This is a genomic window from Candidatus Accumulibacter aalborgensis (assembly GCF_900089955.1).
GTDB classification, from domain to species: domain Bacteria; phylum Pseudomonadota; class Gammaproteobacteria; order Burkholderiales; family Rhodocyclaceae; genus Accumulibacter; species Accumulibacter aalborgensis.
On the sequence record NZ_FLQX01000145.1, the window covers coordinates 57,672 to 99,377 of the forward strand.

A 41,706-nucleotide genomic window follows, 5' to 3' on the forward strand; every position below is an offset into this window, starting at 1 on the left:
TGTTGTTTTGGTGTAAGGAGAACATGGAGGTAATCAAGAGACGAGCCAATGGCTCGACGTTCATGGAAATCAGCAAGAAATCATTCCGCCCAATTCCTGCACTCGTGCCCTCGACGCCAGTGATAGCTGCGTTTATTGGTATAGCGGGCGCCCTGTTTGAGCGCTTGGTCGAAAATGAGAAACAGGCCCAAACCCTTTCCACCCTCCGCGACACCCTGCTCCCCCGCCTGATCTCCGGCCAACTGCGCCTACCGGAAGCGGCGGCGATACTTGAGGAGGCGACCGCATGACACCGACCCCGCCCGCCCTGCCCGAGGGCTACGCCGACTGGCTAAAGCAACTCAAGAGCGACATCGCCCGCGCCCAGCAGCGCGCTGCGCTGGCGGTCAATGGCGAACTGGTACAACTCTACGGCCGCATCGGCCGCGACATTCTGCTGCGGCAGGAGGCGCAGGGCTGGGGGGCGAAAGTGATCGACCGGCTGGCCAATGACCTGAAAGATGCTTTCCCGGACATGCGTGGCTGGTCGTCCAGCAACCTCAAGTACATGCGGTTTTTCGCCCAGCATTGCCCGGAGGGCCGATTTGGTCAGCAGCCTGCTGACCAATTGCCGTGGTTCCACATTGTGACCCTGCTGACCAAACTGGAGACTGCTGCCGACCGTGAATGGTACGCCGGACAGGCGGTGCAGCAGGGCTGGTCGCGCACGACGCTGGAACTGAGCATCAGGAACCGCCTGCGTCAACGCCAGGGGGCTGCGGTGAGCAATTTCATCGCGCGTTTGCCGTCGCCGGATTCGGCGCTGGCGCATGACACCCTGAAAGACCCGTATCTGTTCGATTTTCTCGGCCTGGGTGACGACGCGCAGGAGCGCGAGATCGAGTCCGGGCTGATTCGCCACATCACCCGCTTCCTGCTAGAACTGGGCGCCGGCTTCGCCTTCGTCGGCCGGCAATTCCGGCTCGAAGTAGCTGGTGACGAGTTCTTCATCGACCTGCTCTTCTACCACACTCGCCTGAAACGCTACGTGGTGGTCGAACTGAAGGCCACCGCTTTCAAGCCGGAACACGCAGGCCAACTCAATTTTTACCTTTCCGCCGTCGATGCACAGATCAAGGCGGAGGACGACAAACCGACCATCGGCCTGTTGCTGTGCAAGCAGCAGAACCGACTGGTCGCGGAATACGCGCTGTCCGGCATTGAAAAACCCATCGGCGTGGCCGAATACCAGTTGCTGCGCGACCTGCCGGAGACTCTGGGGCGCAATCTGCCGAGCATTGCCGAGATTGAAGCGGAATTGGCTGGCGAACTGGGTGAGAGCGGTGAGGTGAACGAACCGACATGAGCGAAGACCAGCTCGAACGGGAAGCCCTTGGCTGGCTGGCCGAGGTCGGTTACACGCCGCTGCGCGGCCTGGACATTGCCCCCGATGGCGTCCGCCCGGAGCGCAGCGACTACCGGCAGGTGCTGTTGCGGCAACGCCTGCGGGCGGCGATCGGTCGGCTGAATCCGGGCATTCCTGCAGCGGCGCGTGAGGAGGCCCTGAAACAGCTGGTCGATCTCGGCATTCCTTCCCAACTCGCCGCCAACCGGCGTTTCCACCAACTGCTGGTGGCGGGGGTTCCCGTGCAGTATCAGAAAGACGGGGAAACACGGGGTGACTTCGTGCGGCTGATCGACTGGGCCGAAGCGAAGAAAAACGAGTGGCTGGCAATCAACCAGTTCTCGATCAAAGGCCCGCAGCACACCCGCCGGCCGGACATCATCCTGTTCGTCAATGGCCTGCCACTGGTCCTTCTGGAGCTGAAGAACCCGGCCGACCAGAACGCCGACATCTGGAAAGCCTACAACCAGATTCAGACCTACAAGGAACAGATCCCCGACGTTTTCCAGTACAACGAGCTGCTGGTCATAGCCGATGGCAGCGAAGCACGGGCAGGTTCGCTATCCGGTAATGCCGAGCGTTTCATGCAGTGGCGCACCATCGACGGCGTCATGCTCGACCCGCTGGGGCCGTTCAACGAGCTGGAAACCCTGGTCCGCGGCCTGCTCGCCCCGGCCATTCTGCTCGACTATCTGCGTTTCTTCGTGCTCTTCGAGGACGATGGCACAACGCTGATCAAGAAGATCGCCGGCTATCATCAGTTCCACGCCGTGCTGGCCGCCATCGTTCAGGTGGTGACGGCGTCGCGTCCCGGCGGCAGCCAGAAAGGGGGCGTCGTGTGGCATACCCAGGGCAGCGGCAAGAGCATCACCATGATCTGCTTTGCTGCCCGAGTCATGCGTGAAGCGGCGATGGAGAACCCGACAATCGTCGTCATCACCGATCGCAATGATCTCGACGGGCAGTTGTATGGCGTCTTTTCGCTGGCCCATGACCTCCTGCGTGAGCAGGCGGTACAGGCTGAAACGCGGCATGATTTGCGTGCCAGACTGAGTAATCGGCCTTCGGGCGGTATCGTCTTCGCCACCATCCAGAAGTTCATGCCCGGTGAGGATGAAGACACTTATCCGCTGCTCTCCGATCGCCACAACATTGTCGTGATTGCCGACGAGGCGCACCGCACGCATTACGGTTTCTCGGCGGAGATGAAGCTGGTCAAGGCACCACAGGGTGTTCAGGAAGCCCCGATCAGTGCTCTGACACGCTATCAGGTCGGCTACGCCCAGCACCTGCGCGATGCGCTGCCCAACGCCACCTTCGTGGCCTTCACCGGCACGCCGGTATCCCTGGAAGACCGAGACACGCGTGCCATTTTTGGCGACTACATCCACGTCTACGACATGCAGCAGGCCAGGGAGGATGGCGCTACGGTTCCCATCTACTTTGAATCGCGTCTGGCCAAACTGGCATTGAAGGCAGAAGACTTTCCGCAGATCGACGCCGATGTCGATGAACTCGCCGAGGACGAAGAAGACAGCCAGAAAGCCAGGCTGAAGAGTCGCTGGGCCGCACTGGAGAAAGTGGTCGGTACAGAACCGCGTATCGCCAGCGTCGCTGCCGACCTGGTGGCGCACTTCGAGGAGCGCAACAAGGCACAGACCGGCAAGGCGATCATCGTCGCCATGAGTCGTGAGATTTGCGTCCATCTCTACGACGAAATCATCAAGCTGCGCCCGGATTGGCACGATGCCGACCCGGAGAAAGGCGCCATCAAGATCGTCATGACTGGATCGCCCAGCGACAAAGCGATGCTGCAACCCCATCTCTACAGCGCTCAGATCAAAAAACGACTGGAGAAACGCTTCAAGGACCCCATGGACCCCCTGCGGCTAGTCATCGTGCGTGACATGTGGCTGACCGGATTCGACGTTCCGTGTGCGCATACGCTCTACGTCGACAAGCCGATGAGGGGCCACAACCTGATGCAGGCGATTGCCCGCATCAACAGGGTGTTCAAGGACAAGCAGGGCGGACTGGTGGTGGACTACATCGGCATCGCCAACGAGCTGAAGAGTGCCCTGAAGGAATACACCACCAGCAAAGGTCGAGGCCGACCAACAGTCGATGTTCATGAAGCCTATGCCGTTCTCGAAGAAAAGCTCGACGTGCTGCGGGCACTGTTGCACGGCTTCGACTACAGCGATTTTCTGACGGCAGGCCATAAGCGGCTGGCTGGCGCCGCCAACCATGTGCTGGGACAGAAGGATGGGAAGAGACGTTTTGCCGATACGGCTCTGGCCATGAGCAAGGCATTCTCCCTTTGTTGCACACTGGATGAGGCCAAGGCCGTTCGCGAAGAAGTCGCCTTCTTCCAGGGCGTCAAGGTGTATCTGACCAAGCCTGATATCAGCCAGAAGAAAAAGACTGATGTAGAGCGTGAACTGGCTATCCGCCAGATCATCGGCTCGGCGGTGGTGTCGGAAGAAGTCGTCGACATCTTCAATGCTGTCGGGCTCGACAAGCCGAACATCGGCATCCTTGATGAAGCCTTCCTTGCCGAAGTGCAGAACCTGCCGGAGCGCAATCTGGCGATTGAACTTCTGGAGCGGCTGCTGGAAGGCGAAATCAGGTCCCGCTTTGCCGGCAACATCGTGCAGGAGAAGAAATTTTCCGAACTTCTGGCCAACGTCATCACGCGCTACCAGAACCGGGCCATCGAGACGGCACAGATCATCGAAGAACTGATCGAGATGGCGAGGAAGTTCAAGGCAGTCGCCGAGCGGGGGGACGAACTGGGTCTCACGGAAGACGAAATCCGCTTCTACGACGCACTGGCCAACAACGAATCAGCCGTGCGCGAACTCGGCGACGAGACGCTCAAGAAAATCGCCCATGAACTGACCGCGAACCTGCGCCGGAACCTGAGCGTCGACTGGTCGCAGCGAGAAAGCGTGCGCGCCAGGCTACGCCTGATGGTCAAGCGCATCCTGCGCAAGTACAAATACCCGCCGGACCAACAGGAGTCGGCGGTGGAACTCGTCCTGCAACAGGCGCAAGCCTTGGGCGAAGCATGGCTGTGAGGGCTGCAGTGGCCGCCGAAAGTCGGCACGACCTCACGTGGCGTCCATTGATTCTCGATAATCAATGAGAAACGCCACCATCCGGCAACTGCAGATTTTCTCGGTGGCCGCCACCCATCTCTCGTTTGCCCGGGCGGCGGAGAAACTACATCTGACGCACGCTGCCATCTCGTTGCAGATCAAGCAACTGGAGGAAGTCTCCGGGGCACTGTTGTTCGAGCGGATCGGCAGACGCGTCTTTCTGACCGAGGCGGGGGAAATCCTCCTTGACCATACGCGCCAGATCCTGCAGTCACTGAAGGAAGCAAACGAGGCGCTGCTGGCGCTGAAGGGGCTGCGCGGCGGACGCATCGCCGTTGCGGTCGCCAGCACTGCCGAGTACTTCGCGCCGGGACTGCTCGCCGAGTTTCGCAAGGTGCAGGCCGACGTGCGTATCCGCCTGGTGATCGACAACCGCGACACGGTGAGCCGCCTGCTCGCCGGCAACGAGGTGGATCTCGCGATCATGGGTCGACCGCCCGCCGGACTCGACGCCACGGCCGTCGCCTTTGCCCCGCACCCGCTGGTGATCGTGGCCAGTGCGGACCATCCCTTGAGCAAACTACCCAATGTCGCCGTCGAAGACCTCGAAAGCGAAACGCTGATCGTTCGCGAAACCGGGTCGGGGACGCGCTCGGCAATGGAAGAGTTCTTTCACGAGCGTTCGATCAAACCGCGCATCGGAATGGAGATGGCCAGCAACGAGGCCATCAAGCAGGCGGTTATCGCCGGGCTGGGCATCAGCTTCATATCCCAGCACACGCTGGGACTCGAACTGAGCGCCGAGCGTCTGACCATCCTCAAGGTCGAGGGAACGCCGGTGATCCGCCGCTGGCACATCGTCCGCCACAAGAGCAAGCACCTGACCCCCGCCCTGGCCGCGTTCTGGGACTTCGTCCTCGAGTTCGCTCCGGGTTATCTGAGAAAGCTGGTCTGCTGACAGCGCTGCAATCAGGCAAAACCGGTTTGTACTGCCTCGGGTATCGACACTCGGGGAGGCTGCGGGCGATCAACCGTAAAAACGATCCGGGCAATACATCCGGGTGGCTGGTCACCCTTCGCGTCTCTGCTATTCGGGCGCAGACTGGCTGCTGCCTCGTGCAGTTCGGCGATCTCGCGAACGATCGCCAGGCCCAGGCCACTTCCCTCACCATCCGTTCCCTCACCCCGGTAGAACCGGTCGAAGACCTTGTGGGATTCCTCGTCGGAAATCCCCGGTCCGCTGTCTTCAATCTCGAGCAGAGCGAAGTCGCCCTGCGCCACCACGCGCGCGGTCACCCGTCCGCCGGCCGGGGTATACCGCAGGGCATTGTCGAGCAGATTGTTGATCATCTCGCGCAACAAGAAGGCACTGCCCCGAATCAGCACCGCGCCAGCCGGCTCGTAGCCGAGATCGATTTGCTTGTCAAGCGCCTGGACCACCCAGGTCTCGACGATTTCCCGCAGCAGTTGATCGAGATCGAGCGGCACCAGCGACTGCTGCGCGAGCCCGCTCGCTTCGGCGCGTGCCAGCACCAGCAACTGATCAACGAGGTGCGAAGCCCGATCGACGCCGATCAGGATCTGTCTTAGCGCGTGCCGCAATTCTGCCGGGTCGCTCTCGCGCATCGCCCACTGCGCCTGCGTCTTCAGGCCGGTCAGCGGAGTCCGCATCTGATGGGCGGCATCAGCGATGAAACGCCGCTGAGCATCCACATTGAGCTGCATTCTTCCCAGCATGGAGTTGAACGCTTCGGTCAGCGGTCGCAATTCTTCAGGGACGCGACGCAGCGCGATCGGCGAGAGATCAGCTTCGCGACGCGCCTGAATGCGGTCGCGCAGACGGGTCAGCGGACGCAATCCCTGGGTCAGACCGAACCAGACCAGCACGACGGCGAGTGGAATGATCACGAACTGCGGCAGGATCACGCTGGCAATGATCTTGTTCGCCAGTTGTGAGCGCTTTTCCGTCGTTTCACCCACTTCAATCAGCACCCAGCGATCGGCTGGCGCATCGACATCGAACAGGTAGAGGTAGGCAACGCGCAGCGCCTGGCCGCGGTACTCGTCATCGCGAAAGCGGATGTCGCCGTGATCGTTCTTCAGGAACTCGTCAGGGCGCTTCGGCGCCGGCAGTTCGCGGTCACCGGCGATCAGCGTGCCGTCACGGTCGATCAGATGAAAATAGACGTTATCGATCTCGTCCGAGCGCAGGAATACCTGCGCCATTCCGGGCAGCGCGAGCTGCGGGTGCCCATTCGCGAAACTGACCTGGCGCGAAATGGTGGCCACATGTTCGCGCAACGACTGATCGTAGGGAAAGCCGACCACGCTGTTGGCAAAATAATGCGTGAAGGCTATGCTGATCGGCCACAAGAAAAGCAGCGGCGCCAGCATCCAGTCCAGAATCTCGCCAAACAGCGAGCGCTGGTCGTCAGGACTTTCTCTCTTCGGCCGGTTTCTCAAGATAGTAGCCGAGCCCACGCACGGTAATGATGTTCGCTCCGGTTGATTCGAGCTTCTTGCGCAGGCGGTGGACATACACCTCGATGGCGTTGTGGCTGACCTCCTCGCCCCACCCGCAAAGGTGATCAACCAACTGGTCCTTGCTGACCAGTCTCTTTGCCCGCAACAGAAGAATCTCGAGCAGGCCCAGTTCACGCGCGGAGAGTTCGAGCATTTCGCCATTCACCAACGCGCAGCGGTCCGACTGATCGAAAGTCAGTGAGCCGCACTGGATCATCCGCGAGGTCCCTGATGATCGACGGCACAGCGCCCGCACACGGGCTTCGAGTTCGGCCAGTTCGAAGGGCTTGGCCATGTAGTCGTCAGCGCCGAGATCGAGTCCCTTGACCCGATCGTCGATACCATCGAGCGCCGTCAGGATCAATATCGGCGTGCTGGAATTGCGCGCCCGCAAACGACGCAGCACGTCCAGCCCGGGAAGCCTGGGCAGGCCCAGATCGAGGATCAGCAGGTCGTAGGCGTTGGTCATCAGCGCCGTATCCGCGTCGACGCCATTGTCGGCGCAATCGATCGCATAGCCCGCGTGCCGCAGTGAGCGGCAAAGGCCATCAGCAATGATTCTGTCATCCTCAGCGAGAAGAATACGCATGATTTTCGGTTCTTCGCCCGGCGTACGTAAGCTCGTTGTAAGCCCCCGCTTTTATGCTACGCACGCTGTTCTCCTTTTATGGTCCTGGAGTTCTGGTTGCAGCCCGAACTCGGGGAGTGCCCAACGACTGCACCGGGTGCTCCCCGCCACTTTTTGCCGAACCGCAGCACGCGGACCACGACGACGCCATTCTGGCCCTGCCGCATCTGGCCACGTTTTCGCGCCGCTTCTCTCGGGGCAGCAGAGCGCTCGTCCGCACTCTGCGAGTGTAACAAAACTCAGAGCACCGTCTGCGCCAGTTTCACCCAATAGCTCACGCCAAAGGGCAAGATCTCGTCGTTGAAGTCGTAATGCGGATTATGCAGGGTGCAGCCGCCCGTGCCGGGGCCATTGCCCAGCCAGACGTAGCAACCCGGTCGCTCGCGCAGCATATAGGCAAAGTCCTCGGCTCCCATCGAGGGGAGTTCGTTGTCGCGAACCTTGCCGGGACCCAGCAATTCGCTCGCGACGCGCCGGCAGACCTCGGTTTCGGCCACACTGTTGACCGTGGGTGGATAGCAATGGTCAAAGCGCACCGAGATCTGCGCCCCGAAAGCGCTGGCGATTCCACTGCAAAGCCGTTCAACCGCGTGCTCGACCAGATCCTGGGTTGCGGCATTGAAACTGCGGATGGTGCCGCGCAGAACGGCGTCGTCGGGGATGATATTCCATGCTTCACCGGCGTGGATCTGCGTCACGCTGACCACCGCCGACTCGCAGGGATGCACGTTTCTGGCGACGACGGTCTGCAGCGCCAATACCAGTTGGCTGCTGACGACCAGCGTATCGACACCCTCGTGCGGCATGGCCGCATGACAACCGTGCCCGCGCACGATGATTTCGAAAGCACAGGTGCCGGCCATCACCGAACCCGGCATCACCGCCATTTCACCGACCGGGATACCCGGCCAGTTGTGCAGACCAAAAACCGCATCCATCGGAAATTCAGCGAACAGTCCATCGGCGATCATTACCGCGGCGCCTCCCTCGGACTCTTCGGCGGGCTGAAAGATGAAATAGACGGTACCGTTGAAATCCAGATCTTCCCTGTGTTCGGCCATGTAGCGTGCGGCGCCGAGCAGCATCGCGGTGTGGCCGTCGTGTCCGCAGGCATGCATGTGCCCCTCGTGTCTCGAACGGTGTGGGCAGTCATTCTTCTCCAGCAAGGGCAGCGCGTCCATATCGGCACGCAGACCGATCGCACGCGGACTGTTCCCCCGGCGCAAAATGCCGACGACGCCGGTTCTGGCCAGTCCTCGGTGCACCTGCAATCCATAGCTGGTCAACTCGCGAGCGACCAGCTCGGCGGTCCGCGTCTCGTGGAAAGCGAGTTCAGGGTAAGCGTGGATGTCACGCCGAATCGTCGCGAGTTCGGCGAGAAAAGGGATGTTCAGCGTTGTCATGGGCCCTGACCTGAGAAATTGGCGTACTCAGTGTATCAGTGTATGCGAGAGTGACTTGTTGTGGAGCAAGGCATCCGTTATGCTTCGTAACATGCATCTCGTTCTCATCAGCGGCCTGTCCGGCTCAGGCAAATCGATCGCGCTCAGAGTGCTTGAGGACGCCAATTACTATTGCGTGGACAACCTGCCTTCGCGCTTGTTGCAGCCGCTTGTCGAGCAACTCGACCAGCAGGGCTACGACAATGTCGGCGTGGTGATCGATATCCGCGGCGGCGATAGTGTGGCGATGCTGCCCCTGCAGCTTGACGCCCTGCGCGCCGACGACCTCGAACTGCAGTTCCTGTTCCTCGACGCGCAGGACGGAACGCTGATCAAGCGCTATTCCGAAACACGCCGTCGACATCCGCTGGCCAGCGACCTGCTGACGCTCACCGAAGCGATCGTCGAGGAACGCCTCCGCCTTGCTGGCCTGGCAGCGCTCGGACACCATATCGATACCAGCGGCGTCAAGGCCAGCGTACTGCGCGAGTGGGTCCGCCAGTTCGTGAACATGGAGGCTTCCGCAGACCCCTGTCAGGGTCTGACGCTGTTGTTTGAATCGTTCGGCTTCAAACACGGCATTCCGCTCGACGCCGATCTGGTGTTCGACGTGCGTTGCCTGCCCAATCCGCACTATGACCCCAACCTGCGCCCGCTGACCGGCCTCGACGCGCCGGTCATCGACTTCCTTGAGGCTGAATCCGACGTGCTGCGCATGCGCGGCGACATTACCGCTTTCGTGCGTGCGTGGCTGCCCTCGTACGTGCAGGACAGCCGCAATTACCTGACCGTAGGCATTGGCTGCACGGGCGGTCAACATCGCTCGGTTTACCTGGCCGAGTGGCTGGGGCGTGAGTTTCGCAACTGCGCGCGCGTACTCGTCCGGCACCGCGAGATGCGCTCGCTGACGACGCCTTCTCGTGCCGCGCCATGATGCTCTGGGTCGGGCTGCTCAGGCCTGGCGACTGGCTGGTCATGGTGTTTGGCCTGGTGGTCTGTGGGGCAGCGTTTCCGTTGGCCTGGCAGGCCGGCAGCGCTGAAAAAGCGATCGTCCGGCAGGGCGGCGAGGTCTTCTCGGAACTCGACCTGTCGCGCAATCGCCGAATCGACGTGCCGGGTCCATTGGGTATCACGACCGTCGTCATCGACCAGCGTCGAGTACGCGTTGCCTCGGACCCCGGCCCCCGCCAATACTGCGTGCGTCAGGGCTGGCTGGCGCGCGCCGGCGAGATCGCCATTTGCGCTCCAAATCAGGTGAGCGTTGAGGTTCAGGGGAGCAAACGGCCTTACGATTCGCTGTCCTACTGAAGCCGAGCCGCCGAGCTACCAGACCGGCCGCGAAGGTGCCTCGCCGCAGTAATTGCCGAAGCCGGTTATGGGTTATAATCCGCCGCTCAATCCGAGGAGCGCTGCAGGGCCGTCGATCGATGGTTTCAGGCTCGGATTCCTTGAACGGCGCTCATCCAACCAACCCGTGCCGGGTATGGGAAGATGGGTGAACGCCCGCTGAAATTCTCCAGCAGGGCACATGCCACGACTTCTCTGCCCCGGTCACAGTCATGATGGAGCCCTACTGTGATGGATGCTTTTGCCCAGACTCAAGACTACGTGATTGCCGACCTCGGCCTGGCCGAGTGGGGCCGCAAGGAAATCCGTATCGCGGAAACCGAAATGCCGGGCCTGATGGCGATTCGCGAAGAGTTTGCCGCGGCCAGGCCGCTTCAGGGAGCCAGAATCACCGGCTCGCTGCACATGACCATCCAGACGGCGGTGCTGATCGAGACGCTGACCGCTCTCGGCGCCGACGTGCGCTGGGCGTCGTGCAACATCTTCTCGACGCAGGACCACGCCGCCGCAGCCATCGCCGCATCCGGCGTTCCGGTCTTCGCCGTCAAGGGTGAGTCGCTGCAGGACTACTGGGATTACACGCACCGCATCTTCGAATGGTCCGGCGGGGGCTACAGCAACATGATCCTCGACGATGGCGGTGACGCGACCCTCCTCCTGCACCTCGGCGCCAGGGCCGAAGGCGATCCTGCAGTTCTCGCCAATCCAACGTCCGAGGAGGAAACCATCCTCTTCGCGGCGATCAAGGCCAGGGTGAACAGCGATCCGACCTGGTACTCGACGCGCCTGGAGGCGGTCAAGGGAGTGACCGAGGAAACCACCACGGGCGTCCATCGCCTCTATCAGATGCACGCCCGCGGCGAACTGAAGTTCCCGGCGATCAACGTGAACGACTCGGTCACCAAGTCCAAGTTCGACAACCTGTACGGTTGTCGCGAGTCGCTGGTCGACGGTATCAAGCGCGCCACCGACGTCATGATCGCCGGCAAGGTCGCCCTGATCGCCGGTTACGGCGACGTCGGCAAAGGCTCGGCGCAGGCCATGCGCGCCCTTTCCGCGCAAGTATGGGTCACCGAAATCGACCCGATCTGCGCCCTGCAGGCGGCGATGGAAGGCTACCGCGTAGTGACCATGGACTACGCTGCCGACAAGGCCGATATCTTCGTCACCTGTACCGGCAACTACCATGTGATCAACCATGAACACATGCGCAAGATGAAGGATCAGGCGATTGTCTGCAATATCGGGCACTTCGACAACGAAATCGATGTCGCATCGGTCGAAGGCTACGCCTGGGAAGAGATCAAGCCGCAGGTGGACCATGTGATTTTCCCCGACGGCAAGCGAATCATCCTGCTCGCCAAGGGTCGCCTGGTCAACCTCGGCTGCGGCACCGGGCACCCGTCGTACGTGATGAGTTCCTCGTTCGCGAACCAGACGATCGCCCAGATCGAACTATTCTCGCGCACCGCCGACTACCCGGTGGGAGTCTACACGCTGCCGAAGCATCTCGACGAAAAGGTCGCTCGCCTGCAACTCAAGAAGCTGAACGCGCAGCTCAGCGAACTGACCGACCAGCAGGCGGCCTACATTGGCGTGCCCAGGGAAGGTCCGTACAAATCCGACGCCTACCGCTACTGATGCCGGACTCCGACAAGGGCTTGCCATGCGCCTGATCGTGGTCTGGTTGATCAACGCCTGCGCGCTGCTGGCCGTCGCCTACCTGATGCCATCGATCCACGTGGCGTCGTTCGCTTCGGCGCTGATCGCGGCGCTGGTGCTCGGGTTGGTGAACACCGTCCTGCGCCCCTTGTTGATCCTGCTGACGCTGCCGGTGACGGTGCTGACGCTAGGTCTTTTCCTTGTCGTGCTGAACGGCCTGATGTTCTGGCTGGCCGGTTCGCTGCTGGCGGGCTTCGTCGTCGGCGGCTTCTGGTCAGCGGTGTTCGGCGCCATTCTCTACAGCATCTTCTCGTCGATCCTTTCCTCGCTTCTGCCAACGCAGAAAAGCTCAAGATAGTCTTGTGATGACCAAAAACCTTCGCCATTTCAGCCTTGAGCTTTTCCCACCGCAGACGCCCGAGGGGGCGGCGAGGCTGCGCGTAGCGCGCGACCAGATGGCGCTGCTGAAGCCCAGATTCTTCTCGGTCACCTTTGGTGCCGGCGGGTCGACGCGTGACCGCACACTGGCGACGGTACTCGAAATCCAGCGCGAAGGACATCAGGCGGCACCGCACCTGTCGTGCATTGGGTCGACGCGCGAGAGCATTCGCGGCATCGTCCAGGAGTATCGTGCGCAGGGTATCCGGCACCTCGTCGCGCTACGCGGCGACCTGCCGTCTGGAATGGCGCAACCGGGCGCGTTTCGCTACGCCAACGAACTGGTCGAGTTCATTCGCGCCGAAACGGGTGACTGGTTCCATATCGAGGTCGCTGCTTACCCTGAATACCACCCGCAAGCGAGAAGTCCGATGAGCGATCTCGAGGCCTTCAAGCGCAAGCTGGAAGCTGGCGCCAATTCGGCAATCACGCAGTATTTCTACAATTTCGACGCCTACGCGCACTTCATCGACGCCTGCCAAGGCGTCGGTATCGACGTTCCGATCGTTCCGGGCGTCATGCCGATTTCAAGCTATAGCAGTCTGGCACGCTTCTCGGACAACTGCGGCGCCGAGATCCCACGGTGGATCAGGAAAACGCTCGAAAGCTACGGCGACGATTCGGCGTCAATCCGTGCCTTTGGACTTGATGTCGTGAGTCAGCTTTGCGAAAAACTGCTGGCCAGCGGCGCACCCGGCCTACACTTCTACACGCTCAACCAGGCATCGCTGACCACTACCCTCTGGCAGCGCCTCGGGCTTTCCCCGGCTGCGGAGGCATGAAGGATTACTACGCCGTGCTGGGCGTCGCCAGCGATGCATCAAGCGAAGAAGTCCGCCAGGCTTACCGCAAGAAGGCCTTGCAGTTTCACCCTGACCGCAACCTGGATTCTGACGCGACGGACAAGTTCCGTGACGTTCAGGAAGCCTGGGATGCTCTTTCCGACGCCAGTCGCAGAAACGCCTACGACGAAAATAGACGCCGCAACCTGCTCGACAAGCCACTGGAAACCGCTCGGGAAATCTGGAAGAACTATCTTGAAGGAGTACTGCATTGAGGCTGTCGACATTCTTTGAAGATCTGAAGTCCGCCTATGAGGCCGAACTGGACGACTTGATGACCGACTCGGCGGGGCACGACGTGCTCGCCAAGCGACTGCAAGCCAAGCGAGGCCAGCTTCCCCAACTGCTACCGATGATCGAGTGCAATCCCGAAATGGTGGCTGTCGCCTTCCACGGCGGAATGCGCTTCCTCAGTTCCGCGGTGATGCGCGACGTGGTCGCACAGGAGCCGGAGGACCTTCCTTCCTGGTCGACGCTGCTCGACTCCGTCGAACTGGCCCCGTGGGCCGAAACGCTGGCCGGGATCGCCCTTGATGACCCGAACGGCGAGCGGTTCATGGTCGTGACCGCCTGCCTGGAATATCTCCAGGGCACAGCCGACCGTTCCTCGGAGTCAGGCGATCGGCAGGACGATGGCGAGGACGATGCGGAAGGGTCAGACGACCAACTCGATCGCGATCTCGACGAGGCAGGCGCCGACTGGCTTTCGGAACAGGGCTTTGATCGGAAAGATCGCTTTGCCGGGGATTGAGCCAATGAACCATCCTGCAGTCGTGAAAGCTGAAAAACTGATCCGTGCCGGCGATATCGTCGGTGCCGAAACAGCGCTCGCTTCGCTGGTCGAGAGCGAGGGAGACGATGCCCTGGTCGTCATTCTCGACGATTTTCCGGCCAAGGACTTGCTGGCCGTTCTTCGCGACTTCGATTCTTCTCGCGAATCAGTCGTCAGTCTGCTGGTTTCCCCCGAACAGTTTGCCCGCGCGGTAGTCCTCGAACGGCGCTATGGCGATCCCAGTCACGAGCGTCTGCGTGGCATGATCAACGCAGTCGTCTTTCGGGCAGGCGGTGAGCCTGGCGAGTTCCTGGAAGCGATCGCCAACCTGGACGGCGGCTGCGATGCGCTGGCCGATTATCTGTGCGACCGCGCCGAAAACGTCGAATACTTCTTCAGCAACGGCAGTTTTGATTTTTTTGGCGATGGCGACGACTCGGCCGCCGAGTTGAGCGACGATGAACGCCTGGACGCGCTGTCCGAACCCGACGCCAGCCCGCCCTTTGTTACCCACAGTGAAGTCAACGATCATGACTGGATGGAACTGAGCTGGACACTCCGTTATCAGCACCCGGAAGTCTTCCGCGACGTGCTGCTGATTCTGCGCGCCCGAGCACGCGCTGAGGAAGGTCAGCAGGCACAGGACGAGAACCCTGGCCTTGTCGGCGAACCGCCAGGAAGCTCCCGCGGACCAGAGGAAGAATCGGCGCTGTAGAGCCGCGTCAGCGATGGCATCAGACCGCTTGCAGCCCATGTCCGACAGGCCCCAACAGATTGTCGTTTTCGATCAGCGGCCGTTTTTCGAACAGGTGCTGGTGCACGGCTTGCAGAACCGGATCATCGCTCAGGAGCGGGTCACCGACATTTTGAACGACGCGCCGAAGGGGATGGTGCAGATCGCCGAGTACTTTGGTAGCCAGTACCTGCGCCCGAATATCGAGGCGGCGCGGGAGCGAATCGTCAATCTCGTCAGCCTCTTTCTCGAGGAAAACAGCGCCGGCGATCTGGACAAAGCGGCGCGATCGCTGCGCGACCACACTTTTCTGTCGCTCTCGCGCGGCGGGTCGGAAATGCTCAAGAGTCTGTGGGCAATGCCCGAGGATGAATCGTTCGGAATGCTCGTCAGGCAGTCGCAGAAGGAGTTTCTCGCCGAGTGGTCGCTGCGCAATCTGGCCGACTATCGACAAGCGCTCGAACAGCGGCGAGCGTATCAACTGACGATTTCGGCCGCACTCTGGTTTGCCGAAAGGCTAGGCGTTCCCGAGTCCTCGATTTCCACCGTGGCAGTCGAATCGATCATCCGTACGGCGATGCTTCTTTATCTCAGTGGAAGCATGGCCGCGTCGATCCCGAATGCAGCCGAATTCGCCGACATCCTGGCTGCAATCAGGAAAAAGGGCCTGCCCGCCAAGGGCAGGAAGCTCGTCAAGGAGATTTTCAAGGAACTGCCGGAGGCTTATCAGGCGCTTGCCAGTCGGCAACTGAACAGGCTGGAAACAGAGGACCTGCCGAGGATTGTCGACGCTTCCCGACCGCTGAGCCAACTGCTTCGCGAGCTTGAACCCCTGTACTTTCTGCGCGACTTCGGGCCCGAGGATGCGAGTCAGTTCGACGCCATGGTTTCGCACGAGTGGCAGAAGATGACCGGCGGCAAAACGGATGACGATACGCTGCTGACCCTTTTTGTCTGTCTCGCGACTGACACTCCGCCCAAGCGCGCACTGACCCGGACCGCCGCGCGCGCCCTGATCCGAAAAGCCCGTACTGACGGCTTCAAGCGGCCGCCCGTACTGGCTTTCGTCCGCAGCTTCGCGCCTTACGAAATGCAGGACGACCTCGAAGCGCTGTGGAAGGACTTCTTCCTCGCGGCGGAGAGCGAACTGCTCGACGCCTCCGACACTACACTGGTCAAGGCGCTGACTTTCCTGAAGGAAAACTGCGTCGTCTTGTAGAGTAGAAAGACGACCCTGCGCCCACGAAAAGCGTTATATTCGCCCCCCCCCATGAACATGCAAACTTCATCCCCTGGCCAAGCTGCCGTTGTTCTCCTGTCCGGCGGACTGGATTCGGCGACCACGCTGGCCATCGCTCGGGCAAGCGGTTTCGCTTGCTACTGCCTGTCGCTCGACTATGGCCAGCGCCATCGCGCCGAGCTGCAGGCGGCCGCGGCCGTTGCCGAGGCCATCGGCGCCAGCGAGCATCGGGTGCTGCGCCTGAGCCTGGACGACTTCGGCGGTTCGGCGCTGACCGACGACGCCATCGCCATTCCCGTTGACGGTGTACAGCCTGGCATCCCGGTGACTTACGTACCCGCACGTAATACCGTCATGCTCTCGCTGGCGCTGGCCTGGGCCGAAGTGCTGGGTAGCCGTGACATCTTCATCGGCGTCAATGCCGTCGACTACTCCGGCTATCCCGATTGCCGGCCGGAATACATCGACGCCTTCGAAGGGATGGCCAACCTGGCCACCAGGGCCGCTGTCGAAGGTTCCACGCTGCGCATTCACGCGCCGCTGATCGATCTTGGCAAAGCCGAGATCATCGAGCGCGGCGTCACTCTCGGCGTCGACTACGGCCTGACGGTTTCCTGTTACCAGGCCGACGAGACTGGCCGCGCCTGCGGGGTCTGCGATTCGTGCCGCCTGCGACGCGCCGGATTCACCGCCGCCGGCCTCGCCGATCCAACGCGCTACACCGCTTGAGCGATCTTGGTCGGTCCGCTTCGAAGGCCACGCGCGCTGCTTCTGCCGCAGCCGGTCCGGCCGGTGCCGCCAGATCGCGAGCGCTCATCCCGCTGACCGACGATTCGAGCGCCCGCCGCATCCGCTCGATAATCTCGTCAACCGGCGGCGGCGCCGGCAAGCGATCGGGCGAAAGGAAACGCTCTTCGCCGGCGAAACGCACGGTATCGAGCACCTGCATCACCGAGATCAGCGAAGGGTCGCGCGCCAGCAGGTAGAGCGGCGGATCGTCGGTGCTCTGCACGAGTAGCTGCCGACGTTCCAGCGCCTCGAGCACGGTCTGCAGGACATGCGTCGGCATGCCCAGCAGGCGGGTGAGCTCGACAAGCGACGGCATCCGCTCGCCGGCCATGAATCTGCCGACAACCAGGCTCATCATCGACAGCGCAAGGCGCTCGCGCATTCGGTTGCTCAACCGCGGTTCGCCGCCGCTGACGTACAGATACTCCGGATGCTGGACGTAGAAGGCGACACTCGCGCCGAACAGCAGAATCAGCCAGCTCAGGTAGAGCCAGATCATGAACAGGATCAGAATCGCCAGGCTCGAGTAGATCGCCGCGTACTGGTTTGACGACGCGACGAAAACCGCAAACCCCCAGCCGGCGGTCTGCCAGGCAACGCCGCCGGCGATACCGCCGACCAGCGCAGGGATGAAGCGTACCCGCGCGTTGGGAATGAACACGTAAACGAAGGTGAAAGCGGCGATAATCAGCAAGTAAGGGGTCAGGCTGCTGATCGTCGTCATTGCCTGGCCCAGGACGTCGATCTCCAGCAGCCCACGTACCGTCTCGATGCTCATCACCGTCGCGGTGATGCCCAGCGCCGCGAAGACCAGGATCGGCCCGACCAGTAGCACGCTCAGATAGCGGCTGAAGCGATCGGCGAGACGCCGCGGACGCTGAATGTGCCAGATGAAGTTCAGCGACTCCTCGATCTTCTGCATCAGCGAGATCGCGGTATACAGCAGCAGCGCCAGGCCGACTGCGCCGAGCACGCCGACGTTCATCCGCTGGATGAATTCCGTTATGTTCTGGGCGACTTCCACACCCTTTTCGCCCAGCGGTTCGAGAAACCTCAGCAGCATCGGCTGAATCTGGTTGTGCACACCGAAGGCCTTCAGCACCGAGAAGCTCAAGGCCAACAGCGGCACGATCGACAGCAAGGTGGTATACACCAGGCTCATCGCGCGCAGGGTCAACTGGCCGTCGACCAGGTCGCGTACCAGAATCAGCACGGTCTGCACGACCCGCACGCCGCGCATTCGCCATGACGGTAAAGACGCCGCCGGCGAACCCCAGACGACGCTCTCGATACGACTCAGCAGGCCCGGCGCGCGGGGCTTCACTTGGCCACCTCGAGTTGCAACAACAGGGTCACCGACTGGTCGTTGGCAGCGCTCGCCTGGCGAGTCTCGCCGAGCACCACCCGCGCAGCGGCTAGCCCGCCGACGGTCGTCAGTTCGCCGACGATCGCTTCGCCGCGTCGGGACGCGAGTTGCGCCAGGGTCTTGTCCGAAATCGTCTGCTCGCCGATCAGCCGATCGAGGAGCTGCTGGTAGAACGCCGGTGGCGGACTCGGCTGCTGCGCAGCGGCTGGCGATCCCGCCGCAGACTGCACGGCTGCAGCGAGCGCGCGGCGCTTCAGCGCCGCGAGTACTTCGGGCGCGTAACGGTCGCTGAACGCCGCTTCGATCGCGCGCTGAGCGCGTGGGTTGGCCGGGTCGATAGGACCCGGATCCTCGCCCGCCGAAAGTTCGATTCCCATCCTCGCGACGAGGTCGCTGCGCACCGCCCGCGACTTCAGCGCAGCCGCGTCTTCCACGGCAGCGTAGGTCGGCGGCACGACCAGCGTCAGCATTTTCCGCTCGTTCATCGCGCGCGCGACCGCCGCCAGTTTCTGGCGCTCGGGTGGACCGAGCAGGTCGCTGCCCGGCTCGAAGTCGATGCTGTCGAGTTGCTTGTCACCACCACCGAACAGTGCGCCCAGAGCCCTGAACGGTGCCGTAACGATGCTACCGAGGAGTTTGCCAAGCGCCTTGCCGATCACCGCCCCGTAATCGAATTGCGGGTTGTTCAAATCACCGCTGACCGGCAGTCCGATGTCGATCACCCCCTCGGAGTCGGTCAGGATGGCGATTGCCAGTTCGAGTGGCAGATCGGTGGCATCAGGACCAGCTACCTTTTCGCCGAGTTCGACGTGTTTCAGGACGATCTTGTTCTGGCCACGCAACTTGCCGTCCTTGACCTTGTACTGCAAATCCAGCGACAGGCGTCCGCCGGTGATCCGGTAGCCGGCGAACTTGATCGAGTACGGCGACAGCGAGCTCATCGCGACGTTGCGGAAGGTCATCTCGATGTCGGTCAGCTTCTCAGGGCGAAAAACGCTGAGCTGGCCGCGAATTTTCGCCGATCCGTACTTGTCGACGCGCGCGTCGAGCTGCACTTTCGCGCTCCGCTCGGGGTCCGTTCCCAGACCGGTGATCACGCCTTTCAAGTCGTGCATCCGGGCTGCGAACTGCGGTCGCAGGCTCAGGTCGGCAAACTCGACCTCGCCGCCGGAAATCCCCAGGCGCGCGACGGTTACCGGGAACGGATCGGGCGCGCTCACCGGCGGCTGCGCGGACTGGCCATCGGCCGCTGCCGCAGCGCCGTTCTGCGCGGCCTGCTGCTCGCCGGCAGCCGCTCGATCGTCGCCCTTCGGCCGCTTCTTGAGCACATCGGTCAGATTCACCGAACGATCCTCGGCAATGATCAAACGCCCCGACGGCCGTATGGCCCGGAGTTCGCCGATGTCCAGTCTATTTGGCTCGACGGTCAGCAACACGTCGCCGGCTGCCAGCGACTCCCAGCCCAGGAAGGGTCGCTTCGCGTCAACCTCGTCGAGCTGCAGGTGGTCGACCGCGAAACTGCCCTGGTAGGCGAGATTGGCGCCGGCACCGGCCCGGTCGCCGTAGCGCAGACGCCCGGCGCTGGACACCGTTCCAGAGGTCAGCGTCAACTCGGCGAATTCCGCGAGGTAGGGCTGTAGCGGCGCCAGCGCAATGCCGGTCAGTTTGAGCTTGAGGTCCGCCATGCCGTTGTCGGTGCGCACGCTGCCACTGGCCTCGATGCCGCCGCCGCTGGCAACTTTCGCCTTCAAGTCGACCTGCATCGGAGAGCTGACGCCGGTCTCGAAGCCGGCGACGCGGGCGTGGATTTGCTCGAACCCGACCACCAACTGCGGCGACGCGCGTCTATCGTCGAAGCCGAGTGCAAAGCTGTCGACTTCGACCGACTTCACGGCAAGCTGCCACGCCGCGCCCGCCGGCGCCGGCGTCTCCGACAGCGTCGGCAAAGCGTCCGGGGTAGCGTCAGGCGCTGCGGCAACCGCTGCCGCCGCAGCGCCGCGCGTCAGCACCAGGCCGTTGAACCGTCCCTCGGTATCGAGCCAGGTCTGCGCCCTACCGTCGGCGAACGCGAGCTTGTCGGCGGTGGCCACTCGATCGTGCAGACTGAACGTACCGCCGCTCAGCGTTCCGCTGCCCAGATGCAGCATTTCGGTGGCGTCGGCGGGACTGCGCAAGACCGCGTCCGAAAGTGACGCGCTCAGGCCGTCGCCGCGCAGATCGAGCGGACCGTCGGGAACAGCGAGCAGCACCGAGCTAGCGCCAAAACTTGCCGCCGCGAACTGCGCGATCTCCGATGAGGCGCCCTGAGCGACGACGCCGACTGCCTTCATCTGTAACGCGGCATGATCGAAGCGCGCGTCGAACGATGGCGAAGCGGCGCCGACAAACCTGGCGGAGGAAGCAGACAGCGCGCCGGCTTCGAAGGAGACATCCTGCGCTGCCAGGCGATCCGTTCCCCGGGCAACGGCCAACTTCGCGAGCGATAGCCGCAGAGCGCTGCCCGCGACGCTGAGTCGCCGATCGGCCTGCGTCAAGGTGAACTTCTCGCTGCGGATCGCTGCGCTGTGCAGATCCAGCGCGTCCGCCGCTCGCTTCATCTGCAGTCCGCCAAGCCTGCTGCTCGGCTGGTCGACGAGCAGCTCGACGCCGGCCGCTCCCGACTGCAGCAACAGGCGCTGGCCTGCCAGCGACAGGTCGCGAAGTTGCGCGCTTTGTCCGGAGCCGGCCAGCAAGACACCGGTGGCCGAAATCGTCGGCTCGTCGATCGTCCCGGCGAACGACTCGTTGGCGACGATCAGCACGCGGCCGGCCTCGAGCGCAGCGCCGGCCAGGCCGAGCGAATCGGTTCCCTGGCGCAGCCGCCCAGTGGTGATTGAAAGCTTCGGCTGCGCGAACTCCAAACGCGTTCCAGCGGCGCCGAACTCGCCGGTCAACGATAGGTGCAGCCCAATCGCGTCGACCGACGCCGCCAGCCCCCGCGCCGGGCCGGTCAGAGCGAAGGCGATCGCCGAGATTTCGGCACTGGCCAGCGAGAATCGCCACGGGGCCGTCGCGCCGATCGCCGGCGACTTGTCCACCGGCGCTACCGGTGCGACGGTGGCCACCGCGTCCGTGGTCGTTGCGCTAGCCGTAGCCGCCGATTTGTCCGGCGGTGCTGCCGATGTGCGCGCCAGCGTCGCCCAGTCGATTCTGCCCTGCTCGTCCACCGCCACGCCAATGCTTCCCTTCGCCAGGCGAAGGGTGGCGAAACTGCTTTCCCGGCTCCCCAGGTCGACACGTCCCTGCTGCAGCGACAGCGTCTCGACCGCGAGCAGCGGCGAGCTGGCGCCGGCCGCGCTGAGCGAGAGCGATGAGACGTCGAGGCCCAGGTCGTCCACGCTTCCCGTGAGGACACCGCGGCGGTCGACGGCGATGTCGAAGTTGCCAGCCAAAGTGACTTTCCCGGCAGGCGCATCGAGCGACAGGAGGCGCGCCAGGCTCCTGGCCAGCGTCTTCACCTCGAGGCCGAGCAGCGTCAACCGCCCCTTGAAGGCCAGCGGATTCAGCGCCAGTTGGCCGCTCGTTTCGAGCGCCTCGCCGGCCCCCGTGCGTGCCGATAGCTGGTAGCTTGCCGCGTCTTCGGGCAAACTGGAAAGGTTGTCGATGACCATCCGCAGTGGCTCGACATGAGTCACCAGCGGCTCGTCTAGCAGTTCGTCCACGTACTCGATGCGGCCGTCGGTCAAGGTAACGCGCTGCACAATAAAGGGCGGCAAGGCCTCATCGTCCGCCGCTGGCTGGCTGGCGAGCAGACGTTCGAGCAGCGCGGCGAAGTTGTGCCGGCCTTCCGGGTCGAGGGTGACGCGCAGCAGCGGCGCCTCAATGCTTATATCGGCGAAGGTCCACGCTCGGTCGATGATGCTGCGTAGCTCGAAGTCGACCAGCAGCCGCTTGAAACCCAGCATCGGAGCGCCTTGGCGATCGGTCAACGCCAAATCGTCGACCTCGAACCTGAAGGTCAATGGGTTGAAGCGGACTTCGCCGACGCTGATCGGATAACCAAGTTGTGCGGGGACCTTTTTCTCGACCTGCCACTTGACGATTGCCGGTAGCGCGACGAAACCCCCGACCAGATAGAGCGCGAACAGCACCACCGCACTTATCACCGGCACACTGGACAGAATCATTAGCAAGCGTTTGGGCATCATCGGGGCTTTCACGGCACGGGCAACGGCTCGGCCTTGTCGAAGGACAGATGCAGAGCATTGGTGCCTGGCGAAGGATCGGAAACCCAGCGCTGTCAACGAGAGTATATGAGGCCCTATCAGAGGCCGTCAATCTGGAATCTGGTTCCTGGGCCCACTAAAGAAAGTCATCCGAATCCTGCTCCGCTCAGTGCCTGTAGATTCGTGCCGGCTGCGCCGCTCCGCCTTTACCGCCGCCGGCCTCGCCGACCCGACGAGCTACACCGCCTGAACAATCTCGGTCGAAGTTCCCAGCACAGCAACTCGCTGAAGGCCCTTCTCAAGCGTGAACCCGGTTCGCGATGAGAACCTTGTCCACGCGATTCCCGTCCATGTCGACTACTTCGAAGCGCAGATCGGCCAGCTCGAAGTAATCGGCCGGTACGGGAATGCGACCAAGCACGTACATGATGAACCCCCCGAGGGTATTGAAGGCGTTCTCGTCTTCGCCGGGTAACTCGGCATTGATCTTGAGAACGGTCTTCAGATGTTCCATGGCGACGCTTCCGTCCACCAGCCACGAGCCATCTTCGCGAACCACGACATCCTGTTGCTCGGGAGCACCCCAGCTCGGCAGATCGCCGACGATCGACGTCAGCACATCGGAGAGAGTGACCAGACCGTGCAGCTCGCCATATTCGTCGACCATCAGCGCGCATTGCTGGCGGGCCCGCCGGAAGGTCTCGAGCAATTGCGTCGTCGTGACGCTGGCCGGCACATAGAGTGGCGGCCTGACATGGGGCTCGATCGACAGTGGCTCGCCGGCCAGCGCGCCCTTGAGCAAGTCGCTGGTACGCAGGACGCCAACGATCTGCTCAAGACCGCCGCGGCAGACGACGATGCGCTTGTATGGACTGTCGGCAAGGCAACTCCGAATCGCTTCGTCGGTCTCGTTCAGATCGAGCAGGTAGATGTCCTTGCGATGGGTCATGATCGCGCCGATGCGCTGCTCGTCCAGCCGCAGAACGTTGGCAACGATGGCCTGCTCGCTGGCGTGGAATACGCCGGCGTCGGCGCCCTCGCCCATCAGGACCTTGATCTCGTCGTCGGTCACCGAGGACTCCTGCGCGCGTCCAGCGCCCAGCAGATGCACGAGCAGGTTTGACGACGACGCGAGCAGCCACACCAGCGGGCGCATCAGTCGCGCGAGGAGGTTCATCGGCGGCGCGATCAGCGAGGCAACGCGCTCCGGTGCCAGCAGCCCAAGACGCTTGGGCACCAGTTCGCCGACGACCACCGAGAAGTAGGTCAACACGGCGACGACCAGCGCCAGTGCGATGCCGCTCGCGTGCGGCGCGAGCGGCGGAAAAGCGGCCAGCCATTCGGCCAACGGAATGGCCAGTGCGGCCTCGCCGATGGCACCGCTGAGGATGCCCACCGTGGTGATGCCGACCTGGACGGTAGCCAGGAGGACCGAAGGCTGGTGGCTGAGGGCGAGCGCCGAACGTGCGCCGGGATGGCCGTCGTCAGCCAGAGTCCGCAGGCGCGACTGCCGCGAGGAAACGACGGCGATTTCCGCCATGGCGAGAACGCCGTTGAGGAGGACCAGAAGAAGGAGTAAAGCGATATCCATTGTTCCTCTTGCCAAGGCCGAATCATCTAGGCGCCAGCGCCCGCTGCAGGATTTCGAGCACGGCGCGCAGATCTTCGATGGGCACCTGACCGGGGGCCGACGCCTGTTCGCCGACCGCGAAAGTCACCGACGAGCCAAACGCCCAGCCGAACAGGCGGCTCAGCGATCCATAGGGGCCCATCGACATGCTGATGATCGGCAGTCTGATCTGGCGGTTTCCTTCCAGCGTGGCCGCGAGCAGGGTCAGTACATCGTCAATGGCCCGTGGCATGGCGGCCACTTTGGCAATGTCGGCGCCGGCCCGCTCCATCGCCACAAACCTGGCGACGATGTCCGCGGCTGACGGCGTCTGCTGGAAATCGTGGAATGAGGCAATCAACTGGATGCCAGCGCGCTGCGCGGCCTGCCGCACAGCCTGAAAATGCAAGGCATCGCTGCTCATTTCGCAGTCCACAAAATCGACACAAGAGGTCTCGCAGACGGCTTCGTAAAGCGCCAGAACCTGTTCTTCCGAAATGCCGGTTGGCTCGCCGCCCTCGCGCGTCGAGCGGCGCGTGAAAATGATCGGTACGCCGCCGGCGTTTTCCCGGAGCGCTCGCGCCAGCGCAACGACGCGCACGGTGTCGGCAATCCCGCTGAAGAAATCGACCCGCCATTCGATCAGGTCGGGCTGCTTCGCGCAGACGGCAGCCAGCTCGCGCAGGAGCGAGCGCTCATCGATGGCCACCAGCGGGGTACAGATCAGCGGCTCCTTGCCGCCGGCAACGTTCCCGCCACCCACTTCGATCGTCTTTGTCATACGCATGCCCGGCATGTCTAGGCGCTCCAGAATTTCAGTCCTACCTCAGCCACCCGCCGTCTATCCAACCCGGTATAGAGCTGGCGTGGACGAGCGATCTTCGCGGGCCATCTTCTCGAGTGCCATCGCCAGTCTGAACAGACGGCCATTTTCGAGATCCAGTTCCCCGAGCACATCCTTGCACACCTCGCGCATCAGGTCCACCCGAGGATCGACGCTGCCGAGCGAATTACAGCAGATCCTCGCCGCCATCGTCGAGGCCATCCGCAAGGAGTGAACGGAGGACGACAAGCACGAGGACAGGCTCTCGCCTGCCCTCGCAGATCAAGACGGAGCTGCGGTTTTTCCGCACGCGACGTGCTCGATCACGGCATCTGCGATAAAGGTTCCCCGATCGGACAGTTAATGTGAAAGTCGCGTCCGCGACTCATCAACCTCCCCTCGCCCGCTCGCGGGAGAGGGGTCGGGGGTGAGGGGACGGTCATGGCTTTCATCATCTGGGGTGTCTGCAATTGCCATGACCGTTAGCCAGGCCAAAGCTTATTGCAACTCTCATGCAACTGCGAGTTGCCGGGCAGTTTTTCCGGTTGCCAGATGCCGCGGATCACCCTTGCGTTTCTGTCGCCTGGCGCCATCGGTTTGATGTCATAGATGGTTTCAAATGTATTCAGAAGGTCGTAGTGGGTGTACAAGGCGGGCTCTTCATAGCCGGCTTTCACGTCGTCTCCGAAGAATACCGCGAAGACCTTGTTATCTTCGTCCCAACCGTAGCGCCACCACGGCGTGTCGTTCTCGTCAAACGTGACGACAAGAAGTACATCGCGCCTGAAGTCGGGATCCCTGATCAGCTCACTGAAATTCCTGCGCAACCATTCATCCGCTTCGCTGAGCAGTTCGGCATGCGGCCTGAAGAGCACGTCCATTGCGTCGCCATGGGCATCATTCTTCAGATTGGGAATCACCAGCGAGAAACTGGGCAGCGTCCGCGTCTTCGCTGCACGGAAGAATTCAACCGTGTCGGCGACGTGAGCGCGGCAAAAAGAGTTGTTTTCCTGCATGTACTGGAAGCTGAGTTGGGGCACATGCTTGCGGACATACTCCGTATTCTCGATCTTCGGGCTCAGGTTGCACTCGCCGATTCGCTCTTCCTTGTATTGTTCCGCGAAGACCTTCCAGTCGAGCCGGTGTTCTTCGTCTCCCAGAAAAGGACGATCGAGGGTCGCTGCAGAATCTCCATCGACGCCTTGCGTACTGCCGGAGACCAGAGCGATATAGTTGGGCTGGGAAGGATGCGCGACTGCGTAGTAGTTGCCAAGATATGCGCCAGACCCGACCAGGCAGTTCAGAAAGGGTTCAGCTCGCGCGTGATCCGGATTCGTGTTCTCAAGAATTACCAGAACCACTTTTTTGGCGTTTGGCTTCTTGAATGCAGGATACGCAGCATACCCGTCCGCCGCTGAGGGCGAGGGCGTACTGGTAAGGATGGTGGTTCCACAAGCAACCAGAATGAATGGCAGGCACGCAATCACGAGAAGCTTCCGTAACATGGCTGTTTGCCCCCTTATGGTGAATCCGTCCGAACGAATGGCCAGGCCGGCTGCCTGTTGGCGACAAGCCGGAAACTGCCGAGACGGGCGCAGAAGGCGAAGTGAAACTCCTGCTGGACGGCGCAGGAAAAGCCTCTTGATCCCGACTGCTGGCCGCTTTGCGCGACGATTCTGGAGAGCAATAGTCGGCAAGGAAAATCAAACCTTTTTATTCCAGACCTGGTCTTGCGGTTTTCCCAAGGACCGCGAGTCACTGATGCCATGCTCGTCTGCCGGCGGCACGCTCAGCTCGCCCGGCGAGGTGCAAAGTTACGATCTCGCCCGGGGGGGGGCTGGCTGCAATAATGCGGCTCACCGTGAGATCTGTTTGATTGCATTGATGGCATTGATGGCATCGATTACAATGAGATCAGACCCCGCTGTGTGGAGACTCAAATGGCCAGCATTACCATCCGCAACCTCGAAGACTCGATCAAGACCAAGCTGCGCATGCGCGCGGCCAGCCAGGGGCGGTCAATGGAAGATGAGGCGCGCTGCATTCTGCGCGCCGTACTCGGCAAGGAGGATGCAGTCGGCGAGAGCCTGGTGGAGCGCATACGCAGGCGGTTTGGGCCACTCGGGGATGTCCGGTTGCCGCGAGCCGAGCGCGAAGACATTCGCGAGCCACCGCGGCTGGGCGAGTGATAGTGCCATGATCGTTCTCGACACCAACGTGCTCTCCGAACTGCTGCGCGCGATTCCTGAGCCTGCGGTAGTGCGCTGGACTGCCAGCCAGCCCCTGAACACGCTTTTCACGACCACGGTGACGCAGGCGGAAATGCTCTATGGTGCCAGACTGCTTTCCGCAGGGCAGCGTCGCCGGCAGTTGGAACAAGCGCTGGCAGCCCTTTTCGAAGAAGACTTTGCCGGACGCGTGCTGCCCTTCGACGGCGACGCAGCGTTTGCCTATGCAGGGATAGCGGCCGAGCGAAAAAGGAGCGGTCGGCCGATCTCGCAGTTCGATGCGCAGATCGCCGCCATTGCACGATCCCGGGGAAGCTATCTTGCCACTCGCAATGTCGGCGATTTCGCGGCTTGCGAACTGCAGATCATCAATCCGTGGCAGCCGGAGTGATTGGCATTGGGAGCACGGGAGAAGCCGTACAGATCAGCAGCTCCTTGCCCGCGGCAACCGTCCGGCCACCCACTTAGATCGGCTTCGTCATCCGCATGCTCGGCATGCCTGCGTGCTCCAGAATTTCAGTCCTACCGCAAAGTAGCCACCTGCCGTCTATCCATCCCGGTATAGAGCTGGCGTGGACGAGCGATCTTGTATTCGGGATCGACCAGCATCTCCTCCCACTGCGCCATCCAGCCCACCGTGCGCGCCAGCGCGTAGACGCAGGCGAACATCGACGCCGGGATGCCGAGCGCCTTCAGCGTGAGAGCCGAGTAGAAGTCCATGTTCGGATAGAGTTTCTTATCCACGAAGTAGCGATCTTCGAGGGCCATCTTCTCAAGTGCCATTGCCAGTCTGAACAGACGGTCATTTTCGAGATCCAGTTCCCTGAGCACATCCTTGCACACCTCGCGCATCAGGTCCACCCGAGGATCGAAGTTCCTGTAGACGCGGTGACCAAATCCAGCCAGCCTGAACGTGCCGGCATCGGCCTCGGTTCTCGCCCGCGCGCGCGCCCTGGAGACGAATTCGGCGACCCGCGAGACATCGCCGATCTCGGTCAACATGGCCAGACAAGCCTCGCTGGCACTCCCATGCGCGGGGCCCGACAAACAGGCAATGGCTGCGGAAACGCAGGCAAACGGGTTGGCGCCGGAAGAACCCGCCATGCGGACGGTCGCCGTCGAAGCATCCTGACCGTTGTCGGCATTCAACAGGAACATCCTGTCGAGCGCGCGCACCAGCACCGGATTCGGCCGGTACTCCTCACACGGGGTGGCGAACATCATGTGCAGAAAGTTGGCCGTGTAACCGAGATCGCGCCGCGGGTTCATGAACGGATCACCGATGGTGTACTTGTAGGCCATCGCGACGATCGCCGGCATCTTGGCCACGATTCGGTGGAAGCTGAGGCTACGCTGTTCGGCATCGGAAAAATCCGCTGCTTCATGGTGAAATGCCGACAGGGCGCCGACCACGCCGACCATCACGGCCATCGGATGAGCGTCACGGCGGAAACCCTGGTAGAGCTTGACCATCTGCTCATGGACCGGCATGTGCCTTCTGATGGTAAACTCGAAACGCTCTTTCTGTCCGACGTTCGGCAGTTCGCCGTTTTTCAGCAGATGGGCCACCTCGAGAAAGTCGCACTGTTCGGCGAGTTGCTCGATCGGGTAACCGCGATAGAGGAGTTGGCCCTGGTCACCGTCGAGGAAGGTGATCTTCGACTTGCAACTCGCGGTCGACTCGAAGCCCGAATCGTAGGCAAAGCAACCCGTTCTGGCGCCAAGGGTACGAATATCGAGACAGTCGCGGCCCTGCGTCGGTGTCAGGACGGAAAAGTGCACCGGGGCTTCTCCGGTAACGGTCAAGGTGGCCTTACGTTCGGTGGTCATTGGCTTTCCCTTATGTTGAGTCTTCAACATCACGCCCTGTTGTGGGGCTTTGTGCCTCTCCGCCGCACCCGCTTTGTGCCATCGGAGTGACGCAGTTCGCTCTTGCTGCCTGGCGAAGGTAGCCCGCGGTAAGCTCCTGCGCCCGTTCCGGCGGACAGGAACTCTTGGCAGGGCGGTCACCCCGATCAGAAACGCCAGCGCCCCCAGCACAGAGCAAGACCTGTATCAGGCACAGGATAGACCGCGCACAGATTTTGCTTGACAGATCACCATGCCCACCAGCCTTGCGCGAACGCGCCCCACTGGTCACCCGCAGCCTGCGCTGCAGGGGCTTTTCAGCCCGCAGTTGCGGGCATGCTTGATCGAAGGAGTACAAGATGAAGGCACCGAAAATTCTTCCCTGGCTTGCCAGCCGGGCCGGAGTAAGCGAGAGCCGCGGCGAAGTGCTGTGGGCGGAGGCGTGCCAACGCGCGGCGTCGATCACCGGCGAGCGCGATACGTCGTTCTATTGGGGATCGACACAACGGATACTCGTCAATCTGCTGGCGGATGAGCGCTGGCGCACCTGCCACCCGCTGGCCTGGCCCTGGCTGCTGATGCAGCGGGGCCTCGAAGCTTTCTCCCGGGGGGCCAGGCGTTGGCCTTCCCCAACGCACACTGCCCATGCAGGCCTGGCCCCGCTGGCGCTACCCTGGTTGCCGGCAGGCACCTACCGCTCAGCAGAGACCGGAAAACAGTGATGAAAATTGAGGCCGTGGCGCGCAATGCTCTGATTGCACGCCTGAAAGGCCGCCTGCATGAGGGACAGCGGACGATCTGCGAAGAGTTCGTCGCCGAGGGTGACGCTATCCACCTGTTGCAACAGCGCTGCCGACTGATCGACGAAGTCCTCGGCCAACTGTGGAGCGAGCTGGGCTTGCCGGCGTCGCTTGCCCTGGTCGCGGTCGGCGGCTATGGCCGAGGTGAGTTGTACCCGGCATCCGATGTCGATCTGCTGATCCTGCTGCCCGAGCCACCCGACAGCGTGCTGGCAGCGCAACTGGAGCAACTGGTCTGCCTGCTTTGGGACATCGGCCTGGAAACCGGCCACAGCGTGCGAACCCTCGAACAGTGCCTGGAGGAGGCCGCCGGCGACACCACGGTACAGACCGCGATGATCGAAGCCCGCCTGCTGGCCGGCAGTGCCAGCCTGTTCCACGGATTTTGCTCGCTACTCAAGGGCAGTCTCGATGGACAGACCTTCTTTCAGACCAAGCGGATGGAACAGGAAGACCGCCATCAGCGTTTCAGCGACTCGCCTTGCAGCCTGGAGGCGAACTGCAAGGACGGCCCGGGTGGGCTGCGCGATCTGCAGATCATCCTCTGGATTGCACAGGCGGCGGGCTACGGCAAGTGCTGGCGCGATCTCGAACAACGAGGTTTCATCACCGGCGAGGAGGAGAAGCTTCTCGAGGAGTGCGAGGCCTTCCTGCGACGCCTGCGCATACACCTGCACCTGCACGTCGGGCGCCGTGAAGATCGCCTGCTCTTCGAGTACCAGACCGCCCTTGCCGAGCAACTCGGCTTCACCGCCACCGATGCACGCCGCTCCAGCGAACAGTTGATGCAGGAGTACTACCGGACAGCGAAGACGATCACCCAGATCAACAGCATCCTGCTGCAAAACCTCGGTGCAGCGCTCTTCCCCCTTCCGGATGAGCCTCCCCAAGCGATCAACGAACGTTTCCAGAAGACGCACGAGTTTCTCGACGTGGTGCACGAAAATGTTTTCGTCAATACACCGGAAGCGATCCTTGAGGCCTTCCTGCTACGCCAGCAACAGCTCGACCTGAATGAAATGAGCGCGCGCACCCAGCGCGCGTTGTGGCGCGCACGCGACCTGATCGACGACGACTTCCGCCGCGACCCAGCCAACCGCGCCCGCTTTCTGGCCATTTTCAAGCAAGGACGTGGGCTGGTGCAGGAGTTCCGCCGCCTGAACCAGTTCGGCATCCTGGGGCGTTATCTGCCGGCTTTCGGACGGATCGTCGGCCAGATGCAGCACGACCTGTTCCACGTCTATACCGTCGATCAGCACATCCTGCAGGTGCTGCGCAACCTGCGCCGGTTCGCGATGGAAGAGTTTGCGCACGAGTACCCGTTCTGCACTCGCTTGCTCAGCGACCTCGGCGACCCATGGATCCTCTATATTGCGGCGCTGTTTCACGATATTGCCAAGGGGCGCGGCGGCGATCACTCCGAACTCGGCGCGGTCGATGCGCGACAATTCTGTGCGGACCACGAGCTGGCCGCGGAAGATACCGACTTGGTGGTCTGGCTCGTTCGCCAGCACCTCGTGATGTCCAGCGTCGCGCAGAAGCAAGACATTTCCGACCCTGGCGTGGTGGCCCGCTTCGCTGGAATCGTCGGCGACGAACGTCATCTGATCGCCCTCTACCTGCTCACCGTGGCCGACATTCGCGGCACCAGTCCGAAGGTCTGGAATGCCTGGAAGGGCCAGTTGCTCGAGCAACTGTTCACCGCCACCCGGCGCTTCCTGCTGTCGCGAGAAGCCCTGCCCATGCCCGACGGCACCATCGCCCAAAGGCAGCATGAAGCACTGCGCCTGATGCGCTATTTCGCGCTTCCTCAGAACGCCCATGAACGCCTGTGGCAGCAGGTTGACACGGTGTACTTCCTGCGTCAATCGGCCGATGAAATCGCCTGGCACGCGCGCACGCTGCACGAGCACGAGCACGATGCTATCGACCAGCCGGTCGTCAAGGCGCGCCTCAATCCGTTCGGCGAGGGGCTCGAGGTGATGGTCTATACGCAGGACCAGACGGACCTCTTCCTGCGCATCGTCGGCTTCTTCAGCCGCGCCGGTTACAGCATCGTCGACGCCAAGATCCACACCACCCGTGACGGATACGCGCTCGACACCTTCATCCTGCTCGATATCAGCGACCGCGACAGTGACCGCGCGATGATCGCCTATGTCGAGCACGAACTCGGCGATCGACTGTCCCACCAGGCACCCGTGGACATTCCCGCCGGTGGACGCGTTTCGCGGCAGGTGAGACACTTCCCGCTGCAACCGCAGGTCAGCATTCAGCCGCTGGTCAGCATCGAACCCGACGAAACGGGAAAGCTGTTCGTCCTCACCGTCGTCGCTGCCGATCGCCCCGGATTGTTGTTCATCATCGCCAAGAAGCTTGCTGAGCATGGAGCCAATCTGCACACGGCCAAGATTGCGACGCTCGGCGAGCGGGTCGAAGACACCTTCCTGATCAGCGGCGCCGAACTCGAAGAAAGCACCGGCCGAGTCAGGCTGGAGACCGATTTGTTGAAGCACCTGCAGGTCTGAGCACGCCGCCAGCCGGGGCAGCACGCACCACCGTAGTGCATGAATCGCCGCCCAGCCGCTTTCAGGACGGCTGTGGCATGGTACGTGTCTTGCTTTCAATATTCTGATTACTTGCCCTGGAGCCGACCGTGTCGATTCATGTTGCCCTCAATCACCGTACTCACTATCGCTACGACCGCCTGATCAGCCTCTCGCCGCAGGTCGTCCGCCTGCGGCCGGCGCCGCATTCGCGCACGCCTATCCTCAGCTACTCGCTGAAGGTCACTCCGAGCCAGCATTTCATCAACTGGCAGCAGGACCCGCAGGCGAATTACCTGGCGCGCCTGGTCTTCCCGGAGAAGACGCGCGAGTTCTGTGTTGAAGTCGATCTGGTCGCCGAAATGTCGGTGATCAATCCCTTCGACTTCTTCCCCGAACCCTATGCGAGCACTTTTCCCTTCAAGTACGAGGACTGGCAGCAGGAGGAGCTCGAACCCTATCTGCACCGCCTGCCGCTGACGCCGCTGCTCACCGGCTTCCTGAAGACGGTCCCGCGCGAACCAAAAACCAGCGTGGACTTTCTCGTTGACCTCAACCAGCAAGTGCAGCGCGCGGTAGGCTACGTGATTCGCCTTGAGCCCGGCGTGCAGACCCCCGAGGAGACGCTCACCCTGGCGCGCGGCTCTTGCCGCGATTCGGCCTGGCTATTGGTGCAGGTTCTGCGTCATCTCGGGCTCGCGGCACGCTTCGTTTCGGGCTATCTGATCCAGCTCGTTCCCGATGTGAAGTCACTCGACGGCCCCTCGGGGACCGACCATGACTTCACCGATCTGCACGCCTGGTGCGAGGTGTACCTGCCGGGTGCTGGCTGGGTTGGCCTCGACCCAACGTCGGGCCTGTTTGCCGGTGAAGGCCACATCCCGCTCGCCTGCTCGCCGCAACCGTCTTCGGCTTCGCCAATCACCGGCTTCACCGAGGAGTGCGAGTGCACCTTCGAGCATCACATGAAGATCGAGCGCGTCTGGGAAGCACCCAGGGTGACCAAGCCGTACAGCGACGACCAGTGGCTGGCGATCGAAACGCTTGGCCATCAGATCGACGCCGATCTGATCAGTGGTGACGTACGCCTGACCATGGGCGGCGAGCCGACCTTTGTCTCGATCGATGACCATGACGGCGCCGAATGGAACACCGAAGCACTCGGGCCGACCAAACGCATTCGCGCCGCAGAAGTGTTTCACCGCCTGCGCGAGGAGTACGCACCAAACGGCCTGCAGCACTTCGGCCAGGGCAAGTGGTATCCCGGCGAGCAACTCCCGCGCTGGTCGCTCAACTGCCTCTGGCGGCGCGACGGGCAGCCGGTGTGGAACAATCCGGCGCTGTATGCCGACGAAAGCCACGATTACGGCGCCGACGAGGTTCTCGCCGGGCACTTCCTGAGCCATCTCGCCGAGCGCTTGGCGATCGACCCGAAGTATGTCTTCCCCGCCTACGAGGACGTCTACTATTACCTGTGGCGCGAGCACCGCCTGCCGGCCAACGTCGATCCCTTCGATTCCCGCCTCGACGACGCGATGGAACGAGCGCGCCTGGCGCAGGTCTTTCGCCAGGGACTCGACCAGACGATCGGACACGTCCTGCCGCTGGTGCGCCGTGCGCAAGGCGGCTGGCAAAGCGGCCCCTGGTTCCTGCGCGATGGCCGCTGCTACCTGGTGCCCGGCGATTCACCGATCGGTTATCGCCTGCCGCTCGACTCGCAGCCCTGGGTGGCCAGGGACGACTATCCATACATCCATTCCCCCGATCCGACGCAGACCTTCGCCGCGCTGCGCCCGCATGCCGAGATCCGCGCCCAGCATGCCGTCAGCCACAGCGAGGGCCTGGCTGCCGAGGAAGCTGCGGTCAGCGGTGAGCACTTTGCGCAGAAAGCACTGGAACGTGAGGCCGACGCGCTCGCCCACGCCGCCGGCGACGGTGCCGATCGTCCGCCGCTGCCCCATGAGTCGGCGGCCCTGGTCACCCGCACGTCGATCTCGGCGCAGGCCAGGAACGGCGTGCTGTACATCTTCATGCCGCCGACCGAGACGCTCGACGACTACCTCGAACTGGTCAGCGCCGTCGAGGCCACCGCCGAGTCGCTCGCCTCCCCTATCATTCTCGAAGGTTACGAGCCGCCGCGCGACCCGCGACTGACGAACTTCCGCGTCACTCCCGACCCCGGGGTGATCGAAGTCAACATCCAGCCATCGGCCACCTGGGATGAACTCGTCGCGCGCACGACGCATCTCTATGAAATTGCCCATCTGTCGCGCCTGACCAGCGAAAAGTTCATGCTCGACGGTCGCCACACCGGCACCGGCGGTGGCAACCACTTCGTCTTCGGCGGCCTGACGACGCTCGACTCGCCCTTCCTGCGCCGACCCGATCTCCTGCGCAGCCTGATCAGCTACTGGCACAACCACCCGTCGCTTTCCTACCTCTTTTCCGGCCTGTTCATCGGCCCGACGAGTCAGTCGCCGCGCGTCGACGAAGCGCGCAACGACTCGGTTTACGAGCTGGAGATCGCCTTCAGCCAGTTTCCGCCGCCGGTTGGCAAGGACGCCGAGTGTGTCGCGCCGTGGATCATCGACCGTGCGCTGCGCAATCTATTGATCGACTCGACCGGCAATACGCACCGTGCCGAGTTCTGCATCGACAAACTGTACTCGCCCGACGGTCCGACCGGCCGCCTCGGCCTGCTCGAGATGCGCGCCTTTGAAATGCCGCCGCACGCCCGCATGTCGCTGGCCCAGCAGCTCCTCCTGCGAGCGCTGATCGCCCGCTTCTGGCAAACACCTTACGCTCCCGAGCGCCTGATGCGCTGGGGGACCGAGTTGCACGATCGCTTCATGCTGCCGCACTTCGTGCAGCAGGATTTCGACGACGTCATCGGCGAATTGCGCGCCGCCGGCTACCCGCTCGAAAGCGACTGGTTCGCGCCGCACTTCGAGTTCCGTTTCCCGGTGCACGGCAGCATTTCGGCGCAGGGAATCACCCTCGAACTGCGCCATGCGCTCGAACCGTGGCACGTGATGGGCGAAGAGGGAGCCGTCGGTGGAATGGCGCGCTACGTCGACTCATCGCTCGAACGCCTGCAGCTCAAGGCAACGGGAATGGCCGGCGACCGCTATGTCGTCACCTGCAACGGCCGCGCCTTGCCACTGCGTCCGACCGGCAAGGTCGGCGAGTTCGTCGCCGGCGTCCGCTACCGGGCGTGGAACCCACCATCAGCGCTGCATCCGACGATCGGCGTGCACGCGCCGCTCGTTTTCGACCTGGTCGACACGTGGATGAAACGCTCGCTCGGCGGCTGCCAATATCACGTCGAGCACCCCGGAGGGCGCAACCCTGACCGCTACCCGGTCAATGCCAACGAAGCCGAAGGCCGCCGTCTGGCGCGCTTCACACCGTTCGGCCATACGCCCGGCGAGATAGACGTGCAGCCGGCGCCAGCCAATGCCGGTTTCCCGTTTACGCTCGACTTGCGGCGCTCGTAAACGCGGCTGAGCGAGTCAGGCCGGGAAAGGCCCCGCCTGACCCGCTCGCACTCCCACAGGCGTGCCGGCTCCGGATTCAGGACGGGAGCCAGGGTTCAATCCGTCCAATCCTCGACCAGCAGGCCGGCAACCTGGCCAAACGCCTGATCATTGGTCACCAGCACAGCGCCGAGGCTAAGCGCATGCGCAGCAATCAGCAGATCATGTAGCGCCTCATTCACCCCACCCACGGAAAGGGTCACGATCTTGTTCCGGCTGGCTGCGCTCGTTCTGGTCGAGAAAATCCACCGGCACATCGGTACCTTTGAGCGCGGCAAAAAAGTCATCCCAATCTGCCGGTTTACGTGACAGGATCACGTCACCGGTTTCCGGGTCCTGGCGGATGAAGACTTCCTTGGTATCGAAGCGATAAGCAGCGGGCAGGCGTACCGCCTGGCTGCGACCGTTGCTGAACAGTTTCGCGACTTGACTCATGGCTGCCTCCGGCTGCCTGGGTAGATACCAAAGTCTATGCCTGGTAACGGGATGAATCAAGGGCTGTGTCAAGCGCTGCGAGCGCTGTGAGCGGGCGAAGGAACGGCATCGAACGGCCCGAACGCCGGTCTGAGACGCTCCCCGGACGCAGTGACCACCGCCATGGTGGCCAGCGCGCCCAGCCGCTCAACCCTCGCCGTCCCAGTAACCGACGGCGTCGGCCATGCGGCCGATGTGGCTGAAGCTGCGCTTGTCCTTGTCGCCACCGGGAGGCGAACCGGCGAGGACGAAGAACTTGCCGGAATCCGGGTAGATGCCGATGTCCGGCTGCTCCATCGTCGACACGCACAGGTAGCGCAGCGGCCCGGTCGAACAATTGACGATCTGGTGCGCCGATTCGACCCCGCCCGGCAGCAGCGCCACGACATCGCCAGCACGCAGTGGCCGTTCGCGGTCGCCGAGGCGCAGCGTGCCCTTGCCTGCGAGGACGACGATCATCTCCTCGTTCACCACGTGCGCGTGGTACGGCCACGCCGCCTTGCCCGGCGGCACGACGCACAGACGCGCACCCAGCTTGCGCGCGCCGGTACGCGGACCGATCTGCGCCATCGCCGCCTCGAAACGTTCACCGTTTTCCTGCGTCACCAGATCGAGCGCATCGAGATTGACGACAGGGTTTCGTTCTTCGCTCATGACATTTCTCCCCTTGAAGGTCGGTAAAAAAGGCGCGCCCGGCGCACGCGCATATCGGAAGGCTCTGGAAGAATCGCCGATGCTCAAGTAGCCGTTGATCGCTTCCATGCGCAAGGCATCGTCGAGCCGGCCGTCGATCAGGTCGAGGGCCGTTGCCATGATCTCATTCCTGCGCGCGTGCGACAGCCGTGATCCGGTATTATCGTCGCTGCCACAGTGAACGCCACAGGAGACGCGCAGATGAACATCACCGAACTCTTCGCCATCGAACTCCCGATCAACGTGTTCACCGGCCGCCCGGCGCGCGGCATCGTCAATCGCATCATGCGCGAACTGGGACCGATCAACGCGCTGGCACCTGAGTTTCCACTGGCGACGCCGGCTGTTGCAGCGCTGCGGGCGAAAACTGAAAGTCTGGGCAGTGGCGATTTTTCGCCCTTGTGGGCGGGACAGAATGCAATGGGGTGTCGGGAGGTTTCGGCGTCGGTGTTGACGCGGGAGTTCTGGGATGCGCGGTAGTCCGGCGCGTTAGCTTCCACTTATCGGCTAGAACAGTCAGCAACGGGTAGTCTTTGCAGTTCACCCAGGTCCGCTTTGCGAAGACCGGTCTGACCGGCTGCTATCGGCCATCAGCAGACATCCGCTCCTCGCTGAATTTGGCAGAACGAACGTCAGCAATGCCTCTGGCAGCGGACGTTCACAAAGATGTGTCGAACTTCCGCTCTTCGGCCAATCCGGCCGTACGAGTCTCCGTGCTTGGAGGTCCGCAATGCGCCGATTACCAGCCATCGAGTCGGGAATCGCCTTCAACGGCAGCTTATCGATCTGACGAATTCACACTCCCGACCCAAACCGGCCTGATGACGACAGCAAGCTGTCTGGCTGCTTTCTGATCGCTTTGCTGCCACTCAAACTATCAGGCTCACCGTCTCTAGCTCGGCCAAAGCCGCCAATTCGGTAAAGAGATGCTTGTGTCGGCTTACAGGCGCCAAGCAACCTCTTGCCCCTACATATAGAACCAGGGTCGGCAGTCCGCTGTATCAGCCTACTGAATTCGTGCACAATGCGAAGTATGGCCAGCGCAGAACAACTCAGAGCTCTCATCAAGTCGCACATTGCTCGTGACGATGGATATTTCTATTCCGTCGCCATGCAGGTCGCTGCGCACGAGGCGAAGCTAGGCCATGGCAAGTTGGCGGAAGATTTGCGCGACCTGATCGATGCGGCCAAGACCCGGCTGGGCCAAGACCCTTCTGGCAAGATTGTGCCCATTGCCGGCGCCCTGAGTAACTCGACCAAACACCGGGGCGAACTAGCAGGTCTCCTGACCGTGATTCACCCAGCGAGCCGCCTGGGCGACATGGTTCTGGATGAAGTTGCGGCGATGCAACTCGCTCGTATCATCAAAGAGCAGCGCCAGCTTGCCCGGATCAAAGAGCATGGTTTGTCCCCCCGCCGAAAGCTATTGCTTGTGGGTCCCCCAGGGACCGGCAAGACGATGACAGCATCCGCTTTGGCGGGTGAATTAGGTATTCCGTTATTTCTCGTGCGCCTAGATTCGCTGATCACGAAGTTCATGGGCGAGACGGCCGCCAAACTGCGGCAGGTTTTTGATGCCATTGCTGACATTCGAGGCGTTTACTTCTTCGATGAGTTTGACGCGATCGGGTCGCAGCGCGGAAACGCCAACGATGTGGGCGAGATTCGGCGGGTTTTGAACAGCTTCCTGCAGATGATCGAGCATGACCAGTCGAATAGCCTCATTATTGCGGCGACGAACCATCCGGAGGCCCTGGACAGCGCCTTGTTCCGGCGCTTCGATGATGTTGTCGAATACCACTTGCCGACTTCGGCGCAGGCGCTTGACCTTATCCGGACGCGGTTGGGCGCGTTTGCGCCCAAGCCATTCAGGAAAGACGGCTTGGTGGAACGGGCTGAAGGATTGAGTTACGCCGAAATTTGCCGTGCGGTGGATGAATCCATCAAAGACGCGATCATGCATGACCAGACCAATGTGCAACGCGCTGCGCTGGAGGGGGCGCTAGATGAACGCCGCCTTATCAGCGCCAAACTGACCCGGAACAAGACGCGAACAATAAGCGATGCCGGAACAGGCCCAAGATAAGCGCCCACACCTTGTACTGACCAACACATCACAGGCCCAAGGGTTCAAGGCGCCGTCAATTGGTGGCGGCGGTCCAGCGGTGGTTCCCACGCCTGACCGTGTCCAACATGGGACCGCGCTGAAGGGGCAGCTGCAAGCGTTAAAGCCCATTGCGCAGCAGGTGGCCGATGCCCAGCGCGAGCAGGGCCTTGAAAGCGGCTTGGGCCTCCAGATTCAGTTCGTAGGTGTGCATGATGTTGCCATGGCCTTTGAGAGTCTTGGCAGCGAGCGCGGGCGGGACCCGTCAAAACAGATCGAAGTTCTGAGCGTCACGTCCGAAGGCGGGATAACGCACGCCAACGTTTTCGTCCCCGACGGGAAGCTCGCGCATTTCGAAAAGTACATCGAGGACTATTTGGCGGAGCGGAAGAAGGCCAACGGTGACTCGAACGATCACCATGCCCTTCTGAACACCATTTCCTCCATCCGCAGCGCGGAACTCCGCGCCCTTTGGACGGACGAGCCCAAGCTATTTCCGCAGGAAGCCGACGAGCCATTTTGGTGGGAGGTCTGGCTGCCCGTTCGCGGTAATCGCGATGCAGTCGTTGCCTACTTCCGAAAACTGGCAGGACTAGCAGAGTGCGAAGTCAGCGAGCATCAGATCAATTTTCCGGAACGCACCGTCGTCTTGATGTTCAGTTCTCGGAGGCAGTTATCCACCTCGGTCATGATGCTCAATTGCGTGGCCGAACTCCGCCGCGCCAAGGAGACCGCCGAATTCTTTGGCAGCATGACGCCGCTTGAGCAGCAGCAATGGGTTGTCGAAACTTTGGCGCGGCTGACGGTGCCGCCGGATGACGACTCCGTGCCGCGCGTCTGCTTGCTGGATTCGGGCGTGAATCGCGGGCATCCCCTGCTGTCGCCTTTTCTAAACCCCGCCGACCTGCACACGGTAAATCCCGTTTGGGGTGTGGACGATACGGCCAATCACGGTTCCGGCCTTGCAGGGCTCGTTGCGTTTGGAGACTTGTCGAATGCCTTGGCGACCGACGAACCGATCATCGCGTCGCATCGGTTGGAGTCGGTAAAGCTCACGCCCGAGCAGGGCGCTAATGCAGGCGATTCGAAGCTACACGGGCACCTTTTTTCCGAAGCAGTTGCTCGCCCCGAAATTGTAGCGCCGCTGCGCCCACGCGTATTTACGTCGGCGGTTACATCCGACGATGACCGTGACCGGGGGAAACCCTCGGCGTGGTCGTCCGCCATTGATCGGCTCGCCTCTGACTACGATGGCAATGGTGAGTTTCCCCGCCTGTTCGTGTTGTGCACCGGCAATACTGAAGACGCGCAGAGCTGGAACACCTACCCCGCCAGCTTGAGTAGCCAAGGAATTCGCGATCCCGGCCAAGCGTGGAATGCGCTTACGGTCGGTGCTTTCACCGAAAAAGTGGTGATCACCGAAGCTGATGCCCAAGGCTATACCCCGGTTGCGCCATCCGGAGGTCTCAGCCCATACACCCGCACATCGGCTGACTGGAGTACTGCCTGGCCGTTAAAGCCGGAAGTGGTCTTCGAAGGTGGCAATGCTGGAAAGAACGCGTTGGGGCCGATCGGGATTTCCAGCCTACACTTGCTGACGACCAATAATCTGCCGCTTCAGCGCCTTCTTACAACAACCAATGCCACCAGCGCCGCGTCGGCTTTGTGCGCGCGGATGGCGGGGCAGTTGATGGCCGCGTATCCAAATCTCCGCCCGGAAACTGTTCGTGCCTTGATCGTGCATTCTGCAGAGTGGACCGAGGCGATGCGTTCGGCTTACTTGCCGGCTAACCGGCCTGCTACGAAAGCGGATCATGTGACCCTGATCCGTCACTGCGGCTGGGGTGCGCCGAACTTGGATCGGGCGTTGTGGAGCGCCGGGAACTCGCTCACCTTGGTGGTAGAGGATGTTGTACATCCGTACCAGAAGGTGAAGGGTAAAGGTGTGGTCAGCCGGGACATGAATCTCCATTCTCTGCCTTGGCCGAAAGCGGAATTGATGGCGCTGCCGCCTGATACCGCCGTCGAGTTACGCATCACCTTGTCTTATTTCGTCGAGCCGAACCCATCGGCGCGTGGTATCGCTTCCAAGTTTCATTATCCGTCCCATCGCTTGCGGTTTGACGTTCAACGCCCCTTGGACGCGACAACGGCAGACTTCGTGGCGCGCATCAACGCGGCGACCGAGCGCGAGGACGATGGCGATCCGATTGACCCCAAAGATCCGAACTGGGTTTTGGGTGACCGGCAGCGCCACCGCGGTTCTCTGCATCAGGATATCTGGCATGGAACGGCCGCTGAGCTGGCCAGCAGAGGCTTTGTGGCGGTGTATCCAGCGAAAGGTTGGTGGCGTACTCGACAGACTCAGGAGCGGTACGACTTGCCCGCTCGCTACAGCCTCATTGTCTCGATCCTTACGCCTGCGATGGACGTTGATCTCTATACGCCAATTGCGCAACAGGTGGCGGCACTAATCACTGTACCAGTCGAGGCTACGAACTGACATCAGGGTTGTTACGTCCTCCCCTGGCCAAGGTCTAAGGGCTCCAAATATCCCGCGTACGGTCGGGAAG

The 41,706-nt window shown here is 62.1% G+C and carries 34 protein-coding genes, 1 pseudogene and 1 riboswitch (1 of these 36 cut by a window edge); of the genes and pseudogenes, 22 read left to right on the top strand and 13 right to left on the bottom strand.

Features of this window, described 5'->3' with window-relative positions; genetic code table 11:
• The 4 genes from ACCAA_RS17675 to ACCAA_RS17690 form a co-directional block, all read left to right on the top strand.
• A protein-coding gene (locus tag ACCAA_RS17675) for a restriction endonuclease subunit S (protein WP_186408570.1) crosses the window boundary here: on the top strand, nt 1-290 show its 3' end. 1,033 nt of this gene lie to the left of the window's left edge; only the last 290 of its 1,323 coding nucleotides appear in the window; its start codon lies beyond the left edge, outside the window; it ends in the stop codon at nt 288-290.
• Nucleotides 287-1,345, top strand: coding sequence for a PDDEXK nuclease domain-containing protein (locus tag ACCAA_RS17680; RefSeq protein WP_186408571.1), 1,059 nt, complete (start codon nt 287-289; stop codon nt 1,343-1,345). The genes ACCAA_RS17675 and ACCAA_RS17680 overlap by 4 nt, the downstream gene beginning before the upstream one ends.
• On the top strand, nt 1,342-4,464 hold the full coding sequence (locus ACCAA_RS17685) for a type I restriction endonuclease subunit R (RefSeq protein WP_186408572.1): 3,123 nt from the start codon (nt 1,342-1,344) through the stop codon (nt 4,462-4,464). Before ACCAA_RS17680 ends, ACCAA_RS17685 begins: the two co-directional genes overlap by 4 nt.
• 64 nt (nt 4,465-4,528) lie before the next feature.
• A complete protein-coding gene (locus ACCAA_RS17690) occupies nt 4,529-5,443 on the top strand; it encodes a LysR substrate-binding domain-containing protein (protein ID WP_186408573.1) in 915 nt (304 codons plus the stop codon).
• A gap of 11 nt (nt 5,444-5,454) precedes the next feature.
• Here ACCAA_RS17690 and ACCAA_RS17695 read toward each other — a convergent pair whose 3' ends face one another.
• The 3 genes from ACCAA_RS17695 to ACCAA_RS17705 all read right to left on the bottom strand — a co-directional run bounded on the left by ACCAA_RS17695 (nt 5,455) and on the right by ACCAA_RS17705 (nt 9,039).
• Nucleotides 5,455-6,948: a sensor histidine kinase N-terminal domain-containing protein gene (locus ACCAA_RS17695; protein WP_245754654.1), complete on the bottom strand. Its 1,494-nt coding sequence runs from the start codon at nt 6,946-6,948 to the stop codon at nt 5,455-5,457.
• Entirely contained in the window at nt 6,917-7,597 is a 681-nt protein-coding gene (locus ACCAA_RS17700; protein WP_186408574.1) for a response regulator transcription factor, read from the bottom strand. The genes ACCAA_RS17695 and ACCAA_RS17700 overlap by 32 nt, the downstream gene beginning before the upstream one ends.
• 278 nt (nt 7,598-7,875) lie before the next feature.
• A complete protein-coding gene (locus tag ACCAA_RS17705; RefSeq protein ID WP_186408575.1) occupies nt 7,876-9,039 on the bottom strand; it encodes a M20 aminoacylase family protein in 1,164 nt (387 codons plus the stop codon).
• A 91-nt stretch (nt 9,040-9,130) separates the two neighbouring features.
• Between ACCAA_RS17705 and rapZ the strand changes: the two genes are divergently transcribed.
• The 10 genes from rapZ (at nt 9,131) to queC (ending at nt 16,841) form a co-directional block, all read left to right on the top strand.
• The gene (rapZ, locus tag ACCAA_RS17710; RefSeq protein WP_186408576.1) at nt 9,131-10,012 is read left to right on the top strand and encodes an RNase adapter RapZ; all 882 of its coding nucleotides are present in this window, start codon (nt 9,131-9,133) and stop codon (nt 10,010-10,012) included.
• Nucleotides 10,012-10,386 (top strand): NusG domain II-containing protein, encoded by a 375-nt coding sequence (locus ACCAA_RS17715; RefSeq protein ID WP_186408601.1) that lies wholly within the window; start codon nt 10,012-10,014, stop codon nt 10,384-10,386. The genes rapZ and ACCAA_RS17715 overlap by 1 nt, the downstream gene beginning before the upstream one ends.
• Before the next feature lie 87 nt (nt 10,387-10,473).
• A riboswitch (S-adenosyl-L-homocysteine riboswitch) is annotated at nt 10,474-10,546 on the top strand.
• A gap of 110 nt (nt 10,547-10,656) precedes the next feature.
• Entirely contained in the window at nt 10,657-12,066 is a 1,410-nt protein-coding gene (ahcY, locus tag ACCAA_RS17720; protein WP_186408577.1) for an adenosylhomocysteinase, read from the top strand.
• A 25-nt stretch (nt 12,067-12,091) separates the two neighbouring features.
• On the top strand, nt 12,092-12,445 hold the full coding sequence (locus ACCAA_RS17725) for a phage holin family protein (RefSeq protein WP_186408578.1): 354 nt from the start codon (nt 12,092-12,094) through the stop codon (nt 12,443-12,445).
• A 7-nt stretch (nt 12,446-12,452) separates the two neighbouring features.
• Nucleotides 12,453-13,307: a methylenetetrahydrofolate reductase [NAD(P)H] gene (gene metF / locus ACCAA_RS17730; protein WP_186408579.1), complete on the top strand. Its 855-nt coding sequence runs from the start codon at nt 12,453-12,455 to the stop codon at nt 13,305-13,307.
• Nucleotides 13,304-13,582, top strand: a complete 279-nt coding sequence (locus tag ACCAA_RS17735; protein ID WP_186408580.1) for a DnaJ domain-containing protein — start codon at nt 13,304-13,306, stop codon at nt 13,580-13,582. Before metF ends, ACCAA_RS17735 begins: the two co-directional genes overlap by 4 nt.
• Entirely contained in the window at nt 13,579-14,118 is a 540-nt protein-coding gene (locus ACCAA_RS17740) for a hypothetical protein (protein WP_186408581.1), read from the top strand. Before ACCAA_RS17735 ends, ACCAA_RS17740 begins: the two co-directional genes overlap by 4 nt.
• A gap of 4 nt (nt 14,119-14,122) precedes the next feature.
• Nucleotides 14,123-14,854, top strand: coding sequence for a hypothetical protein (locus tag ACCAA_RS17745; RefSeq protein ID WP_186408582.1), 732 nt, complete (start codon nt 14,123-14,125; stop codon nt 14,852-14,854).
• A 37-nt stretch (nt 14,855-14,891) separates the two neighbouring features.
• Nucleotides 14,892-16,091 (top strand): hypothetical protein, encoded by a 1,200-nt coding sequence (locus ACCAA_RS17750; RefSeq protein WP_186408583.1) that lies wholly within the window; start codon nt 14,892-14,894, stop codon nt 16,089-16,091.
• Between the two features lie 51 nt (nt 16,092-16,142).
• On the top strand, nt 16,143-16,841 hold the full coding sequence (gene queC, locus ACCAA_RS17755; protein ID WP_245754655.1) for a 7-cyano-7-deazaguanine synthase QueC: 699 nt from the start codon (nt 16,143-16,145) through the stop codon (nt 16,839-16,841).
• On the opposite strand, the gene ACCAA_RS17760 is transcribed toward queC, so the two are convergent.
• The 6 genes from ACCAA_RS17760 to ACCAA_RS17785 all read right to left on the bottom strand — a co-directional run bounded on the left by ACCAA_RS17760 (nt 16,798) and on the right by ACCAA_RS17785 (nt 26,409).
• Complete coding sequence (locus ACCAA_RS17760) at nt 16,798-18,225, bottom strand: YihY/virulence factor BrkB family protein (protein WP_245754656.1); 1,428 nt, start codon at nt 18,223-18,225, stop codon at nt 16,798-16,800. The two genes, queC and ACCAA_RS17760, sit on opposite strands and share 44 nt — an antisense overlap.
• A complete protein-coding gene (locus ACCAA_RS17765) occupies nt 18,222-22,454 on the bottom strand; it encodes a DUF748 domain-containing protein (protein WP_186408584.1) in 4,233 nt (1,410 codons plus the stop codon). The genes ACCAA_RS17760 and ACCAA_RS17765 overlap by 4 nt, the downstream gene beginning before the upstream one ends.
• Nucleotides 22,455-22,770: 316 nt before the next feature.
• On the bottom strand, nt 22,771-24,063 hold the full coding sequence (locus ACCAA_RS17770; protein WP_186408585.1) for a hemolysin family protein: 1,293 nt from the start codon (nt 24,061-24,063) through the stop codon (nt 22,771-22,773).
• Between the two features lie 22 nt (nt 24,064-24,085).
• The gene (aroD, locus tag ACCAA_RS17775) at nt 24,086-24,868 is read right to left on the bottom strand and encodes a type I 3-dehydroquinate dehydratase (RefSeq protein ID WP_186408604.1); all 783 of its coding nucleotides are present in this window, start codon (nt 24,866-24,868) and stop codon (nt 24,086-24,088) included.
• Between the two features lie 54 nt (nt 24,869-24,922).
• Entirely contained in the window at nt 24,923-25,114 is a 192-nt protein-coding gene (locus tag ACCAA_RS17780; RefSeq protein WP_186408606.1) for a hypothetical protein, read from the bottom strand.
• Between the two features lie 272 nt (nt 25,115-25,386).
• Nucleotides 25,387-26,409, bottom strand: coding sequence for an alkaline phosphatase family protein (locus ACCAA_RS17785; RefSeq protein WP_186408586.1), 1,023 nt, complete (start codon nt 26,407-26,409; stop codon nt 25,387-25,389).
• Between the two features lie 435 nt (nt 26,410-26,844).
• Between ACCAA_RS17785 and ACCAA_RS17790 the strand changes: the two genes are divergently transcribed.
• Both ACCAA_RS17790 and ACCAA_RS17795 read left to right on the top strand, forming a co-directional pair.
• Complete coding sequence (locus ACCAA_RS17790; protein ID WP_186408587.1) at nt 26,845-27,093, top strand: FitA-like ribbon-helix-helix domain-containing protein; 249 nt, start codon at nt 26,845-26,847, stop codon at nt 27,091-27,093.
• 7 nt (nt 27,094-27,100) lie between these two features.
• Nucleotides 27,101-27,523, top strand: a complete 423-nt coding sequence (locus ACCAA_RS17795) for a type II toxin-antitoxin system VapC family toxin (RefSeq protein ID WP_186408588.1) — start codon at nt 27,101-27,103, stop codon at nt 27,521-27,523.
• 131 nt (nt 27,524-27,654) lie between these two features.
• Here the strand turns inward: ACCAA_RS17795 and gltA are convergent, their stop codons facing one another.
• Nucleotides 27,655-28,962 (bottom strand): citrate synthase, encoded by a 1,308-nt coding sequence (gltA, locus tag ACCAA_RS17800; protein ID WP_186408589.1) that lies wholly within the window; start codon nt 28,960-28,962, stop codon nt 27,655-27,657.
• Nucleotides 28,963-29,339: 377 nt separating this feature from the next.
• On the opposite strand from gltA, the gene ACCAA_RS17805 reads away from it, so the two are divergent.
• The 3 genes from ACCAA_RS17805 (at nt 29,340) to ACCAA_RS17815 (ending at nt 35,823) form a co-directional block, all read left to right on the top strand.
• A complete protein-coding gene (locus tag ACCAA_RS17805) occupies nt 29,340-29,702 on the top strand; it encodes a hypothetical protein (RefSeq protein WP_186408590.1) in 363 nt (120 codons plus the stop codon).
• On the top strand, nt 29,702-32,308 hold the full coding sequence (locus ACCAA_RS17810; RefSeq protein WP_186408591.1) for a [protein-PII] uridylyltransferase: 2,607 nt from the start codon (nt 29,702-29,704) through the stop codon (nt 32,306-32,308). The genes ACCAA_RS17805 and ACCAA_RS17810 overlap by 1 nt, the downstream gene beginning before the upstream one ends.
• A 128-nt stretch (nt 32,309-32,436) precedes the next feature.
• A complete protein-coding gene (locus tag ACCAA_RS17815) occupies nt 32,437-35,823 on the top strand; it encodes a transglutaminase family protein (RefSeq protein ID WP_186408592.1) in 3,387 nt (1,128 codons plus the stop codon).
• A gap of 95 nt (nt 35,824-35,918) precedes the next feature.
• On the opposite strand, the gene ACCAA_RS17820 is transcribed toward ACCAA_RS17815, so the two are convergent.
• The 3 genes from ACCAA_RS17820 to ACCAA_RS17830 form a co-directional block, all read right to left on the bottom strand.
• Complete coding sequence (locus tag ACCAA_RS17820) at nt 35,919-36,044, bottom strand: PIN domain-containing protein (RefSeq protein WP_425394498.1); 126 nt, start codon at nt 36,042-36,044, stop codon at nt 35,919-35,921.
• Nucleotides 36,037-36,297, bottom strand: coding sequence for an antitoxin (locus ACCAA_RS17825; protein ID WP_186408593.1), 261 nt, complete (start codon nt 36,295-36,297; stop codon nt 36,037-36,039). Before ACCAA_RS17825 ends, ACCAA_RS17820 begins: the two co-directional genes overlap by 8 nt.
• Nucleotides 36,298-36,483: 186 nt before the next feature.
• The gene (locus ACCAA_RS17830) at nt 36,484-37,149 is read right to left on the bottom strand and encodes a cupin domain-containing protein (RefSeq protein WP_342674068.1); all 666 of its coding nucleotides are present in this window, start codon (nt 37,147-37,149) and stop codon (nt 36,484-36,486) included.
• Between the two features lie 120 nt (nt 37,150-37,269).
• On the opposite strand from ACCAA_RS17830, the pseudogene ACCAA_RS17835 reads away from it, so the two are divergent.
• From ACCAA_RS17835 to ACCAA_RS17845, 3 genes and pseudogenes are all read left to right on the top strand, one after another.
• A pseudogene (locus ACCAA_RS17835) lies at nt 37,270-37,509 on the top strand (2-nitropropane dioxygenase); the annotation flags it as partial.
• 553 nt (nt 37,510-38,062) lie between these two features.
• On the top strand, nt 38,063-39,115 hold the full coding sequence (locus ACCAA_RS17840; RefSeq protein WP_186408594.1) for an AAA family ATPase: 1,053 nt from the start codon (nt 38,063-38,065) through the stop codon (nt 39,113-39,115).
• A complete protein-coding gene (locus tag ACCAA_RS17845) occupies nt 39,093-41,636 on the top strand; it encodes a S8 family peptidase (RefSeq protein WP_186408595.1) in 2,544 nt (847 codons plus the stop codon). The genes ACCAA_RS17840 and ACCAA_RS17845 overlap by 23 nt, the downstream gene beginning before the upstream one ends.
• Nucleotides 41,637-41,706: the final 70 nt, after the last annotated feature.

Excerpts from the sequence above, each read along its gene's own strand:
- ACCAA_RS17690 (WP_186408573.1), top strand. The coding sequence starts at position 4,529 with ATGAGAAACGCCACCATCCGGCAACTGCAGATTTTCTCGGTGGCCGCC.
- ACCAA_RS17805 (WP_186408590.1), top strand. The coding sequence starts at position 29,340 with ATGAAGGCACCGAAAATTCTTCCCTGGCTTGCCAGCCGGGCCGGAGTA.
- ACCAA_RS17750 (WP_186408583.1), top strand. The coding sequence starts at position 14,892 with ATGTCCGACAGGCCCCAACAGATTGTCGTTTTCGATCAGCGGCCGTTT.
- queC (WP_245754655.1), top strand. The coding sequence starts at position 16,143 with ATGAACATGCAAACTTCATCCCCTGGCCAAGCTGCCGTTGTTCTCCTG.
- gltA (WP_186408589.1), bottom strand. The coding sequence starts at position 28,962 with ATGACCACCGAACGTAAGGCCACCTTGACCGTTACCGGAGAAGCCCCG.
- ACCAA_RS17765 (WP_186408584.1), bottom strand. The coding sequence starts at position 22,454 with ATGATGCCCAAACGCTTGCTAATGATTCTGTCCAGTGTGCCGGTGATA.
- ACCAA_RS17795 (WP_186408588.1), top strand. The coding sequence starts at position 27,101 with ATGATCGTTCTCGACACCAACGTGCTCTCCGAACTGCTGCGCGCGATT.
- ACCAA_RS17700 (WP_186408574.1), bottom strand. The coding sequence starts at position 7,597 with ATGCGTATTCTTCTCGCTGAGGATGACAGAATCATTGCTGATGGCCTT.
- metF (WP_186408579.1), top strand. The coding sequence starts at position 12,453 with ATGACCAAAAACCTTCGCCATTTCAGCCTTGAGCTTTTCCCACCGCAG.
- ACCAA_RS17705 (WP_186408575.1), bottom strand. The coding sequence starts at position 9,039 with ATGACAACGCTGAACATCCCTTTTCTCGCCGAACTCGCGACGATTCGG.
- ACCAA_RS17770 (WP_186408585.1), bottom strand. The coding sequence starts at position 24,063 with ATGGATATCGCTTTACTCCTTCTTCTGGTCCTCCTCAACGGCGTTCTC.
- aroD (WP_186408604.1), bottom strand. The coding sequence starts at position 24,868 with ATGCGTATGACAAAGACGATCGAAGTGGGTGGCGGGAACGTTGCCGGC.
- ACCAA_RS17830 (WP_342674068.1), bottom strand. The coding sequence starts at position 37,149 with ATGGCAACGGCCCTCGACCTGATCGACGGCCGGCTCGACGATGCCTTG.
- ACCAA_RS17810 (WP_186408591.1), top strand. The coding sequence starts at position 29,702 with ATGAAAATTGAGGCCGTGGCGCGCAATGCTCTGATTGCACGCCTGAAA.
- ACCAA_RS17845 (WP_186408595.1), top strand. The coding sequence starts at position 39,093 with ATGCCGGAACAGGCCCAAGATAAGCGCCCACACCTTGTACTGACCAAC.
- ACCAA_RS17840 (WP_186408594.1), top strand. The coding sequence starts at position 38,063 with ATGGCCAGCGCAGAACAACTCAGAGCTCTCATCAAGTCGCACATTGCT.
- ACCAA_RS17725 (WP_186408578.1), top strand. The coding sequence starts at position 12,092 with ATGCGCCTGATCGTGGTCTGGTTGATCAACGCCTGCGCGCTGCTGGCC.
- ahcY (WP_186408577.1), top strand. The coding sequence starts at position 10,657 with ATGGATGCTTTTGCCCAGACTCAAGACTACGTGATTGCCGACCTCGGC.
- rapZ (WP_186408576.1), top strand. The coding sequence starts at position 9,131 with ATGCATCTCGTTCTCATCAGCGGCCTGTCCGGCTCAGGCAAATCGATC.
- ACCAA_RS17785 (WP_186408586.1), bottom strand. The coding sequence starts at position 26,409 with ATGTTACGGAAGCTTCTCGTGATTGCGTGCCTGCCATTCATTCTGGTT.
- ACCAA_RS17735 (WP_186408580.1), top strand. The coding sequence starts at position 13,304 with ATGAAGGATTACTACGCCGTGCTGGGCGTCGCCAGCGATGCATCAAGC.
- ACCAA_RS17715 (WP_186408601.1), top strand. The coding sequence starts at position 10,012 with ATGCTCTGGGTCGGGCTGCTCAGGCCTGGCGACTGGCTGGTCATGGTG.
- ACCAA_RS17680 (WP_186408571.1), top strand. The coding sequence starts at position 287 with ATGACACCGACCCCGCCCGCCCTGCCCGAGGGCTACGCCGACTGGCTA.
- ACCAA_RS17780 (WP_186408606.1), bottom strand. The coding sequence starts at position 25,114 with ATGGCGGCGAGGATCTGCTGTAATTCGCTCGGCAGCGTCGATCCTCGG.
- ACCAA_RS17825 (WP_186408593.1), bottom strand. The coding sequence starts at position 36,297 with ATGAGTCAAGTCGCGAAACTGTTCAGCAACGGTCGCAGCCAGGCGGTA.
- ACCAA_RS17745 (WP_186408582.1), top strand. The coding sequence starts at position 14,123 with ATGAACCATCCTGCAGTCGTGAAAGCTGAAAAACTGATCCGTGCCGGC.
- ACCAA_RS17790 (WP_186408587.1), top strand. The coding sequence starts at position 26,845 with ATGGCCAGCATTACCATCCGCAACCTCGAAGACTCGATCAAGACCAAG.
- ACCAA_RS17685 (WP_186408572.1), top strand. The coding sequence starts at position 1,342 with ATGAGCGAAGACCAGCTCGAACGGGAAGCCCTTGGCTGGCTGGCCGAG.